We start from the raw sequence: 56262 nt of genomic DNA on the forward strand, positions 1-56262 counted from the left end.
GGGGTTGTGGTTTTTCCTGCCGGCGGTCGTGCCCCGGGCGGTGGCCTTCTTTTTGGCGGCGTCGTGGGGTTTTTGGCAGCACAACGGGGGTGGCCGTGACCCCGGGGTCACGGCCACGCCCGTACGTGTTTTCCCCGCTTGCACCCTTCGTGAGGTCATGACTACGTTCCGGAGCCATGACGACCCGAACCATGAAGACTCTTGGTGCCGCCGCTCTCGGCGTCGCCTTCGCCGCCGCTGCCGCAGGCTCCGCCTCGGCCGCCTCCTCCCTCCCGGCCGTGGACGCCCTGGGCACCGCGGGCTCCGTGCTCGACCAGCTGCCCGTCGGCTCGGTCACCAACACCCTGCCCGGCCTCGGCCAGGCGACCGAGTCCACCAAGACCGTGCTCACCGGCAGCGGTTCGACGCTGCCGGAGGCGCAGAAGGACCCGGTCGGCGGCCTCCTCGGCGGCCTGCCCACCAAGGGCCTGCCGACCGGCCCGGTCTCCAGCAACGCCCTGCCCGGCGGCCTGCTCGGCTGACCTCCGGCGCCCAGGACACCACCCAGCGCGACCGGCGCACCCCGCGCGCCGGTCGCGCTTCCACACGACCGTGACGCGGCGACGGGCCGCGCCCTGCCTTCCCGGCGGGGTGCGGCCCGTCGCTCTTGCTACGCTCCGCGCGTGCACATTCCCCAGAGGATCGCCGGGTTCGCGCTGCTCGCACCCCTGTTGCTGGTCGCGGCCTGCAGCGGATCGTCCGGCGGCGGCAAGACCGGCGCCTCCACCGGGCCGACCGCCAGTACGCCGGCCGCGCTGCCCGCGCGCACCGCGCTGGAGCGCGAGGCGCTCGTGCCCGGGGACGTGCCGGGCTTCACGGTGACGGCGGGCGACGCCGCCGGCCCGGCCGCCGACGCGGCGGCCGCCGACAAGCCCGCGTGCCAGCCGCTCGCCGACCTGCTCTCCGGGCGCCCGCCCGCCGGCGCCACCGAGACCGTCCCGAGGGCGCTGGTGCCCGGCGGCCAGAAGATGCCCGGCGCGGGCGTCACCGTCACGCTCTCCGCCTACGGCGGCGGGGGAGCGCAGAAGGCGGTCACCGCGCTGCGGACCGCCCTGCGCACCTGCGCCGCGGGCTTCAAGCCGGTCATCGGCGGCGTCACCGGGGTGCCGGTGGCGGTCGCCCCGCGGCCCGCGCTGAAGCTGGGCGACGACGATCTGCGGTTCGCCCTCGGCTTCGCGGCGGGCGGCAGCGGGGCGCGGCAGGACTTCGTCGTGATCCGCACCGGCTCGAAGGTCAGCATCTTCCGCGGGGCGGACGTCACGCTGGCGAAGAGCTACGACGTCCCGCAGCCGGTGGTCACCGCGCAGCTGAGGAAGCTGGGCGCGCCGCTCACCAAGCGGCGGTAGCGGACTTGTCCTGCGACGACCGGGCGGAGCCCTCCGCCGGGAACATCACCCACAGGGCGATGTAGAGCAGGAACTGCGGGCCGGGCAGCAGGCACGACACGAGGAAGATCACCCGCATCGTCGTGGCGGAGGTGCCGAACCGGTTGGCCAGCGCGGCGCACACGCCGCCGATCATGCGGCCGTGACGGGGGCGGACCAGGGTGCTCATCAGGTACTCCTCGGGAGAAGCGGCGCCGGAGGGTTCCGGCGTTCCGATGTCTCCACGCTACGAGCGCATACCCAGGCGAATCATCGCTCTACGGGGCCATCCCGACCCTGGTAGTCGTCGGGGGCGACCCCTGAGACCGGGCCCGGGGTTCCGGCCGGGCGCCGGCCCGGATCCCGCGGCGGCGCAGCCGTCTCCGGGCGGCGGGGACGACCGCCAGATGGGCCAGGGCGACGCCCGCCGTGTTCAGCAGCAGCGCGTCGATGTCGAAGATCTGGCCCGGCACCACCGTCTGGAGGAACTCCAGGGAGAGCGACACCATCAGCCCGGCGAAGACCGTCCGCGCGAACGACACCGCCCCCGGGGCGCTGATCCGGCCGCCCGTCATGGGCAGCAGGACGCCGAGCGGGGCGAGCAGCAGCAGCCCGGCGAGCAGCCGGCGGGCGGCCTCGAAGGGGCTCATCGCCAGGTCGGCGCGGATGGTGCCGAGCGGGCGCAGGTTGGGCGCCGCCACCCAGGGAACGTAGTGCGGCCGGAGCAGCAGCCACCCGACGAGGGCGAGATGCACGGCGGTGAGCGTCAGGCCCAGCACGCGTGCCTTCAGGATCGGAGCTTCAGGCTGCACGAGGGGAATGACGCCGTTCACTTCACGGCGGTTCCCGCGGTGTCCGCGGCCTCCGGCCGGGTGCGCAGCGCGGACGTGCAGGTGTAGCGCTTGACGCGCTGGTGATCCTCGGGCGGGCCGCCGAGCAGCACCGCGTGGTCCGACGTGCTCACCCCGGGCACGGCCTCGAAGGTGCACACCAGCTGGGCCAGGGCGAAGGACGGCAGCTCGTCCAGCGACAGGCTCAGCCGCAGCGCCTCCTTCGGATCGCCCGGCAGGGGGCCGGTGATGTCCAGGTTGCCCGGCACCTCGGTGGCGAACCCGGCCTCCGCCTCCGCGGCGGACGGCCGGCGCTGCAGCTGGCCGAGCAGCTCGTGGGCGGCGGCCAGCCGGTCCGTCGGAGCCGGGCCGACCCCGGCGCCGTCGGGGACGATGACGGTCCTGGTGACCTGCGCGGCGAGCGCGCTGCACACCAGGTACACCTTCAGGAGGGTGGCGCCGGGCGGCGCCGTGGGAACGGTCGCCTTGGGCGCGGCGCACGAGACCCGGGTGGGCGCGGGTCCGGCGTCCACCGGCACGGTGGTGGTCCGGATGCCGCAGCCGCAGGTGGTGACGGTGACGAGGGCCGCGAGCAGCGCGGCGCCGCGGATCGTTCTGGCCCGCGCGGAGCGGGCGCCGGTTCTCAGGAAAGACGTCAGGGTCGTCACGGTCGGCCGCCGTCCTCGTCGCCCTCGGGCAGCGCCTCGGCGGGCCGCACCGGCAGGTACAGGGTGAAGACGGCCCCGCCGTCCGGGGAGTTGGCGGCGGTGATGTCGCCGTCGTGGATGTGTGCGTTCTCCATCGCGATCGACAGGCCGAGCCCGCTGCCCTCCGAACGGGCGCGCGAGGCGTCCGCCTTGTAGAACCGGTCGAAGACGTGCGGCAGCACGTCCTCGGGGATGCCGGGACCGTTGTCCGCGACGGTGATGACCAGCTGGTCGTCGGCGGTCCGCACCGAGACCCGGACCGGCGAGCCGCCGTGCTTGAGCGCGTTCCCGATCAGGTTCGCCATGATCACGTCCAGCCGGCGCGGGTCGAGGCGGACGAAGATGCCGCGCGGCGCGTCCAGCTCGACGGAGTCCAGCCAGGCCCGCGCGTCCATGCACGCGGTGACCATGTCGGCCACGTCGACCTCGTCGAGCAGCAGCCGGGCGGTGCCCGCGTCGAAGCGGGTGACCTCCATCAGGTTCTCCACCAGCTCGTTGAGGCGGCGCGTCTCGCTGACGACCAGGCGCACGGCGGGCGCGATCATCGGGTCGAGCGCGTCGGCCTCGTCCTCCAGCACCTCGGTCACGGCGGTGATCGCGGTGAGCGGGGTGCGCAGCTCGTGCGACATGTCGGCGACGAAGCGGCGGCTGGCGGCCTCGCGCGCGCTCAGCTCCTCCACCCGCGTCTCCAGCGCCTCCGCCGCCTTGTTGAACGTCCTCGACAGCTCGGCGAGTTCGTCGGTGCCGGACACCTTCAACCGGGTGCCGAGCCGGCCCTCGCCGAGCTGCTGGGCCGCGACGCCGAGCCGCTGGACGGGCCGCAGCACCGTCGAGGCGGCGGCCTGCGCCAGCAGGGCGGAGCCGATCAGGGCGAGCATCGTGGCGATCCCCAGCGACCAGGCCAGCGAGTTGAGGTCCTTGCGCTCGGCGTCCAGCGACTTGAGCATGTAGCCGGTCGGACCGTCGTCCATGATCTTCGCGCCGGCCACCAGGTACGGCGTGCCGTGCAGCGAGATCCGCAGCCAGTGCAGGTGGTACTTGCCGTCCTGCTGCTTGTGCCGGGTGTTCACCGCGTCCTGCAGCGCCTTCGGCACGTCGTCCAGCGTGAAGACGTCCCGGGAGGACGGCGCCGCGCACGGCCCGTTGTCCGGGGTCTTGTCGATCAGCAGGACGGCGTACTGGCCGGGGCCGCCCATCTCGTCGGCGGCGTTCTTCAGCCCCTCGCACGGCGGGTTGACCGGCAGCGAGGCCGCGTTGCGCTGCAGCGAGTCGCGGAAGTCGTTGAGCGCGGAGTTCTGCGCACGGGTCAGCACGGCGTCACGGTTCAGCCAGTACGCGATGCCGGAGGCCGACACCGCGGCCGTCAGCGCCACCGCGGCGAACACGGCGACCAGCCGCAGGCGCAGGCTGGTCCAGCGCAGCAGGCCGGAGGCCCACCCGAAGAACCGGTCCGTCACTGCGGCGTGTCCAGGCGGTAGCCGACCCCGCGGACTGTACGGATGAGCGTCGGAGACGACGGAACGTCCTCGATCTTCGCGCGCAGCCGCTGCACGCAGGCGTCGACCAGCCGCGAGTCGCCGAGGTAGTCGTGCTCCCACACCAGCCGCAGCAACTGCTGCCGCGACAGTGCCTGGCCCGGCCGGCGGCTCAGCTCCAGCAGCAGCCGCAGCTCGGTCGGCGTCAGCTGCAGATCCTCGCCCTCCTTCGTCACCGTCATCGCCGAACGGTCGATGACGATGGAGCCGAAGGCCGCGGAGTCCGTGCTGTCGCGCTCGCCGCGGCGCAGCACGGCGCGGATCCGGGCGTCGAGCACCCGGGGCTGGACGGGCTTGATGACGTAGTCGTCGGCCCCCGACTCCAGCCCCACGACGACGTCGATGTCGTCGCTGCGGGCGGTCAGCAGGATGATCGGCAGCTGGTCGGTGCGCCGGATGCGGCGGCACACCTCGAACCCGTCGATGCCCGGCAGCATCACGTCCAGCACGATCAGGTCAGGGCGCTGCTCCTTGAGCAGCTTCAGGCCGTCCTCGCCCGTCGCAGCGGCGACCACACGGTGGCCCTGGCGGGACAGGCCGAGTTCGAGGCCGGTACGGATGGCGTCGTCATCCTCGATAAGCAACAGGAAAGGCACGCCGGTCATTGTGGCCTACCGGAAGCCCTTGTATCGAGCACGGGGGGATCTCACCTCGCTGATCGGGGATCTCGCCTCGGCGATCTCCCTCCGGCCTTCCTCCGGCTCACTCCGCGTGTGCCGGAAGTCTCTGTGACGGGCCTGTGACACTCGGCGGACAGCGTCATGAAACTGGCCCGGCAGTCTTATGGACCTCGGCAGGCATCCACACGGATACCGACGCCGAACATCACCAAGACGGTTCCACCGACGGGGGCGCGACATGAACGCACTGCACAGCACCACCACCACCGCAGTCCTTCAGCCGCGCCAGCACACCGCCGGCCGGAACGACGGAAAGTCCGGTGCCGCGAGCGGACGGGGGTGCGCACGCGGCACCGGACGACCGGCGGTGCAGAGCACCGGCCAGGTGACCCGCAACCGGCCGCCGTACATGACGGCGATCGACGGCGGGGCCGGCGCACCGGCCGCCACGGCGACCACGGCCACTTTCACGGGACCGCGGCACGACAGCGTGGCGGAGGCGGAGTTCACCGCCTACGTCAAGGAGCGCCGCGCCTCCCTCTACGCCACCGCCTACCACCTGACCGGTGACCGCTACGAGGCCGAGGACCTGCTCCAGAGCGCGCTGTTCTCCACCTACCGCGCCTGGGACCGGATCAGCGACAAGGCGGCCGTCGGCGGCTACCTGCGCCGCACCATGACCAACCTGCACATCAGCGCCTGGCGCCGCCGCAAGCTCAACGAGTACCCGACCGAGGAACTGCCGGAGACGGTCGGCGAGTCGGACGCGATGGGCGGCACCGAACTGCGCGCGGTGCTGTGGCAGGCGCTGGCCAAGGTTCCCGAGACCCAGCGCACGATGCTGGTGCTCCGCTACTACGAGGGCCGCACCGACCCGGAGATCGCCGACATCCTCGGCATCAGCGTCGGCACGGTCAAGAGCAGCATCTGGCGCTCGCTGCGCCGGATGCGCGAGGACGAGGCGCTCAGCTTCGGCCGCGACGAGGAGGAGTCGTTCGGCGAGCTGGTGGCCTGACGATCCGACCGTCCACAGAACGCCGGTCGGGGGGCCGGTGGGGGGATACGGGGGAGCGGGGGGGGGACACGGGGGAAAACCGGGGGGAACGGGGAAACACCGCGTTCGGGGGAGCGCGGTGGGTGCGGGGTCGGGCAGTCCGGGGGGACTGTCTGGCCCCGCACCTTTTCGCGTGCGGCGCTGGTGAGCGCGGGCGTGGCGGGTCCAGGCCCTTCGTGGGCAGGCGGGCCGTGCGGTACGCACCAGGGCCCGGAGGACGGTTACGCGACCACCGGTACGTCGGCCGGAAGCTCCGCCCGGAGCGGCGCGGGCTGGACCGGAGCGGGCTGGACCGGCGCGGGCTGGACCGGCGCGGGAGACGCCGACCGCGGCAGGGCGGTGATGCGGCGCAGCGCCTCGTCCTGGCCGCAGGGGTACGCGCCCAGCGCCGTCTGGCGGGCGACGATCGCCCGCTCGCCGCGCATCAGCCGCCAGCCCCTGCGCAGCAGGACCGTGACGGACTTGCGGCCCTCGGCCAGGTCGCGCCGGAACCGCCGCCAGGCCGTCACGGCCGGCCGGCCGCGCAGGCACAGCGTGTCCGCCAGCAGCCCCAGCTCGCGGCACCGGTCGGTGATGTCGGCCGCGAAGATCCCCTCCGCGACGAAGACGGCGGAGCCGGCGAGCTCGACGTGGATCTCGCCGGTGATGGAGCTCGACGCGATGTCGTACTCGGGTACCGAGGCGCTCCCGGTGGCGCACAGCGCGCCGATCGCGGCGACCGCCGCGTCCGCGTCCCAGGACAGCGCCGAGTCCCAGTCCGTGCCGGCGCCGTGCGGCAGCCGGGGCAGCGTCGGGTCGTCGGCCTCCTTGTAGAAGTCGTCGAGGTGCAGCACCGGCAGACCGGTGCGGGCGGCCAGGGACGACTTGCCGGAGCCGGAGGGTCCGGCGAGCAGGATCACGCGGGCGCCGGGGAAGGTGTGTGGGGGAGAGGGACTCACGAGAGACCAGTGTGCGGCATTGCGCCGTGCGGGTGACCCCCCGGGCAAAGGTTTGGACGCTGCGTACCCGCCCGACTACCTTGGGTGGCCGAGTGCTGGCCTCCGCGGTGCCGTGCCGCGGAGCGCCGCCCCGGGCGCGTCCCCGTGCCGCGTCCCACCCGATCGCCGTACCTCTATGCCAAGCAGGTGGCCATGTCGCACCACGCCCGTCCCAAGCTGAACACCCTGCTGCGCGCCGCGGCCACCGTCACCGTCGCGGCGGCCGCCGCCCTCGCGGCGGGCGGCTCGGCGTCGGCCGGCACGGCGGCGCCCGCCCTGGCCGACGCGGCCCTCGGGGCGGACTCGGCCGTCGGCACGACGACGGGCACCACCACGTCCGCCCTGGGTTCGGCGCTGGGCCCCATCAAGCACCTGGCGCTCAACCCGCTGGCGAACACCGGCACGGACCCGCTGAACAACGTCGTCGCGCCGCAGGTGGCGGACTTCAAGCCGGTGTCGACGGGGGCCCTGACCGGGCCGCTGGCCGACGGGGACTCGCTGTCAGAGCTGCCGCTCCTGGGCCAGGCGTCCGGGCTCCTGCCGGGCTGACGAGCCCTCCCCGGCGCGGCCGTCTCCGGCGTAGGCCCCTTCCGTGTCGGCCTCCCCGGCGTAGGTCCCCTCCGCGGCGGGCGCGGTTCTGGTTTTCGGGACGGCCGAGACCGGGATCGCGATGCCGATGGAGGCCGTCGCCACGGCCACCTCCATGTGCCGGCTCTCCGCGCCGTCGGGGCACAGGCAGGTGGTGTCCGCGGCCTCCGCGATGTAGAGCAGCGCGCGGCGGACCTCCTGCGGGTCGCCGGAGCGGACCGCGCGCAGCAGGCCGCGGATGACGCCGGCGGCGCCGGCCGCGCGGCGCACGACCTGCGCGGCGGCCCCGAGCGCGGCCAGGGCCGTGAGGAAGATCCAGCCGGTGGCGCCGCTGTCGTGGGTCCACAGGTCGCGCAGGATCGCCAGCGTCATGCCGAGCAGCGTCAGGCCGCCGAACGAGACGCCGTCGCGGATCGCCAGTTTCCGCAGGACGGAAACCCGCCACCAGGGCGAGTCGCGGAAGTCCGGCGGCAGGTGGAGCCGTCGGGCCAGCAGCCGGTCGAGGGGACGGGCCAGCGACAGCACCGGATCGCCGGACGGCGGCTCGGGCCGGTGCTCGGGCGCCGTGACGGCGGCCGGGACGGCTTCCGAAGGCCGCCAGTGGCGGCGCCAGCGCAGCTGCCCGAAGGCGCAACCCAGGCCGCTGACCAGCACTCCTGAGGCGCAGAGCACGCCGAGGATCGGCAGGCTGTCGGTGTCGAAGGCGTTGCCGCGCAGCGGCCTGGGCAGAGCGATGACGTCGAGGGATTCGCCGCGCCGGTACTGCCGGTCGTCCGCGCGGATGCAGTCGACCTCGGCGTCCCTGCGGGAGCCGTCCCAGGGGTCGGTCCAGCCGACCCCGCAGTAGTCGTTCCCGGTGTTGGACGTGACGTGGGCGGTGACGCGCTCGCCGAAGACCGCGAACGCGACCACGGGCACGGCGCCGATCAGCGCGAGGGCGGCCAGGACGGCGCACCAGACCGGCAGGCGGACCGGCAGCGCCCGCGGGGCGGGGCGCCCGCCGGGGGGCGCCTCGAGGGCGGCCCGCAGGGCGCGGCTGTCGCCCCGGGCGGTCTCGACGCGCAGGCTGCCGCCCGACGGCGTCCGGTGGACCAGCGCGGTCCGCACGACCCGGCGGCCCGAGCCGGGCGCGGACCCGGCGCGGGCGTACAGGGTGCGCTCGAAGGTGCCGCCGGGCGGCAGCTCCAGTACGGGGCTTCGCGACGGGTCCGTCGAGTCCGTGGCGTCCGCTGGTCCCGCCGGTCCCGCCGGTCCCGTCGGGTCCGTGGGGTCCGCCGGGTCCGCCGGCAGGAAGTACAGGGGGCCGCCGGGCAGCGCCACCAGCTCGCCGCGCACGGAGGTGCTGTGCGCGGGCTCGTACGGCAGTCCGTGCGCGGGTTCGTCGATCCGCAGCCGGCCGCGGATCCGGATCGCCCGGCCCGCGGCGACCGCGCGCGCCTTGCGCCGCCCGAGCAGGACCGGCACGGCCGGCACCAGGAAGCACAGCAGCGCGCTGATGGCGACGTAGGGCAGAACCCCGGTGAAGCCGTCCCACACAGGGATCCTCCGACGGTGGCGCACTGTCGCGAGGAGACGCGGCGGTACGGATGAACGGGTACCTGAACTGCTCGGTACCCCCAACGCAACACCCCCCGCGGGTCAAGCCTGCCCCGCGGGGGGTGCCGGCGGGCGGAGAGCTTGCTCACACTCCGCCCGCCTGCTGCTCGCTTGCGGCACTCCCGCCGCTGCCCGCCGGTGGCGGTCAGACGCCGATCGGGTGCCAGACCGTCTTCGTCTCCAGGAACGCGGTCAGGCGGTCGGTGCCCGGGTCGCCGGACCAGTCGCCGTCCTTCGCGCCGCGCGGGCGCAGGACGCGCTTGAGGTTGTCGGCCGCGGCGATCTGCAGCTCCTTGGCCAGCGCCTCGTCCGCGCCCGTCAGGTCGATCGCGTTGACGTCCTGGTGGGAGGCGAGCGACGGGGTGATCTCCGCCGTCCGCCCGGACAGGATGTTGACGACGCCGCCGGGCAGGTCCGAGGTGGCGAGCACCTCGCCCAGCGACAGGGCGGGCAGCGGCGACCTCTCGCTCGCCACGACGACGACCGTGTTGCCGGTGGCGATCGCCGGGGCGATCACCGAGACCAGGCCGAGGAACGACGACGCCTGGGGGGCGAGGACGACCACGACGCCGGTCGGCTCCGGCGTGGAGAGGTTGAAGAACGGCCCGGCGACGGGGTTGGCGCCGCCGACGATCTGGGCGATCTTGTCGGTCCAGCCCGCGTACCAGACCCAGCGGTCGACGGCCGCGTCCACCTGCGCCGCGGCCTTCGCCTTCGACACGCCCTCGCCGGCGGCGACCTCCGCGACGAACTGCTCGCGGCGCCCCTCCAGCATCTCCGCGACGCGGTAGAGCACCTGGCCGCGGTTGTACGCGGTCGCGCCCGACCAGCCGCCGAACGCCTTGCGGGCGGCCACCACCGCGTCCCGGGCGTCCTTGCGGGACGACAGCGGCGCGTTGGCGAGCCAGTTGCCCTTGGAGTCGGTCACCTCGTAGACCCGCCCGCTCTCGCTGCGGGGGAACTTGCCCCCGGCGTAAAGCTTGTACGTCTTGAAAACGCTGAGCCGCTCGGACCTCTCAGCCTTCTCGGCCTTGTCGAGCTTCTCCGCCTTCTCGGTCTTCTCGGACTTCTCAGACATCGAGGTACCCCTCCAGGCCGTGACGGCCGCCTTCGCGGCCGAAGCCCGACTCCTTGTAGCCGCCGAAGGGCGAGGTCGGGTCGAACTTGTTGAACGTGTTGGCCCAGACGACGCCCGCGCGGAGCTGGTCCGCCATCCACAGGATGCGCGAGCCCTTCTCCGTCCAGATGCCGGCCGACAGGCCGTACTGCGTGTTGTTGGCCTTCTCGACGGCCTCGGCCGGGGTGCGGAAGGTCAGCACGGAGAGCACCGGGCCGAAGATCTCCTCGCGGGCGATCCGGTGCGCCTGGGTGACGTTCGTGAAGAGCGTCGGACGGAACCAGTAGCCCGCGGACGGCAGGTCGCAGGACGGGGCCCAGCGGTCGGCGCCCTCGGCCTCGCCGGCCTCGGCGAGCTCGGTGATGCGGGCCAGCTGCTCGGCGGAGTTGATGGCGCCGACGTCGGTGTTCTTGTCCAGCGGGTCGCCGACGCGCAGGGTCTGCATGCGGCGCTTGAGCGAGTCCAGCACCTCCTCGGCCACCGACTCCTGGACCAGGAGGCGGGAGCCGGCGCAGCAGACGTGCCCCTGGTTGAAGAAGATGCCGTTGACGATGCCCTCGACGGCCTGGTCGATCGGCGCGTCGTCGAAGACGATGTTGGCGGCCTTGCCGCCCAGCTCCAGCGTGACCTTCTTGTCCGTGCCGGCGACGGAGCGCGCGATGGCCTTGCCGACCTCGGTGGACCCGGTGAAGGCGACCTTGTTGATGTCGGGGTGCGCCACGAGCGCCGCGCCGGTGGCGCCGTCGCCCGTGATGATGTTGACGACGCCCCGGGGCAGCCCGGCCTGGCGGCAGATGTCCGCGAAGAACAGGGCGCTGAGCGGGGTCGTCTCGGCGGGCTTGAGCACCACCGTGTTGCCCGCGGCGAGCGCCGGGGCGATCTTCCACGCGAGCATCATCAGCGGGAAGTTCCACGGGATGACCTGGCCGGCCACGCCCAGCGGGCGCGGGTCCGGGCCGTAGCCGGCGTGGCCGAGCTTGTCGGCCCAGCCCGCGTAGTAGAAGAAGTGCGCGGCGACCAGCGGCAGGTCCGCGTCGCGGGTCTCGCGGATCGGCTTGCCGTTGTCCAGCGACTCCAGCACGGCCAGCTCGCGGGAGCGCTCCTGGATGATGCGGGCGATCCGGAACAGGTACTTGGCGCGCTCGGAGCCCGGCAGCGCGGACCACTTCACGAACGCCCTGCGGGCCGCCTTCACCGCCCGGTCCACGTCCTCGGCGCCGGCCTGGGCGACCTCGGAGAGGACCTCCTCGGAGGAGGGGGAGACGGTCTTGAAGACCTTGCCGTCGGCGGCCTCGCCGAACTCGCCGTCGATGAAGAGCCCGTAGGACGGCGCGATGTCGACGACCGCGCGGGACTCGGGTGCGGGTGCGTATTCAAATGCCATGTCGGTCAGTCCACCGTCACGTAGTCGGGACCGGAGTAACGCCCGGTGCTGAGCTTCTGGCGCTGCATCAGCAGATCGTTGAGCAGGCTGGAGGCGCCGAATCGGAACCAGTGCGGGGAGAGCCAGTCGTCGCCGAGCGTCTCGTTGACCATCACCAGGTACTTGACGGCGTCCTTGGTGGTGCGGATGCCGCCGGCCGGCTTCACGCCGACCTGCACGCCGACGGCGTCGCGGAAGTCGCGCACGGCCTCCAGCATCAGCAGCGTGTTGGGCGGCGTCGCGTTGACGGCGACCTTGCCCGTCGAGGTCTTGATGAAGTCGGCGCCCGCGAGCATCGCGAGCCAGGAGCAGCGGCGGATGTTGTCGTACGTCGCCAGCTCGCCGTTCTCGAAGATCACCTTGAGGTGGGCGGCGGAACCGTCCGCGCGCACGCAGGCTTCCTTGACCGCGCGGATCTCCTCGAAGACCGACATGTAGCGGCCGGAGAGGAAGGCGCCGCGGTCGATGACCATGTCGATCTCGTCCGCGCCCGCGGCCACCGCGTCGGCGGTGTCGGCGAGCTTCACCGGCAGGGCGGTGCGGCCGGCGGGGAAGGCGGTGGCGACGGACGCGACGTTGATGCCGGACCCTTCGAGCGCCTCCTTCGCGGTCTTCACCATGTCCGGGTAGACGCAGATCGCGGCGACCTTGGGGGCCGTGCGGTCCGTGGGGTCCGGATGGATGCCCTTGGCGCACAGCGCCCGGACCTTGCCGGGGGTGTCCGCGCCCTCGAGCGTGGTCAGGTCGATCATGGAGATCGCCAGGTCGATGGCGTAGGTCTTCGCCGTCGTCTTGATCGAGCGCGTGCCGAGCGTGGCGGCACGGGCTTCGAGGCCGACGGCGTCGACACCGGGCAGTCCGTGGAGGAAGCGGCGGAGCGCGGTGTCCGAGGCGGTCACGTCCGCCATCGTCGCCAGCCGGGCCGCGGCTTCTGGGCCGAAAGCGGGAACAGTGGGCATGGTCACCACATGAGCATATCTACGCGCGTAGCGACCTGTCACCACCACCCCCGTGATTGCTTCGCCACACGCGGCGGCCCGAGCGGGCGGGGCCGAGGACGGCAGAGCCCAGGCCCCCCAAGCGTCCCGGGCCCGCCGGCCACCGCCCCGGACCCCGCGCGCCACCCCTCCGATGCCGTACCGCAACCTGTGTGCGATCGGCCGTGCGGTGACCGTCAGGCAGAATCGGGCCTTATGACGAGTTCCGACAGCCCCGAGCCGACCCCGACGCCCGACCGGCCCACGTACCAGGACCGCGCCTACCGGTCGATGGCCGGCATCGTCACGGGCGTGCTGCTGATCGCGCTCTCCCTGTGGCTGGGCGGCGACGCGGTCTTCCGCGGCTCGGGACGCACCCCGTGGCTGACGCTCGCCGCACTCCTGGCGGCGCTGCCCCTGCTGGCGGCCTTCACGATCCGGCCCGCCGTCTACGCGGGCGAGGCCCGGCTCCGCATCCGCAACCCCTTCCGGACGATCACCGTCCCGTGGGCGGCGGTGGAACACCTGCGCGCGGGCTACTCGACCGAGGTCATCGCGGGCGGCAAGCGCTACCAGCTCTGGGCGATCCCGGTCTCGCTGCGCGCGCGCAAGCGCGTCGCCCGCCAGACCGCCCGCGCGGCCACCGCGACGGCGCGCCAGTCCAGCGCCCTCAACGCCCCGGAGATCCCGGCCCGCGCCTGGTCCGACCAGGCGGTCGACGAACTCCGCGACCTCGCGGAAACCCACGCCGCCGACCCCGCCGCCCAGGGCGAGGTCACCGTCCGCTGGGCCTACGAAGTCCTCGCCCCCATGGCCACCGGCATCGTCGTCCTGACCGTCCTCCTGATCCTGGGCTGACCCCCGCCGCTCCGCCGGCTCGCGCCTCCTGCGAACACCAGCCGCTCCGGCGGCGGTCAGAGCACCGGCAGGCGGTACTCGAGTTCGTAGAGGTGGCCCGCCTTCACCATCACCGTGACCTCGATGGGGCGGCCGCCGTCGGAGTGCACGACTCGGAACGTGCGCAGGACGCAGACCTCGGCGGGCAGTTCCAGTGCGGTGAGTTCGTCGGTGGTCGGGGGACGGGCGGAGACCCGGTCGACGAACTCCCTGGGCGGGTGGCCCAGCTCGGCGAGGAGCGTCGGTGAGCCGCCCCGGATGCGCCGCCGGTCGGCGAGCGGCGTGCCGCGGGCCAGTTCGACCGGGTAGTAGGAGTGCACGAGCTCTGCCGGTTCGTCGTCGAGCAGCATGAGCCGGGACCGCAGTACGGCGGTGGCGCCGTCGGCCAGCCCGAGCGCTTCCGCGACATCGTGCGGGGCCGGCACCTCGGCGACGTCGAGGATCCGGGTCGACCCGGTCCGTGAGCGTTCGGCCGCCCGCTCGACCCAGCTGTACGGCGCTCCGCCCTGCGAGGGCTGGATGTACGAGGCCGGGACGATCGTGTGGTTCGGCTGTTCGCGGACGAAGACGCCCTTCCCCGGGTGGCCGACGGCGAAGCCCTCGGCCTTCAGCACCTGGAGCGCCTTCTGGATGGTGGTGCCGGCCACGCCGAACTCGCTCATGAGCTGCTGCGTCGAGGGGAACTTGCTGCCCGGCTCCCAGCGGCGCGCCATGATCCGGTCGCGTAGTTGCGCGGCGATCTGCTGGTGGGCGGGCCGGGGATCGTTCCAGTGGGGCATGGGTCAGCCGAGCCGGAGCCGGTAGCGCAGCGCGCGATCGCTTGCGTTCATGGTCATCACGCAGGCCTCCATCGGTTGCTCGTCACCGGAGAGGATAAGCCGCGACAGGACGATCACCGGCTCGTGTTCGCCGAGTTGGAGGGCTTCCCGTTCCTCCCCGGTGGGCATGCGCGCGGTGACCGCCTCCTCGACGTGCGCCGCCACGTGGCCGAGCCCCGCGAGCAGCGTGACCGCGCCTCCCGGCACCTTCCTCGGCTCGGCGAGCCCGGTGCCGGCCGCGATCCGGGCCGGGTAGTACGAGTCCGCGAGTTCCACGGGCAGACCGTCCAGCAGGATCAGACGCCGCCGCACGACCGCCTGCTCGCCCTCCGGGAGCCGCAGGGCCCGAGCGACCTCGGGCGGGGGCACGACCAGCCCAGCGGCGAGAAGACGCTGCCCGCCACGGCGGTTGTTCTCCGCGGCCTCCTCGGCCCACGCGTCCGCCCGGCCCTCGCCGCGCGGCCGCAAGTAGCGCGTGGAGTCGCTCTCCCATTCCTCGCCCGTCACATTCGTCCCTTCGGGAGGAGGGGCGCCAACGTATCGCCCGGGTGCCCGAAGGGCGTTGTGCCGATCTTTCGGGGCATCAGTGGATTTCAACTCCCACACGGACACCTCCGGTCGCGGCCTGCTCATCGTGGACGCGCTCGCCGATGGCTGGGGTGTGGAGGACCGTGAGCCGTTGGGCAAGGTCGTCTGGTCGCGGTTCCGGGCCGGGCCTCCGGGATCCGGTGGCGCCGGGGCGGAGAGCGCTTGCTCGGGTGGGGTGAACTAGGGGCAACTTCGGGGTGAAGGCATGCTGTGGCGCTGCTGTGAGTACGCCCTTTGTGCGCACCGTCTCATTACATTGCGTGTGCTGCATGTCTGCCGCATATGCAGCCTTCCTTGAGACGGCCAGCAGGGGTGGGGGATGGCAGCAGGGGACACGGGGGGCGCGGCCGGGGTCGGTGCGCGCTGTCGGATAGACATCGATGACGAGGGGTTTCACTCCTGGCGGCTCACCGCCCAGAACGGGCGGACGGTGGCGGTCGGCGCAACCGCTTACCCGGATTACGGGGAGTGCCTGCGGGCGTTCGAGCGGTTGTGCGCCGGGTCGGTGGGGCTGCCCGGGGGAGTGCAGCACGCCGCCGACAGCAACGGCTGGGTGTGGCGGCTGCGCGGGACGGACGGCCGGACGGTCGCCGTCTCGTCGCGGGCCTACGAGCGGCACTCGACGTGCCAGACCGCCTACGACCGCTTCCGCACCCTGCTCACCGAGATCGGCGCCGACAGCGTCGATGTGCCGTCAAGTCCGCCCGGATGAGCGGAAGTTGCCTCTACGGAGCCCCTCGTTCACATCGGCTTGCACACCCGTCCACCGCACCCCGTGAACGTCGGCCAGGTGACGACGCAAGCGCATGAACGACCGCCCGCGGCAGCCGCCGCCGAGGATGTACCGAGGCGGCTGCACGCGGATCCCGGGCTGCCGGACCGGGTGTTCCGCGCGGTGGCCCGGGGCGGGGGCGGGTTCGTGCTGGCGGTGATGCTGCTGGTCGGCGGGTTCCTGCTGTACCGGGCGTGGCAGGCGCTGTCGAAGGCCGGCTTCTCGTTCCTCACCACGCAGGCGTGGGAGCCCGACGCCGGGAACTTCGGCATCGCGGCCGTCCTGACCGGCACCGTCCTCATCGCGCTCGTCGCGATCTGCCTCGCCGTACCGCTCGCCATCGGCACGGCGCTCTACATCTGCGAGTACTCGCCGCCCCGGCTGCGGCAGACGCTGATCAGCCTGGTCGACCTGATGGCCGCGGTGCCGTCGGTGGTCTACGGGCTGTGGGGGCTGTTCTTCCTGCAGGGCCACGTGCTCGGCACGGCGCGCTGGATCGCCCGGTACTTCGGCTGGTTCCCGCTGTTCGAGGTCGACGGCGCCGACCCGTCGGACCCGCTCGCGACCGCCACCGTCTACACGTCCTCCACCTTCGTGGCGGGCATCGTCGTCGCGCTGATGGTCGCGCCGATCGCCTGCTCGGTGATGCGCGAGGTCTTCTCGCAGGCGCCGGTCGGCGAGCGGGAGGGCGCGTACGCGCTGGGGGCGACGCGCTGGGGGATGATCCGCAGCGTCGTGCTGCCGTTCGGCAAGGGCGGCATGATCGGCGGCACGATGCTGGGGCTGGGCCGCGCGCTCGGCGAGACCATCGGCGTCTACCTGATCATCTCGCCGGTCTTCGCCGTGCAGCCGCACATCCTGCAGAACGGCTCCAGCTCCGTCTCCTCGCTGATCGCCCTGCGGTACGGCGAGGCCAGCGAGTTCGGCATGTCGGCGCTGATGGCCGCGGGCCTCGCGCTCTTCCTGATGACCCTCGTCGTCAACTTCGCCGCATCGTCGATCGTCGCCCGCAGCCGGTCCGGCGCGGCCAGCGACTCCTGAGGAAGTGCCCGATGACCCTCGTCGCCCCACCCCGCGGAGACAGCGCCACCGGCGCCCCGCGCACCACCCTCCCCGCCGCCACGACCGCCACTGCCACGCCACCGGACGCGGCCCCGCGCGAGCCCCGCCGCCGGCTCGCGCTGCTGCGGGCCACCGACGTGTACGCGGTGCTGGGCGCCGCGGCGGCGTCGCTGAGCATCACCGCGCTGCTCTTCACCCGGCTGCTGCCGTTCAGCGGCGGGCTCGGGTTCGCGCTCCTCGCGTACGGGCTCTTCCTCGGCCTGTACGCGCTGCTGGTCTCGTTCGACGAGGACGGCCCCGCCGTCCGCGACCGGGTGGCGGCCGTCATCGCCCAGAGCCTGGGCCTGCTGATGCTCGCCGCACTCGCCTTCGTCGTCGTCTACACCCTGTGGGAGGGCCGCAAGGCGCTGCCGCACCTGAACTTCTACACGCAGGACATGGCGTCGGCCGGGCCGCTGGACCCGCTGTCGGCAGGCGGCATCCTGCACGCGATCACCGGGACGCTGGAGCAGATCGGCATCGCGCTGGTGGTCACCGTCCCGACCGGGCTGCTGTGCGCGGTCTTCCTCAACGAGGTGCCGGGCCGGTTCGCGCGCTTCGTGCGCACCATCGTGGAGGCGATGACGGCGCTGCCGTCGATCGTGGCGGGCCTGTTCGTCTACGCCACCGCCATCCTCACCCTCGGGCTCGACCGCTCGGGGCTGGCCGCCGCCCTCGCGCTGTCGGTGATGATGCTGCCGATCATCATCCGGGCCGCCGACGTCGTCCTGCGGCTGGTGCCGGGGCCGCTGCGCGAGGCCGCGTACGCGCTCGGCACCTCGCGCTGGCGCACGGTGTGGCACGTGGTGCTCCCCACCGCGCGCTCCGGGCTCGCCACCTCCGTGATCCTCGGTACCGCGCGCGGCATCGGGGAGACCTCGCCGGTGCTGCTCACGGCCGGGTTCACCGCCGTCACCAACACCGATCCGCTGTCGGGGCCCCAGGTCTCGCTGCCGCTGGCCACGTTCGAGTTCATCAAGTCCCCCGAGCCGACGATGATCGCCCGCGGGTTCGGCACGGCCGCCGTGCTGATGGCTCTCGTCCTGCTGCTGTTCATCGCCGCCCGCGTGATCGGCGGGCGCGGCCCCGGCCGGCTGACCCGCCGCCAGGAGCACCGGCGCGTGCTGGCCTCGCGCCGCGACGCGGCCCGGTTCGCCGCACGGGCGGAACAGCGCGACGCCGGCTCCCCCGCATCCGCCTCGACCAGGAGCGCCTCGTGACACCCGCACCCGCACTCATCCACAGGAACGCCCTGAGGGCACGCCTCGTCGCCGCAGTCATCCACAGGAACGCCCCGAGGGCACGCCTCGTCGCCGCGCTCCTCGCGCTGCTCTGCGTGCTGCTCGCCGCGGACCTGCCCGCCGCGCACGCCGACTCGTACACCAAGATCAGCGGCGCGGGCTCCACCTGGAGCTCCAACGCGCTCGACCAGTGGCGGCGCAACGTCACCCAGTACGGCATGACGGTGAACTACGCGGCGGTCGGCTCGTCCGTCGGGCGCGAGCAGTTCAAGAACGGCGTCTCGGACTTCGGCGTCTCGGAGATCCCGTACGGGCTCACCGAGTTCGGCGTGAAGGACGCGCCCCCGAAGCGCGGTTACGCGTACATGCCGATCGTCGCGGGCGGCACCTCGTTCATGTACAACCTCAAGATCGGCGGCAAGCGGGTCACCAACCTGCGGCTCTCCGGCGCGGTGCTCACCAAGATCTTCACCGGGAAGATCACCATGTGGAACGCGCCCGAGGTCGCCGCCGACAACCCGGGGCTGACGCTCCCGGCCCGCCGCGTCATCCCGGTCGTCCGCTCCGACGGCTCCGGCACCACCGCGCAGTTCAGCACCTGGATGGCCAAGGAGCAGAGCGGCCTGTGGAACGACTACTGCCGGCGCGCGGGCAAGCCGACGCCGTGCGGCCTCACGTCGTACTACCCGGTCGTCCCCGGCTCCGGGTTCACCGCGCAGTCCGGCTCGCTCGGCGTCTCCGGGTACGTCCGGCAGCCGCAGGCGGAGGGCGCGATCACCTACGTCGAGTACTCGTACGCGATCAAGACCGGCTTCCCGGTCGCCAAGCTGCTCAACAGCAGCGGCTACTACGTCGAGCCGACGGCCTCCAGCGTCGCCGTGGGCCTGATGTCGGCCCGGATCAACGACGACAAGAACTCCACGGACTACCTGACGCAGATCCTCGACAACGTCTACCGCTCCGGTGACCGCCGCGCGTACCCGCTCTCCAGCTACAGCTACATGATCGTCCCGACCTCGAACGAGGCGCCCTTCACCGAGGACAAGGGCCGGACGCTCGGCGCCTTCGCCTACTACTTCCTCTGCGAGGGCCAACAGCAGGCCGACCAGCTCGGCTACTCGCCGCTGCCCATCAACCTGGTGCAGGCCGGGCTCTCGCAGGTCCGCCGGATCCCCGGGGTCGAGGCCAAGAACGTCGACATCAAGGGCTGCCGCAACCCCACCTTCTCCGCCGACGGCTCCAACACCCTCGCCAGGAACGCGCCCTACCCGCAGCCCTGCGACAAGCGGGGCACCACGCAGTGCTCGACGGGCACGGCCGGCGCCAAGGACCAGCGGACGCCGGTGAAGGCCGGCGCGAACGGCGGCGGGTCGTCCGGCGGCACGTCGGGGACGGCCGGCGGCGGGACGACGGCCGGCACGTCGGCCGGTACGACCGGCGGCAGCGCGGCCGGCGGGACCAGCGGGGGCACGACCGCGGGCGCGACGACCGGTACGGCCGGAGCCACCGCGATCGACCCGGACACCGGTGAGCAGCTGCCGGCCGACAGCGGGGGCGGCGGTGACACGACCGTGGCGGGCAACCCCGTCTCGCTCGCCGCCGACGGGCAGGGCGCGCTGCGCACGACGCTGATGGCGCTGTCCGCGCTCCTGCTGCTCGGCGTGGTCGTCGGCCCGCCGATCGCCGCCCGCGCGCTCGGCGCGCGGGCCGACCGCAGGGGGAACGGCGCATGAGCAAGCGCACCGGCCGGCACGTACTCGGCTTCGCCGCCCTCCTCGCGGCCCTCGTGATCGCCCTGCTGCCGCTGCCCGTGACCACCTCCCAGGCGAGTGCCGCCGACGGCGAGGAGTCGGCCGTCACGCACTCCGGCGGCAAGGGCCGCTACGACGACTTCTCCGCGCTGAAGGTCACCGTCCACCAGACGAAGAAGCTGCGGGCCCAGGGCGTGCGGGTGACGTGGACCGGCGGGGCGCCGACCACCGACACCGAATTCACCTCCAACTACCTGCAGCTCATGCAGTGCTGGGGGGACGGCCCGAACGGCCCCGACCGGGAGGACTGCGAGTTCGGCGCCTCCGGCATCGGCGGCACCGGCGGCCGCTGGGCCGGGCAGCGCGCGCTGCCCGACCAGGTCGACCCGGGCGAGAAGACGTACGTCCTGGACCCGGCGCACCCCTTCGACAACCCCTTCGTGCCGTTCCGCCCGGTCAAGGGCAAGCCCACCAAGTCCTCCACGGACTTCACCTACTTCGGGCCGATCGACACCAACGAGCAGCCGTTCGTCCGCGTCGGGGCCGACGGCACGGGGGAGTCGGTCTTCGAGGCGCAGACCGTCGTCCAGGCCCCGCACCTGGGCTGCGGCGACGCCACGTCCGCCGGGCCCCGGCACTGCTGGCTGGTCGTCGTGCCGCGCGGCGCGCACGACGTGGACGGCACGACGGCGACCGCCGGCGACAAGGTGGACGCGTCCGGGCTCTCCGCCACCAGCTGGGAGCAGCGGATCGTCTTCCGGCTGGACTTCCTGGCCACCGGCTCCTACTGCCCGATCGGCCAGCCCGAGTCCCGCACCATCGGCTCCGAGATGGTGACGGACGCCCTGACGTCGTGGCAGCCGGTGCTCTGCCAGAGCACCGGCACGACGTTCGGCTTCAGCCAGAGCGGCGAGCCGTACGCCCGCCGCCAGGTGACGGCCACCGCCGCGGACGCCCCGGGGCTGGCCTTCACCCTCGACCCGGTGGAGGCGGCCGAAGGCGGGCCGCCGGTGGTGCACGCACCGGTCGCGGTCTCCGGCCTCACCCTCGGGTTCTACATCGAGGCCCCCGGCTCCGGCGAGTTGCAGGAAATGCGGCTGACGCCGCGGCTCGTCGCGAAAATGCTGACCCATTCCTATATCCGTGACGTGCCGGGCTGGCAATTGTCGCAGCCGCCCGCCCACGTGGCGAAGAATCCCGCTTCGCTGCGCAACGACCCGGAATTCATCTCGCTGAATCCGCAGTACAAGAACTGGGCGGTCGACGCCGCCAGGCCGCTCTCGCTGCTGGTGCCGCTGGACGAGACCGACACCGCGCGGCTGGTCTGGCAGTGGCTGCGCTCCGACCCGGAGGCGAAGGATTTCCTCGCCGGGAAGCCCGACCCGTGGGGCGCGAAGATCAATCCGTACTTCGGCAGCCTGACGCTGGACAAGGACACCGGCCTGACGGACTTCCCCAAGTCCGATCCGACGCTGTCGCCCGCGCTCTCGGTACCCACCGGCGACCCGCTCACCTACGGCATCACCGATCTGGACCCGTACACCCAGGACATGCACGACAGCGCGCAGCGCACCCGCCGCGGCAACACCGGGCGGACGATCGTCGCCGAGCTCGACAGCAACGCGCACAAGGCGAAGCTGGTCAGCCAGGCCTCCAAGCCCGGCGACCGGGCCGTCATCGCCCTCGTCGACTCCGCCTCGGCGGCCCGGTACGGGCTGCGGACCGCCTCGCTGCGCACCGCGGACGGCACGTTCGTGAAGCCGACGAGCGACGCCCTCGCCCAGGGCGTCGGCACGATGCGCCCCTCCGCCGTGCCCGGGGTGCTCACCCCCGACCCGGCGAGCGCCAGGGGCGGGGCGTACCCGCTGACCACGGTCACCTACGCCGCCGCCTCGACCGGCCGGTCCGCCACCGACCGCACGGCGTACGGCCGGCTCATCCGCTACGCGGCGGGTGCCGGCCAGACGCCCGGTGTGTCGGCGGGCCAACTGCCGCCCGGCTACGCGCCCATGCCGCAGGCGCTGCGCACCCAGGCGCTGACCGCCGCCGCCTCCCTGGAGAAGGGGACGGCCCCGCCGGGCTCCGACAGCGGCGGCACGGCCGGCAGCGGAACGGCGGGCGGGACCACGTCCGGTGGCGGCAGCGGTGGCGGAAGCGGCGGTACCGGGGGCGACACGGCGGGCGCCGGCGGCACGTCCGGCGGGCAGCCGCCTTCCGCCACCCCGCCCGCGACCCCCGCCAAGCGGATCGATCCGCAGCGGCAGAGCGTCGCCCGAGCCACCGGCTCCACGCCGGGCGCGGTGCTCGGCGCCGTCCGCTGGGTCCTGCTGGCCGTCCTCGTCGCGGGCGGTGCCGCGGCCCTGGCGGGCCCGGCGATGCTCAGGTGGGGGGCGTGGCGCAGGCGGACCTGAGGGCGGAGCGGCCCGGCCCCAAGGGGGCGGAGCGGTGCCCGGCCCACCAGGGGCCGGGCTGCCGCATTCCCTGCTGCGAATTCTCTAAGGGGCGCCTTGGAAACCCTCCCGTAACCTTTTCATCCGCCTCAATTGGTGGCCCCCGCAACGGATTTGGGGAATTGTTTTCCGTGGCCGATCGACGGGTCGGCAGCACGAAGGTCCGGATTTTGCTTGAGCGTCCATTCGGTATTCCGTTCATTCGGAGGAGAACAGAAGTGAACGTCAAGTCCCGCGCTCGTATCGGCTTCATCACCGCCACTGCCGCCCTCAGCCTCGCCGCCCTGGCCGTCCCCGCCTCGGCCAACCCGCCGGCCGGCGAGTACCGGCAGCTCGCCGGTGTCGGTTCCGACACCACCCAGGACGTGGTGAACGGTCTCGGCGACGTCGTCACGAACGCGAGCGGCAAGATCATCGCCTCTTACGACGCGACCGGAACGTCCCCCCTCAAGACGCGTGCGGTGGGCTGTGACACCCTCGCCCGCCCCGACGGTTCCGGGGCCGGCATCGCCGCCCTGAACAACGCCGTGGACAACTCCACCGGCTGCCTCGACTTCGCCCGCTCGTCGAGCGGCCCGTCGGACACCAGCACCACGGACCTGACCTTCATCCCCTTCGCGAAGGACGGCGTCACCTACGCCACGCGCTCCTTCAGCGCACTGCCGACGAACCTCACCAAGACCCAGCTGACCGACATCTACAAGTGCACGCTGACCTCGCTCAACGGGGTGACGATCCAGCCCCTGCTGCCGCAGACCGGCTCCGGTACGCGGAAGTTCTGGCTGAACACCCTCGGCCTGACCGACGCCACGATCGGCTCGTGCGTCAACGGCACCATCCAGGAGAACAACGGCCTGGCGCTCACCAACAACAGCCAGATCATGCCGTACTCGATCGCCCAGTACATCGCGCAGGGCAAGAGCCTGCCGAACGTGCCGAACCGCCGTGGTTCCGCCGTGCTGCGCAACGTCAACGGGGTCGCGCCGACCACGTCCGGCGTCCTGAACACCGCGTTCCCGATCGTGCGTGACGTCTACAACGTCGTCCCGACCGCGAAGCTGACGGACGCGCTCATCTCCTCCACCTTCGTCGGCTCCACGTCGAAGGTCTGCGCCCAGACCACCGTCATCCAGAACTACGGCTTCGGCTCCCTCGGCACCGCCTGCGGCGCCACCACCGTCAAGGGCGAGAAGTAACCGCCGCGCCCGGCATCCCACTGTTGTCGACCCTGATCTGACACCTCACCCCGCGTGACGGCCGGGCGCCCTCCAGGCGCCCGGCCCTCCGTCCGTCCCGCACCCGTCCTGGCCCCAGCACATCCCTTGGGGGGATCGCCACCATGATCACCATCGCTCCACGAAGAGTCCCGGCCGCCCTGCTCGCCCTGGCGGCGCTCCTCCTCACCACGGCGGCGGCCCTGTTCGGCGCGGCTCCGGCGGCGCACGCCGGGCCCGCCGCGAGCGCCGGCAGCATCGCGCTCACCCCGGCCGGCGGCGAGCTCACCTCCGATCCGTTCATCACCTCCCTGCGGACGTCCGCCGCGTGCCCGGCGGGCTTCGGCGCCTCCGCGGCCCTGCAGTTCGTCCTGCCGGACGGCTCCGCCGTCGTCATCCCCGGCGCCCGCGAGTCCGGCGGCTTCGACACCGGGCCGTTCACCCTCACCTACGACGCGATCGGCGGGACGCTGGCGGACGTCCTCGGCGTGCCGGTCACCGACGGCGACCACGAGCTGCGCGTCACCTGCTGGAACGGCACCGGGGACGCGGCGCCCGCCGCCTTCTCCACGACCATCACCAGCACCGGCGACACCTGGACCGTCACGTCGCAGGCCGTGCCGACCGCCACCACCCTGACCGTGAGCCCGGCGACCACCGCCGTCGCGGGCGCCGAGGTCACCCTGACGGCGGCCGTCGACCCGGCCACGGCCGTCGGCAAGCTCGCGTTCTTCGACGGCGCGACCGCGCTCGGCGAGGCCGACGTGGCCTCCGGTCAGGCCACGGTGAAGACCTCCGCGCTGGTCGCGGGCCCGCACGATCTGACGGCACGGTTCACGCCCACCGACCCGGCGGCGTTCGTGGCGTCCTCGTCGGCCGTCGTGGCGTACACGATCACCGCGGCGACGGGTTCGCCCTCGCCGTCGGGCACCGGGACGGGCTCTCCGTCCCCCACCGACACCGGGCTTCCGTCGCCCAGCGACACGGGATCGCCCTCGGCGAGCGCGACGGACACGGCGACCACGGGTGACACGACGTCCGGCGGCGGCACGTCGGGCGACGGCGGCACCGGCGGCGGTTCCGGCGGCTCGGGTTCGTCCGGCGGCGGCACGGGCGGGAACGGCAGCCTCGCGCACACCGGCGCCGGGTCGGCGCTGCCGCTGGGGCTGGCGGCCGCCGCGCTGGCCGTCGCGGGGGTGTTCTTCGTGCGGCACGCGCGACGCAGTGGGCTGCTGACGTTCGGCTCCCCGCGGCACCGCTGACGCGCCCGCCGCAGGCCCCCACCCCCACTTACCCAGGAGCGCACCCCGTGACCGTGCTTGCCCCGCCCCCGCCCGCGCTCGCGGCCCCCGAGCCCGCCGCCGACCCCCCGGCCGCCGCCCCGAGGGTCGCGTTCGCCGGGGCCGCGCTGTGCGTGCTCGCCGCGCTGCTGCTCGGCTTCGCCGCCAACCTGACGGTGGTGGGGCACCTGCAGCACGCGCGCGACCAGCGGACCGCGTACGACGATCTGCGGGCGCAGCTCGCCATGGGGACCGCGCCCGTCGGGCAGACCACGTTCGACGGCAAGCCGCTGGACGTGGGCGCGCCCATGGCGCTGCTGCGCATTCCGGCGCTCGGGACGAAGCAGGTCGTCTTCGAGGGGACCGCCTCGGGTGTGCTGCGGTCCGGGCCCGGACACCGGCGGGACACGCCGTTCCCCGGGCAGGCGGGCACCAGCCAGATCATGGGCCGGGCGTGGGGGTACGGGGGGCCGTTCAACGACATCGCGCGGCTCCCGATCGGTTCCGTGATCAGGGTGACGACCGGTCAGTCCACCGCCGAGTACCGGGTCACGGGGATCCGGCGGGACGGCGATCCGCTGCCCGCCGTCCTCGCCGCGGGCAAGGGGCGGCTGACGCTCGTCACCGCGACCGGCGGCGCCTACACCCCGTCCGGTGTGGTGCGGGTCGACGCCGATCTCGTGTCGGAGACGCAGCCGAGCCCGCCCCGGCCGCGCCGGGCCGGCTGGATCGAGGACGCCGAGAAGCCGCTCGGGAGCGAGAGCGGGGCCTGGCTGTCGGTCTACCTGTGGTCGCAGGCGCTGCTGGCGGCCGCGCTGCTCACCGTCTGGCTGCACCGCCGGTGGGGCCGGTGGCAGACCTGGATCACCGCCGTGCCGGTGCTCGCCGCGCTCGGGATCGCCGCTTCGGGCGCCGCCACCTGCCTGCTTCCCAACCTGCTCTGAGGACGGAGTCCACTCCTATGACCGACACCCAAGTACTTCCGGTGAGCAGCGAGACCGGCAGCGGGACCGGCGCCGCCGGTCTGCGGGCCGAGGCGGTCTCCGCCTGGTTCGGGGACCACAAGGTCCTGGACCGGGTCTCGCTGACCATGCCCGCGCGCCAGGTCACGGCCCTCATCGGACCGTCCGGCTGCGGCAAGTCGACCTTCCTGCGGGTGCTGAACCGGATGCACGAGCTGATCGGCTCCGCCTCGCTCGCCGGGCAGGTGCTGCTGGACGGCGAGGACATCTACGAGCGGGGGCGCCGCATCACCAGCGCGCGCCGGCAGATCGGGATGGTGTTCCAGAAGCCGAACCCGTTCCCCGCGATGTCGCTCTACGACAACGTGCTCGCCGGGCTGAAGCTCGGCGGCATCAAGTCCACCCGCGACGGGCGCGACGCGCTCGTCGAGGAGTGCCTGACGCGGGCCGGGCTCTGGAACGAGGTCAAGGACCGGCTGCGGCAGCCCGGCGGCGCGCTCTCCGGCGGGCAGCAGCAGCGGCTGTGCATCGCGCGGTCGCTGGCCGTGCGGCCGCGGGTGCTGCTGATGGACGAGCCGTGCTCGGCGCTCGACCCCACGTCGACCCGCCGCATCGAGGAGACGATCGCGGACCTCTCGTCCGAGGTCACCATCGTGATCGTCACCCACAACATGCAGCAGGCCGCGCGGGTGTCGGACTCCTGCGCGTTCTTCCTCGCCGAGCAGGGCACGCCCGGCGTGATCGTGGAGCACGGGCCCACGGACGCCATGTTCGGCGACCCGCAGGACCCGCGCACCACCGACTACGTCAACGGCCGCTTCGGCTGACAGCGGGCTCGCGGGCCCGCGCTCCTCAGATGCCGGCCGCCGCCGCCAGGTCCGTCTTCAGGGCGGCGAGGACGGTGTCCGCGGTGGCGCGGGCCTCGGTGAGGGTGGTGACCGGGACGACGACTTCCAGGTAGCACTTGATCTTGGGTTCGGTGCCGCTCGGGCGGACGATGACGCGGGCCGACCCGACGCCGGAGGCCGCGTCCCCCGCCAGGGTGTAGCGCAGGCCGTCGGTGGGCGGCAGCGCCTCGCTGCCCTCGGCGAGGTCCTCGGCGCGGTCGACGGTCAGGCCCGCGAGGACCGTCGGGGGCTTCTCGCGCAGCCGCGCCATGGCGTCCGCGATGAGCGAGAGGTCGGCGACGCGGGCGGAGAGCTGGTCGGTGGCGTGCAGCCCGTGGTCGAGCGCCAGGTCGTCCAGCAGGTCGTCCAGGGTGCGGCTGTGCTCCTTGAGCCCCGCGGCCAGTTCGGCGATGAGCAGCGCGGCGGTGATGCCGTCCTTGTCGCGGACCCCGGCGGGGTCGACGCAGTAGCCCAGCGCCTCCTCGTAGCCGTAGCGCAGCCCGTCGACGCGGGCGATCCACTTGAAGCCGGTGAGGGTGTCCTCGTAGGGCAGGCCGGCCGCGGCGGCGATCTCGGACAGCAGCGAGGACGACACGATGGAGGCGGCGAAGGTGCCCGTCGCCCCCTTGCGCACCAGGTGGACGGCGAGCAGCGCGCCGACCTCGTCGCCGCGCAGCATCCGCCAGCCGGACGCCGAGGAGCGGTCCGGGACGGCGACGGCGCAGCGGTCGGCGTCCGGGTCGTTGGCGATGACGATGTCCGGGCCGAGGGACTGCGCGGCCTTGAAGGACAGGTCCATCGCCCCCGGCTCCTCCGGGTTGGGGAAGGCCACCGTCGGGAAGTCCGGGTCCGGCTCAGCCTGCTCGGCGACGGGGGTCGGCGCGGGGAAGCCGGCGCGCGCGAAGGCGGCCGTCAGGACGTCGAGCCCCACGCCGTGCAGCGGCGTGTAGACCACGGACACGTCGCGCGGCCCGCCCGGTGCCACGACACCGGCGGCCCGGGTCAGGTAGGCGTCGATGACGTCCTCGCCGAGCACCTCCCAGCCGTCCGCGGCCAGGAGCACGTCGCCGAGCGCGCCGACCGCCGCGATCTGGTCGGCGATCTCCGCGTCGGCGGGCGGCACGATCTGGGAGCCGTCGCCGAGGTAGACCTTGTAGCCGTTGTCCTGCGGCGGGTTGTGGCTCGCGGTCACCATGACGCCCGCCACCGAGCCGAGGTGCCGTATGGCGAAGGCGAGGACCGGGGTCGGCAGCGGGCGGGGCAGCAGCGCCGCCCGCAGGCCCGCGCCGGTCATCACGGCCGCCGTGTCGCGCGCGAACTCGTACGACTTGTGGCGCGCGTCATAGCCGATCACGACGAGGCCGCCGGCCTGTCCCCGCGCCGTGAGGTACCCGGCGAGGCCCGCGGCCGCGCGGATGACGACGGAGCGGTTCATGCGCATCGGGCCGGCCCCGATCTCGCCGCGCAGCCCGGCGGTGCCGAACTGCAGCGTCCCGGCGAACCGCTCCTCAAGACCGGCCGCAGCCGCCTCGTCACCGGCCTCCACCGCCGCCAGGAGGGCCTCCAGCTCCGCCCGGGTGTCCGGGTCCGGGTCCTCGCCGAGCCAGGTCCGCGCGGCGTGCGTGAGCTGAGTCCTGTCGGTTCCCATAAGAGGCTCCTGATCGGGGGGAGGTGGGTGGTGTGCGGGTGGCGGCGCGAGCGCCGGAGTGCGCCGCCGGGCGGGCCTGTGCAACAAGCCTGCCCGGCGGCGGGGGCCTTCGACCCGTTCGGGCCGGACGACCCGCAGCGGACGTCATGAGCCGGACGCCGGGGGTCGGCCGCCGGGGGTCGGCCGCCGCGGGCCGGCCCCTCCGGCGGCCGGACGGCCTACAGCCGGCCGAGGACCTGGCCCAGGAGGCTGCCCATGCGGGTGGCGGACTCGCGGCCGGCCTCCAGGACCTCCGCGTGGTTCAGCGGCGCGCCCGTCATGCCCGCCGCCAGGTTGGTGACGAGGGAGATGCCGAGCACCTCGGCGCCCGCCTCGCGGGCGGCGATGGCCTCCAGCGTGGTGGACATGCCGACGAGGTCGCCGCCGATGGCGCGGACCATGCCGATCTCGGCCGGGGTCTCGTAGTGCGGGCCGGGCAGCTGGACGTAGACGCCCTCCTCCAGGGAGGCGTCCACCTCCTTGCACAGCGCGCGCAGCCGCGGGGAGTAGAGGTCGGTGAGGTCCACGAAGTTGGCGCCCACGATCGGCGAGGTCGCCGTCATGTTGATGTGGTCGCTGATCAGGACGGGCTGGCCGGGGCGGAAGTGCGGGCGCAGCCCGCCGCAGCCGTTGGTGAGGACGACGGTCTTGCAGCCCGCGGCGACGGCGGTGCGCACGCCGTGCACGACGGTGGCGACACCGCGGCCCTCGTACAGGTGGTTGCGGCCGAGGAAGACCAGGGCGCGGACGCCGCCGATCGTGACCGAGCGCACCATGCCGGAGTGGCCGGCGACGGCGGGGGGCGGGAAGCCCGGGAGCTCGGTGATCGGGAATTCGGCGTCGGCGGTGCCGAGCTGGTCGGCGGCGGGCACCCAGCCCGAGCCCATGACGAGTGCGACGTCATGGGTCTCGGCGCCGGTGAGCTCGCGCAGGCGGGCGGCGGCGGCATCGGCGGCGCCGTACGGGTCGGGGATAACAGAAGCGTTCACGCGCACGAGGGTATCCGGTTCCGGCCTACGCGCGTAGACGTCCCAGCGGAGCGTCTCCCGGATTTCGGATGATCCGCTGATTGACGCCCGTGCCGGAGGGTGGTTCCGACACCGTTCCGGCAGGGCGCGGAAGGGGGCGGAAGGGTCAGCAGGGGCGCTTGCGCAGCTCCATCACGTAGTCGTGGGGCGCGCCGCAGGACTCCGCCGCGTCCGCGATCTCACCGAGGTAGCGGGCGTTGGGCAGGCCGCCCTCGTAATCGTTCAGCACATACGTCCAGGCGGCCACCTCGCCGTCCAGCGTGTGCACCCGGACGGTCGTACGCCGGTAGATGCTCAGCGGTACGCCCTCCCAGCGGTCCATCGACTCCTCGTCGATCGGCGCGATGTCGTAGAGCCCCACGAAGACCTGCCGCAGCGGGTCCTCGACCAGGGTCGCCAGAGCGCCCTCCCAGCCCATCTGCTCACCGCCGAAGGTGAGCCGCCAGCCGTCCAGCCAGCCGGTGCCGCGCAATGGGGAGTGGGGGGCGCGGCGGGTCATGAGCCGCGCGTCGAGGTTGCCTGCGTAGGCGGCGTAGAGCGACATGAGGACGAGAGTACGGGAGGGAGGTGAGCCCCCTGTAAGTGAACGCTTGGCGCGTGCGGGACAATGGGGTACGTGACTCGGATCGTGATCATTGGCGGCGGACCCGGCGGATATGAGGCAGCTCTCGTTGCCTCGCAGCTCGGCGCGGAGGTGACCGTCGTCGACTGCGACGGTCTGGGCGGGGCGTCGGTCCTCACCGACTGCGTCCCGTCGAAGACTTTGATTGCCACCGCCGAGGTGATGACCACCTTCGATTCCTCGTACGAAGAGCTGGGCATCATCGTCGCGGACGACACCCCGCCGCTGGAGCAGGCGGCGCGTGTGGTGGGCGTGGACCTGGGCAAGGTGAACCGGCGCGTGAAGCGTCTGGCCCTGGCCCAGTCGCACGACATCACCGCGTCCGTCACCCGGGCGGGCGCACGCGTCATGCGCGGGCGCGGCCGGCTGGAGGGGTGCCAGACGGCGGGCGGCACCCGCTGCGTCGTCGTCGAGGCGGCGGACGGCACGTCGGAGACGCTGACGGCCGACGCGGTGCTCATCGCGACGGGCGCGCGCCCGCGCGAGCTGCCGGACGCGCAGCCCGACGGCGAGCGCATCCTGAACTGGACGCAGGTCTACGACCTGGACGAGCTCCCCGAGGAGCTCATCGTGGTGGGCTCCGGCGTGACCGGCGCGGAGTTCGCCGGCGCGTACCAGGCGCTCGGCTCGAAGGTGACGCTCGTCTCCTCGCGCGACCGCGTGCTGCCGGGCGAGGACCCGGACGCGGCCGCCGTGCTGGAGGACGTCTTCCGGCGCCGCGGCATGAACGTGATGGCGCGCTCGCGCGCCGAGTCCGCCAAGCGGGTCGGCGACCGGGTGGAGGTCACCCTCGCGGACGGCCGGGTCATCACCGGCTCGCACTGCCTGATGGCGGTCGGCGCCATCCCGAACACCACCGGCATGGGTCTGGAGGAGGCGGGCGTCAAGCTCAAGGACTCCGGCCACATCTGGACCGACAAGGTCTCCCGCACCTCCGCCCCCGGCGTGTACGCGGCCGGCGACGTCACCGGCGTCTTCGCCCTCGCCTCGGTCGCCGCCATGCAGGGCCGGATCGCGGTGTACCACTTCCTGGGCGACGCGGTCGCGCCGCTCAACCTCAAGACGGTCTCCTCGAACGTCTTCACCGACCCGGAGATCGCCACGGTCGGTTACACCCAGGCCGACGTCGACAGCGGCCGGATCGACGCCCGCTGCGTCAAGCTGCCGCTGCTGCGCAACCCCCGCGCCAAGATGCAGGGCATCAGGGACGGCTTCGTGAAGCTGTTCTGCCGGCCCGGCACCGGGATCGTCGTCGGCGGCGTCGTCGTGTCGCCGCGCGCCAGCGAGCTGATCCACCCGATCTCGATCGCGGTGGACAACAACCTGACCGTCGAGCAGATCGCCAACGCGTTCACCGTGTACCCGTCCCTGTCGGGCTCGATCGCCGAGGTGGCCCGCCAGCTGCACACCCGCAAGACCGCGAGCGAGCTCTGAGCCCCCGGTACACCGCGGAGTTGGCCGGGCGGTAGCCGGGTCGTGGCCGGGTGGTGGAGCCGTAAGGGCTCTACCACCCGATGGTCTCTTTTGTGCACGACTTCGGTTAAGTGGCGCAAACTGCTGAAAGCAGACGGTCGTTGGCGTTACTGTCAGTTCCGTGTTCGCTGCAGAACGTCGTCAACTGATCCTCGAAATGGTGCGCGCCAACGGAGCGGTCTCGCTCCGTGAACTCGCCCGTGTCGTCCAGACCTCCGAAGTGACCGTACGGCGGGACGTGCGCGCTCTGGAGGCCGAAGGACTGCTCGACCGCCGGCACGGCGGTGCGGTGTTGCCGGGTGGATTCACCAGGGAGTCCGGCTTCCCGCAGAAATCCCATCTAGCGACCGCGGAGAAGACGGCCATCGCCGACCTCGCGGCCGGTCTCGTCGAAGAGGGCGAGGCCATCGTGGTCGGCGCCGGGACCACCACGCAGGAGCTGGCCCGCCGGCTCGCGCGGATCCCCGGGCTGACCGTCGTCACCAACTCCCTGCTGGTGGCACAGGCGCTGGCACACGCCAACCGGGTGGAGGTCGTCATGACCGGCGGCACTCTGCGCGGCTCCAACTACGGTCTGGTCGGCAGCGGAGCGGAGCAGTCCCTCCAGGGGCTGCGCGTGTCGCGCGCCTTCCTGTCCGGTGCGGGACTGACCGCCGAGCGCGGTCTGTCGACGTCCAACATGCTCTCCGCGAGCGTGGACCGGGCGCTGGTGCAGGCGGCGGCCGAGGTCGTCGTCCTGGCCGACCACACGAAACTGGGCTCGGACACCATGTTCCAGACCGTGCCCACGGATCTGATCACACACCTGGTGACGGACGAACCGCCGCCCGGTGACGATCGCAGCGCGACCGAGCTCCAGGCCCTCGCGGACCGCGGAGTCCAGGTCGCCGTCGCGTCCCTCGTCGGGGCCGACGCCATCGCGGCCGGCCGGCCGCGCCGCGAGATGCCGATGCCGTCGCCCCGGAGGCACCCGCACCCGGGTCAGCCGCCGCTGCGCAGCGCGGCACCGCTCGCGGCCGACCAGCAGGCGGCCAGGATCGCCGACCTGCGCCGTCGCTAGGCCGTCGTCAGTACCCGCTGGGCACGCAACACGCAGGTCAGTACACGCAGGTCAGTACACGCAGGTCAGTACACGCAAGTCGGTTCACGCAGGTGGGACCCGGGCGCAGGACGCTTCCGACGCCCTGGACCCGGGTCACGCCTGTGCGGTGGCTTCCGCGACCCCCATGGCTTCCGCGACCCCCGCGGGGGTGCGCAGGCCGTCCAGGGCCAGGGTCATCAGGCGGTCGAAGATCGCCTGGCGCTCCGGGTCCTTCTCCGCGACGAGCACGATCGCGTTCGTCAGCTTGAGCAGGTCGGCGATGGTCGCGTCCGCACGCACCTCGCCGGCCCGCTGGGCGCGCTCCAGCAGCGCCCCGCCCGCCGCGCGCAGCGGCAGCTTGCACGCGACCATCTTCGCTTCGTCCGCGGCCATGATGGCCGCCGACAGCCCGCGGTACATCGTCGAGTGCACGGCGACCATCCGCAGCCACCGCACCAGCGCGTCGGTCGGCGAGTCCGCCGTCAGCAGTTCCTCCGCGCCCGCGGTCAGCAGCTCGACCTCCTGCTCGAAGACCGCGTTCATCAGCGCGTAGCGGTCGGGGAAGTGCCGGTAGAGGGTGCCGATGCCGACGCCCGCGTGGCGCGCGATGTCCTCCAGTGACGCGTCGGTGCCGTGCACGATGAAGGCCTGCCGGGCCTCGGCCAGCAACCGGTCGTAGTTGCGCTGCGCGTCTGCCCGCATCGCCACCTGCCTCCCAAGGTCCGATCCCGTGGTGCCGGGATCCCAGAATGACATTGTAGAACCGGAGGGTGCCTCCGTATAGTTAACGGAGGCACCCTCCGTTTTACTCTCCGCTGGAGGTCTACTCAGCATGTCCACGTCCTTGAGCACGGCTCCGGTCACCACCCCCGCCCCGACCCGGCGGCACCACCCCTTCCTCGCCCTCAGCGCCATCGTCGGCACCCAGCTCATGCTGCTGCTGGATGCGACCGTGGTGAACGTCGCGCTGCCGGGCATAGGCTCCGACCTGGGCTTCTCCTCCACCGGCATGTCCTGGATCCTGAACGTCTACATCCTGTCGTTCGGCGGTCTGCTGCTGCTCGGCAGCCGTATCGGCGACCTCATCGGCCGCCGCCGCGCCCTCGTCATCGGCGTGCTGGCCTTCACCATCGCCTCGGTGGCCGGGGGCTTCGCCACCGACCCGACGCTGCTGCTCGTCTCGCGCGGCGCCCAGGGAGCCGCCGCCGCCCTGGCAGCGCCCAGCACCCTCGCCCTGCTCACCACGACCTTCACGGAGACCACCGAGCGCAACCGCGCGCTCAGCGTCTTCTCCGCGATCTCCGGCGCCGGCTCCGCCGTCGGCCTGATCGTCGGCGGGATGCTCACCGAGTGGGGCTCCTGGCGCTGGGTGTTCTTCGTCAACATCCCCGTGGGGCTCGCCATCGCCGCCCTCGCCCCGCGCTACGTCGCCGAGACGGCCCGCCACCCCGGCGGCCGGTTCGACGTCGCCGGAGCGCTCACCGGCACCCTCGGCACGGCCTCGCTCGTCTACGCGTTCATCCGCGTCGCCGACCAGGGCTGGAGCGACTCCCAGGCGCTGACCACCTTCGCCGCCGCCGCGGCGCTGCTCGCCGCGTTCCTGGTCAACGAGGTGCGGGCCGAGCGGCCGCTGATCGTCCTGCGGCTGTTCGCCGACCGCAACCGGGCCCTGGCCTACGGCTGCATGCTGCTGATTCCCGCGGGCATGTACGGGGTCTTCTACTTCACGACCCAGTTCCTGCAGGGCGTGCTGGGGTACAGCCCGCTGCGCACCGGCCTCGCCTTCCTCCCGCTGGCGCTCCCGCTCTTCGCGGCCGCCCGCACCGCCCCGCGCGCCCTGGCCCGCTTCGGCGCCAAGCGCGTCGCGTCGACCGGCGCCCTGCTCTCGCTGAGCGCGACGGTGTGGCTCTCACAGCTCGACGCGGGCGCCGGCTACCTGACCGCGCTGGTCGGTCCACTGACCCTGATCGGGGTGGGGATGGGCTTCACGATCATGCCCCTCAACACCCTCATCCTGACGCAGGTGCAGCCGCGCGACGCCGGTTCGGCGTCGGGGCTGCTGCAGACGATGCAGCAGATCGGCGCCAGCCTCGGGCTGTCGATCCTCGTCACGGTCTTCGGCACCGCCTCCCGGGACGCCGGCGGCAGCCCGCAGGAGGTCTTCGCGGCGGGTGCGTCCGCCGCCTTCACAGCCGCCGCGGCCTTCACCGGCCTGGCGCTGCTGCTGGTGCTGGCCGTGCGGACCCCAGCGAAGCGCTGACGGGGCCGGGGGACGAGAATGCCGGGCGGGCCCGATCGGGCCCGCCCGGCATCGTCAGGTGCTCCGACCGCGGATCAGTCCTTGATCTCGCAGATCAGCGCGCCCGAGGTGACCGAGGAGCCGACCTCGGCCGTCAGGCCCTTGATGGTGCCGGAGCGGTGCGCGTTGAGCGGCTGCTCCATCTTCATGGCCTCCAGGACGACGACGAGGTCGCCCTCGTTGACCTCCTGGCCCTCCTCGACCGCGACCTTGACGATGGTGCCCTGCATCGGGGATGCCAGGGAGTCGCCGGAAGCGGCCGAGCCGGCCTTCTTGGTGCTGGCGCGGCGCGGCGCTTTCTTGTTCAGGCCGACCGGCATGGACGCGACACCGAGCGACGCCGGGAGGGAGACCTCCAGGCGCTTGCCGCCGACCTCGACGACCACCGTCTCGCGGGCCGGGGCCTCGTCGTCCTCGCCACCGACCGGCGCGAACGCCGTGATGGTGTTCTCGAACTCCGTCTCGATCCACCGGGTGTGGACGGTGAACGGCTCGGCCGATCCGCCCAGCTCGGGGGCGAACGCCGGGTCGGTCACGACCGCGCGGTGGAACGGGATGGCCGTGGCCATGCCCTCGACGCGGAACTCCGCCAGCGCACGGGCCGCACGCTGCAGCGCCTGCTGCCGGGTCGCCCCGGTCACGATCAGCTTGGCGAGCAGCGAGTCCCACGCCGGGCCGATGACCGAGCCGGACTCGACGCCCGCGTCCAGCCGGACGCCGGGGCCCGACGGGGGCTGGAACGAGGTGACGGTGCCGGGAGCGGGCAGGAAGCCGCGACCCGGGTCCTCGCCGTTGATACGGAACTCGATCGAGTGACCCCGCAGCACCGGGTCGCCGTAGCCGAGCTCCTCGCCGTCGGCGATCCGGAACATCTCCCGGACCAGGTCGATGCCGGAGACCTCCTCGGTGACCGGGTGCTCGACCTGCAGACGCGTGTTGACCTCCAGGAAGGAGATCGTGCCGTCCACGGCCACCAGGAACTCCACGGTGCCCGCGCCGACGTAGCCGGCCTCCTTGAGGATGGCCTTGGACGCCCGGTACAGCTCGGCGTTCTGCTCCTCGGTCAGGAACGGCGCCGGAGCCTCCTCCACCAGCTTCTGGTGGCGGCGCTGCAGCGAGCAGTCACGGGTGGAGACGACCACGACGTTGCCGTGGGTGTCGGCCAGGCACTGCGTCTCGACGTGGCGCGGCCGGTCCAGGTACCGCTCGACGAAGCACTCGCCGCGCCCGAAGGCGGCGACGGCCTCGCGGACCGCGGAGTCGAACAGCTCCGGGACCTCCTCGATGGTGCGCGCGACCTTCAGGCCGCGCCCGCCACCGCCGAAGGCGGCCTTGATGGCGATCGGCAGCCCGTGCTGCCGGGCGAACTCGACGACCTCGTCGGGGCCCGAGACCGGGTCCGGGGTGCCCGCGACGAGCGGGGCACCCGCACGCTGGGCGATGTGACGGGCCGCCACCTTGTCGCCGAGATCGCGGATCGCCTGCGGCGGCGGCCCGATCCAGGTCAGCCCGGCGTCCAGCACCGCCTGGGCGAACTCGGCGTTCTCGGACAGGAATCCGTACCCGGGGTGGATCGCGTCCGCCCCCGATTCGGCGGCGGCGGCAAGCACCTTGGCGTAGTCCAGATAGCTGGTCCCGGGCGTGTCACCGCCCAACGCGTAGGCCTCGTCGGCCGCGCGGACATGCAGCGCGTCCCGATCCGGGTCTGCGTAGATGGCTACGCTGGCGATCCCGGCATCCCGGCAGGCGCGGGCGACGCGGACTGCAATTTCACCGCGGTTGGCGATGAGCACCTTGCGCACGATGGCTCCCTCCTTGAAACAAGCCGAGTTTAGTTACTGACGACACTTCATGCCGAGTCACCCCTACAGGTGAGCTTGCCCACACGGAGGGTGATTCGAGCGCCGGTCGAGCGTCCGAGTGCCTGCAAAATCCACGGTACGACCCCATTCGTCCGGGTGCTGCAGGGCCCTCGGTGTGGCCCATGTCTCTCTGTGTGACCAAGGCCAGGATGGCGGATCCTTTGTGGGTTCTCCACGAATAGGGGGTGGAATCTTTGCTGGTCCGCCACCCCGAAAGGGTGGCGGGGTCGGGGACCTTGCCGCGCGGACTACCCGTTAGTAGCCTTCGCGGTGCGTGATACCCGGGGTAACGGTTGCAGGTTGAAGGGGGCATGGTGCGCAGAGGTCTGGCCGCGACCACGGCTGTAGTGCTCGTCCTGGAGGCGCTCGTCATGGCCTTCGTCCATGTGGTGCTCGGCCTCGTCGTGCGCAACCAGAGCATGTCCCTCGCCGGGCTGGACTCCGACGCCATGGCCGTCGGGACCTTCGTCGGCGGCGCGCTGTTCGCCCTCTTCCTCATCGGCTGTGCCCTCGTCCCCGCGCGAGTAGCGCTCCGTGGCCGCCCGCCAGGCCGGTTCGGGCAGATCCTGCTCATCGTGTGCGCCGTCCTGCACGGCCTGCTGGGCGCACTGGTGGTCGGCCTCGTCGGCTGGGCCGCCTTCGGCTTCATGATGCTGGTCATGGCGCTCGTCGTCGGCACCCTCGTGCTCTTCCCGGACACCGAGGACGGCGCCGGCGCCCCCGCGGGCAACGGCGGCGAGGTCCCGCCGCCCACGGCTCCCGCCGCAGCCTAGGTCGTCAGGCGGGCGGAGGGCCGGTCGCCGGGCGGCGGCGCGGCCTACTCCGTCCAGAGGTCGGTGATCCGCACGTCCAGGTCGGCCAGCAGCCGCCGCAGCGTCGGCAGCGAGAGCCCGATGACGTTGCCCGCGTCCCCGTCGATCCCGTCGACGAACGCCGCCGAGCGGCCGTCCAGGGTGAAGGCGCCCGCCACGTACAGCGGCTCGCCGCTCGCGACGTAGGCGGCGATCTCCGCGTCGTCCGGCGTGCCGAAGCGCACGGTCGTCGACGCGGTCACCGAGACCTGCTTGCCGATGGCCGTGTCGATGACGCAGTGCCCGGTCCGCAGCACGCCGGACCGGCCGCGCATCGCCGTCCACCGGGCGGTGGCCTCGGCGGCGTCCGCCGGCTTGCCCAGCGCCTCGCCGTCCAGCTCCAGGACCGAGTCGCAGCCGACCACCAGCTCACCGCCGGTCAGGTCCGCCGCGACCGCCGCCGCCTTCGCCTCGGCCAGCACCCTCGCCAGCTCCGCCGGGTTCGCGGCCGTGATCGCGTCCTCGTCGACGCCGCTCACCACGACCCGGGGATCGAGTCCGGCCTGCCGCAGCAGGGCGAGACGGGCGGGGGAGGCGGAGGCCAGGACCAGGGCGCGGCGGGAGCTCATGCGGGCCATCGTAATTCGGGCCGCCGCCCGCCCGGGCGCGGGCATGGGCGGTCAGCTGTGCCAGCCGACCAGGAGCATCAGCAGCGGGACGGTCACCGCGATGACGATCATCGCGCGCCGCAGCATCGCCTGCACCTGCCGCATGTCCTCCGGCGGTTCGTCGCGCCGGTCGCGGTCCGACCACAACATGTCTTCCAGGTTGCGCCCGGGAAAAGGCCCGCGCCTGAGTACGCGTACTCAGGCGCGGGCCGGGCGGTGACTATTTCCCCGGTGGGATCCCTCGGTCACCCAGCGGGATCCCTCGGCTTCTCCGGCGGGATCCCTCAGCGCGGCCAGTAGGACGTGCGCCAGGCACCGGGACCCGGGCCGGGGACGGGGCGCGGCACGTTGTGGGCCGGGGCGGCCCACTCGTCCGTCCGCTGCGGGCCGTCGGCGCTGCCCGCCGTCGCGGCGGCCCGCGCCTGGACCAGTGCCACGACGGCGGCAAGCTCCTCAGGGGTCGGATTTCCCCGCTCTACCTTGATCACCACGGGACGGCTCCTTCAGCGGTCGGGGGCGGCTGCGGACGGTCGGCTACAGGGGGATGTTGCCGTGCTTCTTCGGCGGCAGGCTCTCGCGCTTGTTGCGCAGCGTCCGCAGCGCCTTGACGAGGTGCGCCCGCGTCTCGGACGGCATGATCACCGCGTCGACGTAACCGCGCTCGGCGGCCACGTACGGGTTCAGCAGCGTGTCCTCGTAGTCGGTGATCAGCTGCTGGCGCAGCTCCTCGACTGCCTCCGGCGTCTTCGCCTCGGCCAGCGTGCGGCGGTGCAGGATGTTGACCGCGCCCTGCGCGCCCATGACCGCGATCTGCGCGGTCGGCCACGCCAGGTTCAGGTCCGCGCCCAGGTGCTTGGAGCCCATGACGTCGTAGGCGCCGCCGTACGCCTTGCGGGTGATGACGGTGATCAGCGGGACCGTCGCCTCCGCGTAGGCGTAGATCAGCTTCGCGCCGCGCCGGATGATGCCGTTCCACTCCTGGTCGGTGCCGGGCAGGAAGCCCGGCACGTCCACGAAGGTCACGACCGGGATGTTGAAGCTGTCGCAGGTGCGGACGAAGCGGGCGGCCTTCTCGGACGCGTCGATGTCCAGGCAGCCGGCGAACTGCATCGGCTGGTTGGCGATGATGCCGACCGGCCGGCCCTCGATCCGGCCCAGGCCCGCGATGATGTTCGGCGCGAAGAGCGCCTGGGTCTCCAGGAACTCGCCGTCGTCCAGCACGTGTTCGATGACCTTGTGCATGTCGTACGGCTGGTTCGCGGAGTCCGGGATCAGGGTGTCGAGGTCGAGGTCCTCGGCGCTGGTCTCCAGGTCGGCCTCGACCGGGTAGGCCGGGGCCTCGGCCAGGTTGTTGGACGGCAGGTACGACAGCAGCGCCTTGACGTACTCGATGGCGTCCTTCTCGTCACCCGCCATGTGGTGCGCGTTGCCGGACGTCGTGTTGTGGGTCCGGGCGCCGCCCAGCTCCTCCATGCCGACGTCCTCGCCGGTGACGGTCTTGATGACGTCCGGCCCGGTGATGAACATGTGCGAGGTCTGGTCGACCATCACCACGAAGTCCGTGATGGCCGGCGAGTACACCGCGCCGCCCGCGCACGGGCCCACGATCAGCGAGATCTGCGGGATCACCCCGGAGGCGTGGGTGTTGCGGCGGAAGATCTCGCCGTACATGCCCAGCGAGGCCACACCCTCCTGGATGCGGGCGCCGCCGGAGTCGTTGATGCCGATGATCGGGCAGCCGTTCTTCATCGCCCAGTCCATGACCTTGACGATCTTCTCGCCGTAGACCTCGCCCAGGGCGCCGCCGAAGACGGTGAAGTCCTGCGAGAAGACGGCCACCGGGCGGCCCTCGACCGTGCCGTACCCCGTGACGACGCCGTCGCCGTAGGGGCGGGTCTTCTCCAGGCCGAAGTTGGTGGAGCGGTGGCGGGCGAGTTCGTCCAGCTCGACGAACGACTCCTCGTCGAGGAGGAGTTCGATCCGCTCGCGGGCGGTCAGCTTGCCCTTGGCATGCTGCTTCTCCACCGCGCGCTCGGAGCCGGCGTGCGTCGCCTCTTCGATACGGCGGCGCAGATCCGCGAGCTTGCCCGCGGTGGTGTGGATGTCGTGCTCCGGCTCGGCCATGGAGGCGGCTCTCCTGCTCTCGTGGGTCCTGTCGGGTCCTACTTGACTGGCGAGTAACGCTGTTTCGTAGCGTAACGGCGCGACTGGTTCTCGAGCAGTGCGGCGTTGGACACACTCCGCTCACGGCTCTTCTCCTAATCTGGACGGATGACGACTCCCAACCGCTGGTCCGACCTGGAGCGCCCCCCTCTCGGCGAGGCCGCCCTGCGGCGCGCGGTCATCGCGCCGGACAGCCCCTGGACGTCCCTCGACGTCGTCGAGGCCACCGGCTCCACCAACAGCGACCTGGTGGAGCGTGCCGAGGCGGGCGCCCCCGAGGGCGCCGTGCTCGTCGCGGAGGAGCAGACCGCGGGACGCGGCCGGCTCGACCGCCAGTGGTCGGCGCCGCCGCGCTCCGGCCTCTTCCTCTCCGTGCTGCTGCGGCCGGCCGGCGTGCCGGTGGAGCGCTGGGGCTGGCTGCCGCTGCTCGCCGGGGTGGCCACCGCCACCGCGCTGTCGCGGACGGCCGGCGTCGACACGGCACTCAAATGGCCCAACGACCTGCTGGTGACCATCGACGGCGAGGAGCGCAAGACGGGCGGCATCCTCGCCGAGCGGACGGGTGCCACCGGGGTCGTCATCGGCATCGGCATCAACGTGTCGCTGCGCGCCGACGAGCTGCCGGTCCCCGCCGCGGGCTCGCTCGCCCTGGCCGGCGCCAAGAGCACCGACCGGGACCCGCTGCTCCGCGCCGTGCTGCGCTCCCTCGCCGACTGGTACACCGAGTGGCGCGCGGCGGGCGGCGACCCGGCCGCGTCCCGCCTCCAGCAGACGTACGCGGCCGGCTGCGCGACGCTCGGCCGCGAGGTCCGCGCCGAGCTGCCCGGCGGCCGTGAGCTGGTCGGCACGGCGGTCGGCGTGGACGACGACGGCCGGCTGATGCTCGCCACCGCCGACGGCGAGCAGGCGGTCGGCGCGGGCGACGTCGTACACGTCCGCCGCGCGTAGGGCCGGCGTCCGCCGCGTCCGCCGCCTCCGCGGGAAGGTGGATACGGGCAGGTGACGTGAGCTACGGCACACCTGCCGTATCGTTGGGGCGGCGCGTCGGCTTGATGATCGGAAGGGCTCGGACGGGCATTGCGCAGGGATCTGACAGGGGGCGGAGGGTGAGCGTGGACGACGCGGACCTTCCCCCGCACGCGACGGATCAGGGCACCGGTCAGGGCACCGGCCCGGAGCCGGACGGGGGCGACCCCGCGGCCGACTCGACCGACCCCGCGGAACATCCGCTGGCGCTGCGCCTGGAGCACCTCATCCTCGGCGCCGGCCGCCAGTACACGCCGTTCCAGGCGGCCCGCACGGCCGGCGTCTCCATGGACCTCGCCTCCCGCTTCTGGCGCGCCATGGGCTTCGCCGACATCGGCCAGGCGAAGGCCCTCACCGAAGCGGACGTGCTGGCGCTGCGGCGCCTCGCCGGGCTCGTCGAGGCCGGGCTGCTGAGCGAGTCGATGGCGATCCAGGTCGCCCGCTCCACCGGCCAGACCACCGCCCGGCTCGCCGACTGGCAGACCGACTCCTTCCTCGAAGGGCTCACCGAGCCGCCCGAGCCCGGCATGACGCGGGCCGAGGTCGCCTACCCGCTGGTCGAGCTGCTCCTGCCGGAGCTGGAGGAGTTCCTCATCTACGTCTGGCGGCGCCAGCTGGCCGCCGCCACCAGCCGCGTCGTGCAGTCCGACGACGAGGAGGCCGTCGACCGGCGGCTCGCCGTGGGCTTCGCCGACCTCGTCGGCTTCACCCGGCTCACCCGGCGGCTGGAGGAGGAGGAGCTCGGCGAGCTCGTCGAGGCCTTCGAGACCACGGCCGCCGACCAGGTCGCCGCGTACGGGGGCCGCCTGATCAAGACGCTCGGCGACGAGGTGCTGTACGTCGCCGACGACCCCGGCACCGCCGCCGAGATCAGCCTGCGGCTGATCGAGACGATGACCAATGACGAGTCCATGCCCGCGCTGCGCGTGGGGATGGCCTTCGGGACGGTGACGACGCGGATGGGCGACGTCTTCGGCACGACGGTGAACCTCGCGAGCCGGCTGACGTCCATAGCGCCACGGGATGCCGTCCTCGTCGACGGCGACTTCGCGCAGGCGCTCGGCGAGGCGGGCGACGCCCCCGTCTCCGAGGTCGACGCCTCCGCGGACGACAAGTACCGCTTCGCCCTGCAGCCGATGTGGCGCCGCCCGGTCCGCGGCCTGGGCGTGGTCGAGCCCTGGCTCCTGACCCGCCGCGGCTGACCCGAGGGAGACCTGCGGGAGCCGTCGCCGGCTGCCGCCGCGGAGCGCCTGACGCGCCGCGGCCCGCCGCAGGGGGCAACGCCCCGCGGCCCGCCGGACCCGAGCCGCCGCAGGCTGCCCGCGCAGCGGACCCCGCCCCGCGCAGCGAACCCGTGCGGCCGGGCCGCTACCCCTCTGCCGCGCGGCAGGCGGGACTGGCATGATCCGGGGCATGACGGAGTCTGAAGTGCGGTTCGGGGAATGGGTCGCGGTGCGGCGGCACGGTGCGCGGGTCGCGGAGCTGGTGCTGGACCGGCCCAAGGCGATGAACGCCATCTCGACGGAGATGGCGGCGAGCGTGACGGCGGCGTGTGCGGCGCTCGCCGCCGACCGGACGGTCAGCGCCGTGGTGCTGACCTCCACCCACGAGCGGGCGTTCTGCGTCGGCGCGGACCTGAAGGAGCGCAACTCCTTCACCGACGCCGACCTCGGCAGGCAGCGCCCGCACACCCGTGCCGCGTACACGTCGGTGCTGGAGCTGCCGATGCCGTCGATCGCCGCGGTGCACGGCTTCGCGCTCGGCGGCGGCTTCGAGCTGGCGCTGTCCTGCGACGTGATCGTGGCGGACCCCACGGCGGTGGTGGGGCTGCCCGAGGTCTCGGTCGGCGTCATCCCCGGCGGCGGCGGCACCCAGCTGCTGCCCCGCAGGGTCGGCGCGGCCCGGGCCGCCGAGCTGATCTTCACGGCCCGCCGGGTGCCGGCCGAGGAGGCCCGCGAGCTGGGGCTCGTCGACATCCTGGCCGCCGCGGGCGAGGACCGCGCGGACGCGCTGGCCCTCGCGGAGCGCATGGCCGCGAACTCGCCGGTGGGCCTGCGGGCCGCGAAGCGGGCGCTGCGGCTGGGGCACGGGCTGGACCTGCGGACCGGGCTGGACGTCGAGGACGCGGCCTGGCGGACGGTCGCGTTCTCCGGGGACCGGGCCGAGGGCGTGGCGGCGTTCAACGAGAAGCGGACGCCGGAGTGGCCCGGGGAGTGACCCCGGCGGGGCACCGCGTCGCGCCGGACGGCTGACGACAGACGGGAAATAGGTCGAAGGAGTAGTCAAACAGCCCCAAGGCAGACATTTGTTCTTAACCTGGTGGGATGGGTGACGGGACGGCCGATCGACGGCTGCGAGCGGTCGTGGAGTTGGCGCAGGCGATGGCGGCCGCTTCGGACCCGGCCGAGGCGGTGCGGGCGGCCGCCGCCAAGGCGCGCTGCGCGATGGGCGGGTCGTTCGCGGCGCTGTCGACGTGGGAACGGGGATCGGGCCAGCTCAGGGTGCTCGTCAACGACGGCGACCTGGCACCGGGTGAGGAGTCGGAACCGCAGGACGAGACGTACCCGGTGAACGACTTCCCGGAGATCGTCGAGTTCCTGCACGGGAAGTGGGCCGGCGGCGGCGAGCCGCACGCCTGGGTCGAGACGGCGGACGGCGTGCCGCAGGGGCCGGGCGCGTACTGCCACCAGCGGGTCGCCGCCCTGCGGCGGCGCGGGCGCGGCTGCTGCGTCGTCGCGCCGATCGTGCTGCACGGGCGCGCCTGGGGCGAGCTGTACGTGGCGCGGGGTGCGGGCGAGCCGGTCTTCGACCGGGCGGACGCGGACTTCGCGACGGTGCTGGCCTCCGTGATCGCGGCGGGGATCTCGCAGACCGAACGGCTCGCCGAGGTCCAGCGGCTGGCCTTCACCGACCCGCTGACCGGGCTCGGCAACCGGCGGGCGGTCGACGTCCGGCTCGACGAGGCGCTGGAGCTGCACCGGGTGTCGGGGACGGTGGTCAGCCTGGTCGTGTGCGACCTGAACGGGCTGAAGAAGGTGAACGACCGGCTCGGCCACGCGGTCGGGGACCAGCTGCTCGAACGTTTCGGCTCCGTCCTGTCGCTGTGCGGCGCGCTGCTGCCGGGCAGCCTGGCGGCCCGGCTCGGCGGCGACGAGTTCTGCATCGTCGCGGCCGGGCAGAGCGCGGACGAGGTGGTGGACGCGGCGGACGAGCTGTGCCGGCGGGCCGCGGAGCTGGAGGTGGGCGAGGGCGTCGCGTGCGGGGTCGCCTCGACGGGCGACCCGATCGGGCCCGTGCGCACCGCCCGCCGGCTCTTCCGGCTCGCGGACGCCGCCCAGTACCGGGCGAAGGCGCTGCGCTCGGCCACGCCGGTCGTCGCGGGCCGCGGCGGCCCGGACGACCCCGTCGTCCGCCTCGCGGACCAGCCGCCCGCGCCCGAGGGGGAGCGGCGGCGGATCCGCGGCGGGCACCGGTCCTGACGCATCGGTGCGTGGCCGGGCTGTGCCCGGCCGCGAGCCGTCGTGGGGGAGGGCCCGCGAAGATCGCCTGCGAAGGTAAGGAGTGACAGGCGGCGATTCACTCTCTAGGGTGCGTGAATATGAATATGCATAACGTGGTCATCGGCGCCGACGGCGCGAGCGCGGACGACGTCCTGGCCGTGGCTCGCGGCGGCGCGAAGGTGGAACTGTCGCAGCAGGCGCTGGCCGGGATCGCCGCGTCGCGGCAGGTCATCGAGGCGCTGGCGGCCAAGCCCGAGCCCGTCTACGGCGTGTCCACGGGCTTCGGCGCGCTCGCCGTCCGCCACATCAGCCCCGAGCTGCGCGCGCAGCTGCAGCGCTCCCTGGTGCGCTCGCACGCCGCCGGGATGGGCCCGAGCGTCGAGCGCGAGGTCGTGCGCGGCCTGATGTTCCTGCGGCTGAAGACGCTCGCGTCCGGCCGCACCGGCGTGCGTCCGGTCGTCGCCGAGACGATGGCCGCGATCCTGAACGCCGGGATCACCCCCGTCGTGCACGAGTACGGCTCGCTCGGCTGCTCCGGCGACCTCGCGCCCCTGGCCCACTGCGCTCAGGTGCTGATGGGCGAAGGCGTGGCGGAGGGCCCTGACGGAACGATTCGCCCGGCCGGCGAGCTGCTCGCCGAGGCCGGCATCGAGCCGGTGGAGCTGCGCGAGAAGGAGGGCCTGGCCCTCATCAACGGCACCGACGGCATGCTCGGCATGCTCGTGATGGCGTGCGCGGACCTCGACCGGCTCTTCACCGCCGCCGACATCACCGCCGCGCTGTCGCTGGAGGCGCTGCTCGGCACCGAGCGCGTGCTGGCGCCCGAGCTGCACGCCATCCGCCCGCACCCGGGCCAGGCCGCGAGCGCCGAGAACATGCGCCGCGTGCTGGAGGGCTCCGGCTTCACCGGCCATCACCAGGACGACGCCCCGCGCGTGCAGGACGCCTACTCGATCCGCTGCGCCCCGCAGGTCGCGGGCGCCGGCCGGGACACCCTGGCGCACGCCCGGCTGGTGGCCGACCGCGAGCTGATCTCCGCGGTCGACAACCCCGTGGTGTTGCCCGACGGCCGCGTGGAGTCGAACGGCAACTTCCACGGCGCGCCCGTGGCGTACGTCCTGGACTTCCTGGCGATCGCCGCCGCCGACCTCGGCTCCATCGCCGAGCGGCGCACCGACCGGCTGCTCGACAAGTCGCGCTCGCACGGGCTGCCGGCGTTCCTGGCCGACGACCCGGGCGTGGACTCGGGCCTGATGATCGCTCAGTACACGCAGGCCGCGCTGGTCAGCGAGATGAAGCGGCTGGCGGTGCCGGCCTCCGTGGACTCCATCCCGTCGTCCGCGATGCAGGAGGACCACGTCTCGATGGGCTGGTCCGCGGCCCGCAAGCTGCGCACCGCGGTCGACAACCTCGCGCGGATCATCGCGGTCGAGCTGTTCGCCGCGACCCGCGCCATCGAGATGCGCGAGAAGCTCACCGAGGGCGGCCTGCGGCCCGCCCCGGCGACGCGGGCGATCGTGGCGGCGGTCCGCGAGGCGGGCATCGACGGCGTCGGCCCGGACCGCTTCCTGTCGCCCGACCTGGAGGCCGCGTACGCGTTCGTCCGGGCCGGAAAGCTCAACGAGGCGGCCGAGTCGGTGACGGGGCCGCTGGCCTGACGGCCGATCAGTGGTGGGCCGCCGGGCCGACTGCTGAGCGTGACGACGGCGAGGGACGCGCACCCGCGGGGTGCGCGTCCCTCGCCGTCTGTCCCACGGTCCGGAGTGCCCCGGGCGGGCGGGGCGGCAGGCGTCGGCAGGGACGCCCGAGCGATGGCCGAAGGAGGCCGCTACGGGGTGGTGTCCACGGTGCCGTTGTCCGCGAGATGGAGCGTCCCGGTTCCCGACGTCGTCGGTCCTGTCGCTGCCGCGGGCGCCTTGACCTGCGCAGCGGGGACGGGATCCGGGCTGGCGGTGGCGGACGGCACGAAATAGAGCGCTGCCAGGACGGACGCCGCGGCGGCGGCGACGAACGGGCGTGGAGAGGCCAGAGGCGAGGTCAACGGATCCCCCATTGGGTGCGGCGACTTGACCGTAGACGCCGATGTTAGTGACCTGGTGTGCCTGGTGGGAAGCCGGCGCTCCGGCGTTTACGCTCCGTCGCATGAGCACTACTGAGATTCCCCGTGGCGAGACCGGCCCGCGCTATGTACGACTCCAGGTCGAGCTCGTTCTGGAGGTCACCGGCGAGCAGGAGGTGACCGCCGCCGCGCTGGAGCACATCGCCTCCGACGCGGAGATGCCCGCCGAGGAGCGGACGCACGCCGAGGCGGCCGTGAAGCAGGACGAGTCCGAGGCGCTGGCCTACCTGATCGACCCGTTCGACCTGGTCACGTCGGTCCCCGGGATCGAACTCGTGCAGGCCTCGTGGTCCTGTGCGCACACCGAGTACGACCCCGAGTCCGACGAGTGGGACATGTACGACGACGATGACGCAGCCGAGGAGGACGCCGAGGACGCCCCCAGCGTCTGATCATGGTCTGACCTGCACATCTCCCCGACCCCGGGCCGTTCGCGGCCCGGGGTCCCGCACGTGGGCCTCGACACACTTTCCGGACAAACGGAACCCAACCCTGGCTCTGCGTGTTCCTCTGGGTATGGATGAGGCTCGTTTCCGGATCCATCTCGTCCGGATCCGTGGCCCGCGGGGACGCGGGTGGGGAACGGGCGCCCACAGGCATTGGAGATTTGTGTGAAGTCGCCCGACACCGGCACCGGCACCGCCCTCGAGCCAGCTCACGGCACGAGGCCCGACCAGCGGGCGCGCTCGCGGCGCAGGCGGCGGACCGGCCTGTCGGCCGCCGCCGCCGTGCTGGCCGGGGCGGTCGCGCTCACGGCGTGCGGTGGCGGTGGCGGTGGCGGGTCCGACAAGGGCGGCGCCGCGACGGACAAGGGCAAGACGCAGGCGGACGTCGACGCGGCGGCCGCCAAGGACGCCTCGGACGCGAAGATCGTCATCACCCCGAAGACGGGCACCACCAACGCGAGCATCGCCAGCGGCACCAAGGTCGCGGTGACCGAGGGCAAGCTCACCGCGGTCGCCATGACCGAGGTCGTGAGCGGCGAGGCCGTCAAGGGCGCGATAGCCGCCGACGGCCTGAGCTGGAAGCCGGCCGCGAATCTCGACCGCGGCAAGAAGTACAAGCTCGCGGCCACCGCGCAGGACGCGAAGGGCCGCACCGTCACCGAGACCTCCAGCTTCGGCACGGTCTCCGCGGGCAACAGCTTCATCGGCTACTTCACGCCGGAGGACGGCTCCACGGTCGGCGTCGGCATGCCGGTGTCGATCAAGTTCGACAAGGCCGTCACCAACAAGAAGGCCGTCGAGTCCGCGATCAAGGTGGCCTCCAGCAGCGGCCAGACGGTCGTCGGCCACTGGTTCGACTCGACACGGCTGGACTTCCGCCCCCAGGAGTACTGGAAGGCGGGCTCGAACGTCACCGTCAAGCTGAAGCTCGACGGGGTCGAGGGCTCCTCCGGCGTCTACGGCGTCCAGAACAAGGACGTCAACTTCACCGTCGGCCGCTCCCAGGTCTCGACGGTCGACGCGAACACCAAGACGATGACGGTCGTCCGCGACGGCAAGACGATCAAGACCATCCCGATCTCCGCCGGCTCGGCCGAGAACCCGACCTACAACGGTCAGATGGTGATCTCCGAGAAGTACACGCAGACGCGCATGAGCGGCGACTCGGTCGGCTTCGCGGGCGAGTACGACATCCCGGACGTCCCGCACGCCATGCGGCTGAGCACGTCCGGCACGTTCATCCACGGCAACTACTGGGGCAACAAGTCGATCTTCGGCTCGGCCAACACCAGCCACGGCTGCATCGGCATCAGCGACGCGAAGGGCGCCAAGGACCCGGACACGCTGGGAGCCTGGTTCTACGACAACTCGCTGATCGGCGACGTGGTCGTCATGAAGAACTCCCCGGACAAGACGGTGAAGCCGGACAACGGCCTCAACGGCTGGAACATGACGTGGAGCGCGTGGAGCGCGGGCTCCGCACTCGGCGCCACGTCCTGACGTCCTGAACCGGTGGCCCTGAACCGGTGGCCCTGCGAGACCGGCCCGCAGGCCGGTCTCGCAGGGCCCTCCGGCTTGCAGACCCCCGCCCGTAGTGGCCTCCGGCTCGTAGGGCCCGCCGGCTGCGTCGGGCCTACCGGCTGGTCCACTCCGAGGGGTCGTCCAGGACCGCGCGGATCGCGCTGTAGGCGGCGCCCAGCAGGACGCCGTCCCGGCCCAGGCGGGACTCGACCACCAGCGCGCTGCCGCCCGTGACCCGCTCGCCCAGCTCCCGCCGTACGCCCGGCAGCAGCCACGGCGCCAGCTCGGAGAGCGGGCCGCCGAGGACGATAGCCTGCGGGTCGAGCAGGTTCACGGCGCCGCTCAGCGCGATGCCGAGCGCCCGGCCGGCGGCCTCCAGGGCCGCCAGCGCGGGCGCGTCCTCGTCCGCGGCGGCCGTGCGCAGCGCCTTCAGGCGCCCCGGCAGCTCCGGGGCGATGCCCGCGGCCCGCAGCACCGCCTCCTCGCCCGCGTACTGCTCCAGGCAGCCGCGCGCCCCGCACGAGCAGAGGGGGCCGTCCGGGTAGACCGGGACGTGCCCGAGCTCGCCCGCGAAGCCGCGCGCGCCGCGGAAGAGGCCGCCGTTGACGACCAGGGCCGCACCGATGCCGATCTCCGCCGAGACGTGGATGAAGTCGGTCAGGGGCGCCTTGGCGGCGGCCGGCGCCGCGCCGCCGCCGAGCCACAGCTCCGCCAGCGCGCCCAGGTTCGCCTCGTTCTCGACGGTCAGCGACGTGTGCTCGTCCTGCCAGCCGAGGTTCGGCGCCCGCAGCACCGTGTGCTGGTCCCGGCCCACCAGGCCGGGGACGGCGACGGTCAGCCCGGCCGGCCGCAGCCCCAGCGCCACCGCCTCCTCCGTGACCTGCCGGACGAGACCCTCCAGCTCGCCGAGCGTCTGCCCGGCCGCCCGGCCGCGGTTGCGGGCCTCCACCGTCGCCCGCGCCCGCACGGTGCCGCGCAGGTCCACCACGCAGGCCGCGAGGTGGTCGACGCCCACCTCGGCGCCGATCCCGGCCGGGCCGCGCGCGCTGAGCGCGAGGGCGGTGCCGGGACGGCCCACCGTGCCGGGGCGCTGCGCGCCCAGCTCCGTGACCAGCCCCGCCGCGATGAGGTCGTCGACGAGCGTGGAGACCGTGGCCCGCGTCAGGCCGACCTCGGCGGCCACGGCGGCGCGCGACAGGTGGTCGCCGGAGGCGACGGCGTGCAGGACCGCCGACAGGTTGCGGCGGCGCAGGGCGGCCTGCGGGCCGGTTCCGTTGGCCACGGGGCTCCGTTCGTGTGGGGTCGGGGGCCGGGCCCTCCGTCGGGGCGGGACCCGGTGGCTTCCGGCGCCGGGTCAGGCCGTGGCGTCCAGTGCCGCCGCCAGGCCGGCCAGCGCCGCTTCGTCGCGTTCGATCGGATCGTAGACCGGTCCTGCCGCGGTGCCCCAGCGGGTGGCGATCGCGGCGGGGGATTCGCCGGTGAGCAGGGAGGCCGCCTGGGCCGCGGCGCCGAGGGCGACGAGGTCGTCGGCGTCGGGGATCTGGACCGCCCGGCCGGAGAGCCGGCGGACGGTCTGCCGCCAGGCGGTGCCGCGGGCGCCGCCGCCGATGAGGAGCAGCGGCTCGTCGGAGGGGCGGCCGTCGACCGCCAGGACCAGGTCCAGGGCGGCGAGGAGGGTGTACGTGGCGCCGTCGTAGGCGGCCTGGAGGATCTGGCCGGCGGTGGTGTCGTGGCGCAGGCCGCTGAGGGTGCCGGAGGCGTGCGGGAGGTTGGGGGTGCGCTCGCCGTCGAGGAACGGCAGGAGGGTGACCGCCGTGTTGGGTTCGACTGCTTCCCGGGTGATGCTCAGCAGCTGGGCGACCTTGTCCACAGCCTGTGTGCAGTTCAGGGTGCAGGCGAGCGGCAGCCAGCCGCCGTGCGCGCCCGCGAAGCCGGCGACCGTGCCCGTCGGGTCGGCGGGGCGGTTGACCGACGGGGTGTAGACCGTTCCCGACGTGCCGAGGCTGAGGGCGGCGCGGCCGGGTGCCAGGCCGAGGCCCAGCGCGGCCGCGGCGTTGTCGCCGGTGCCGGAGGCGACCGGGATGCCGGCCGGGAGGGGCAGGCCGGGGAGCGTCGTGCCGGCCGCCTCTCCCGGGGCCAGCACGCGGGGGAGGAGCGCCGGGTCGAGGTCGACGGCGGTCAGGACGTCGTCGTCGTAGGTCTCGGTGTCCGAGGCCCACCAGCCGGTGCCCGAGGCGTCGCCGCGGTCCGTGACCGCCTGGCCCGTCAGCCGTTCGGTGAGGAAGTCGTGCGGCAGCCGCACGCGGGCGGTCGCGGCGGCGACGGCCGGGTCGTTCTCGCGCAGCCAGGCCCATTTCGCGACGGTGAAGGCGGCGCCGGGCACCGAGCCGAAGCGGTCGGCCCAGTGCTTCGCGCCGAAGCGCGTGACGAGCGCCTCCGCGTGCGGCGCCGACCGCACGTCGTTCCACAGGATGGCCGGGCGCAGCACCGCGCCCGCCCCGTCGAGGGTGACCAGCCCGTGCTGCTGCCCGCCGACGGAGATGGCGCCGGGCGCCTCCGCCACCTGCGCCCGCAGCTCGGCGAGGGTGCCGGTCAGGGCCTGCCACCACACTTCGGGGTGTGTTTCCCGTCTCCCGCCCCCGCTGACCGCGTGCGGCGCCCGGGCCCGTGCGACCACCTCGCCGGTGTCCACCCGCACCGCCAGCGCCTTCGTGGACTGGGTGGAGCTGTCCACCCCGATCACGACCGTTGCATCCATTGGACGACCCTCTCTCTTCCCATCGCGGCTTCCGCATACTAATTTGTTCAACGGTCTTACGAATAGGAGCAGGCGCCATGAATCTCACCCCGAACCTCACCCCCGGCCCCGAGCACAAGTTCACCTTCGGCCTCTGGACGGTCGGCTGGCAGGGCCGCGACCCGTTCGGCGACGCCACCCGCCCAGCCCTCGACCCGGTCGAGTCCGTCACCCGCCTCGCCGAGCTGGGCGCGTACGGCGTGACGTTCCACGACGACGACCTCATCCCGTTCGGCGCCACCGAGGTCGAGCGCGAGACGCACATCAAGCGCTTCCGGCAGGCCCTGGACGCGACCGGCCTGGTGGTGCCGATGGCCACCACCAACCTCTTCACGCACCCGGTCTTCAAGGACGGCGCCTTCACGTCCAACGACCGCGACGTCCGCCGGTACGCGCTGCGCAAGACGGTGCGCAACATCGACCTCGCCGTCGAGCTCGGCGCGCAGGTCTACGTCGCCTGGGGCGGCCGGGAGGGCGCGGAGTCCGGGGCGGCGAAGGACGTACGCGTCGCGCTGGACCGCATGAAGGAGGCCTTCGACCTGCTCGGCCAGTACGTGCTGGACCAGGGGTACGACCTGCGGTTCGCCGTGGAGCCCAAGCCGAACGAGCCGCGCGGCGACATCCTGCTGCCGACCGTCGGCCACGCGCTCGCCTTCATCAACGAGCTGGAGCACCCGGAGCTGGTCGGGGTGAACCCCGAGACCGGCCACGAGCAGATGGCCGGGCTCAACTTCACGCACGGCATCGCGCAGGCGCTGTGGCACAAGAAGCTCTTCCACATCGACCTCAACGGCCAGACCGGCATCAAGTACGACCAGGACCTGCGCTTCGGCGCGGGCAACCTGCGCGACGCGTTCTGGCTCGTCGACCTGCTGGAGACCGCCGGCTACGAAGGGCCCCGGCACTTCGACTTCAAGCCGCCGCGCACCGAGGACTTCGACGGCGTCTGGGCGTCGGCCGAGGGCTGCATGCGCAACTACCTGCTGCTCAAGGAGCGCGCCGCCGCGTTCCGCGCCGACCCCGTCGTCCAGGAGGCGCTCCGGGCGTCCCGGCTCGACGAGCTGGCGCAGTCGACGCTGGGCGAGGGCGAGTCGCTCACCGACCTGCTCGCGGACCGGTCGGCGTTCGAGGACTTCGACGTCGAGGCGGCGGCGGTCAGGGGCATGGCGTTCGAGCAGCTCGACCAGCTGGCGATGGACCACCTGCTGGGCGCCCGCTGACGGACACCTGTCCGGCCCGGCGCCCGCTGACGACTGGCACCCTGCTCGGAATCTGGCTCGGAATCCGCTGACACCTGGCCCCTGGCCCCTCTCCCGTCTCCTCCCACCCGACGAGCGCCGGTTTCTCATCCGGCTCTCAGCTCCACCTCACCCGTTCATCACCGCTGGTTCCTACCGTGGCGGCGCAGCGGGAGCGCGGGGCGGTCACCGACCGACCCGCCCTCCCGCCGTCCCCATTCATCCCCCCGCATCCCGGCAGGGGTGGCAACGGCGAGGAATCGCATGTTCTTCACATATCTCAGGCGCGAACTGCGACGCCGCAGAAAAGCCGCACTGGTCATCGCGCTGGGTCTGGCCCTGGGCATCGGGCTGGTCATCACCGTCAACTCGGCCTCGGCGGGGATGCGGGTGGCGCAGGGGAAGGTCCTGCAGTCCCTCTACGGGCTGGGGACCGACATGACGGTCACCAAGGCCGTCGTGGCGCAGGGCAGCACCGGCGCCACCGAGCGCCCGAAGTTCACCTTCGGCGCCACCGACGGCTCCAAGGAGCAGAGCAGCGACCGGGTCATGGTGCAGGGCTTCCAGTCGCTGCCCACCTCGGTCGTCACCCAGGTCTCCGGGCAGAAGGGCGTGGCCGACGCGGTGGGCGGCCTGAGCCTGCGGGTGCTGAAGGTGAGCGGGCAGTTCGACCGGGGGCAGTTCAAGCAGGGCCAGACCACCGGCGGCGGGCGCGGCGGCGGTGGCGGCGCGCAGCCGCCGGGTGAGGTGCAGGGCGGCGGCGCGCAGTTCGACGTCAACAACTACTCGGTCTACGGCGTGGACGTCTCCAAGCCGGAGCTCGGCCCGCTGACCTCCTCGAAGATCACCTCGGGCACGTCCTTCACGAGCGCGCAGTCCGACACCGCCGTCGCCGTCCTCGACAGCTCCTACGCCAAGGAGAACAAGCTCGCGGTCGGTGGCACGCTCACCATCAAGGCCGTCAAGTACAAGGTCATCGGCATCGCGACGGCCGACAGCGGCGACTCCGCCGCCAACGTCTACATCCCGCTGACGCAGGCTCAGACGCTGGCCGGCGCCAAGGACAAGGTCACCACGGTCTACGTGAAGGCGACGGACTCGCAGCAGATCGACGGCGTCAAGTCCGCGATCCAGAAGAACGTCCCCGGCACGACGGTCACCACCTCCGCCGACCTCGCCTCGACGGTCTCCGGTTCCCTGTCCACCGCCTCCGACCTGGCGACCAACCTCGGCAAGTGGCTCTCCATCGCCGTGCTGATCGCCGCGTTCCTGGTCGCGGGGCTGCTCACCTCCTCCGCCGTCAGCCGGCGGGTGCGCGAGTTCGGCACGCTCAAGGCGCTCGGCTGGAAGAGCCGCCGCGTCACCGGTCAGGTGATGGGCGAGGCCCTGGTCAACGGCCTCATCGGCGGCGCCCTCGGTATCGCGCTCGGCCTCGGCGGCGCGTACCTGATCACGGCCATCAGCCCGACGCTCACGGCGTCGGTCGCCTCCTCCTCCGGTGGCGGGGGTGGCGGTGGCGGCTTCGGCGGCGGCCCCGGCCGGCAGGCCGCGACGAAGGCGCTCGACATCGCGCTGACCGCTCCCGTCAGCCTCGGCACCATCGCCCTGTCGGTCGGCCTCGCCGTCGCCGGCGGCCTCATCGCGGGCACCTTCGGCGGCTGGCGCGCCTCCCGGCTCCGCCCGGCGGACGCCCTGCGCCGCGTCGAATAGCCAACCGCCACCATCATCAAGGGAGTTGACCATGTACAAGCTGACCGGCGTCACCAAGCGCTACCGTCGCGCCAAGGACACCGTCGAGGCCCTGCGGGGTGTCGATCTCACCATCGAGGACGGCGACCAGCTCGTCATTCAGGGCCCCACCGGCGGCGGCAAGTCCACCCTGCTGCAGATGCTCGGCGCCCTCGACCGTCCGACCGAGGGCTCGGTGGAGTTCGACGGCGTCGACCTCGCCCGCCTCAGCGAGGCCAAGCTCACCACGATGCGCGCCGAGAACATCGGCTTCATCTTCCAGAGCTTCAACCTCATCCCGACGCTGACCGCCCAGGAGAACGTCGAAACGGCCCTGGTCCCGCTCGGCCACAAGCCCGCGGAACGCCGCCGGCTGGCGGTCGAGGCACTTCAGTCCGTCGGCCTGGAGGAGCGCCTGAACCACCTGCCGTCGGAACTCTCCGGCGGCCAGCAGCAGCGCGTCGCGATCGCCCGCGCGCTGGTGAAGAAGCCGAAGGTCCTCCTCGCCGACGAGCCCACCGGCAACCTCGACGAGGCGACCCGCGACGACATCATGGGCCTGCTCGAAGGTCTCTGGAAGGAGCACGGCCTGACCTTCATCCTGGTCACGCACGACTCCGCCATCGCCAAACGCGCCCCCCGCCTGGCCACCATCCGCAAGGGCCGCGTCACGGTCACCGAACGCGTCCCGGCCACGTAACGCCGCGTCGGGGCCGGGGGAAGCCCCCCGGCCCCGACGCCCACCGCCCGCTCACTCCCCGACGGGCGCGATCCCGGTCGGGCAGGAGCGGCCCCAGTTCGTCTCGGACGGGGAGTCCAGGTTCACGCCCGTGCCGCCGATGCCGCAGTAGCCGTCGGGGTTCTTGTCGAGGTACTGCTGGTGGTACGGCTCGGCCGGGTAGAAGGGGCCGGCCGGGAGGATCTCCGTGGTGATGTCGCCGTAGCCGGCCTTGGTGAGGACCTGCTGGTAGGCGTCGCGGGAGGCCTGGGCGCCGGTGAGCTGGTCCGGGGTGTGGGTGTAGACCGCGGAGCGGTACTGGGTGCCCGAGTCGTTGCCCTGGCGGTTGCCCTGGGTGGGGTTGTGGGACTCCCAGAAGACCTTCAGCAGCTCCGCGAAGGAGACCAGCGCGGGGTCGTAGACCACGCGGACGGCCTCGGTGTGCGCGGTCAGCCCGCTGCAGACCTCTTCGTACGTGGGGTTCGGGGTGTGGCCGCCCTGGTAGCCGACGAGCGTGGTCCACACGCCCGGCGTCTGCCAGAACTTGCGCTCGGCCCCCCAGAAACAGCCCATCCCGAAGTCCACGACGGCCAGATCGGCGGGGTACGGGCCGGTCAGCTGCTTGCCCAGCACGGTGTGCCGCGCGGGCACGTCGAATTCCGGCTCCGTACGGCCCTTGAGGGCCTCCTCGGCGGAGGGCAGGTGGT

General features: G+C 72.9%; 53 protein-coding genes (1 of these 53 only partly in view). 28 read left to right on the forward strand and 25 right to left on the reverse strand.

Going from position 1 to position 56262, the window contains the following annotated elements; genetic code table 11:
* The first annotated feature begins 176 nt into the window (after nt 1-176).
* Entirely contained in the window at nt 177-521 is a 345-nt protein-coding gene (locus tag ABZ721_RS27375; RefSeq protein ID WP_358791380.1) for an ATP-binding protein, read from the forward strand.
* Between the two features lie 141 nt (nt 522-662).
* Nucleotides 663-1385, forward strand: a complete 723-nt coding sequence (locus ABZ721_RS27380; protein ID WP_358791381.1) for a hypothetical protein — start codon at nt 663-665, stop codon at nt 1383-1385.
* Here ABZ721_RS27380 and ABZ721_RS27385 read toward each other — a convergent pair.
* From ABZ721_RS27385 to ABZ721_RS27405, 5 genes are all read right to left on the reverse strand, one after another.
* The gene (locus ABZ721_RS27385; protein WP_358791382.1) at nt 1369-1593 is read right to left on the reverse strand and encodes a PspC domain-containing protein; all 225 of its coding nucleotides are present in this window, start codon (nt 1591-1593) and stop codon (nt 1369-1371) included. The two genes, ABZ721_RS27380 and ABZ721_RS27385, sit on opposite strands and share 17 nt — an antisense overlap.
* A gap of 88 nt (nt 1594-1681) precedes the next feature.
* Nucleotides 1682-2215 carry a VanZ family protein gene (locus ABZ721_RS27390; RefSeq protein WP_358791383.1) on the reverse strand — a complete coding sequence of 178 codons (534 nt, stop codon included), beginning with the start codon at nt 2213-2215 and terminating at the stop codon, nt 1682-1684.
* 17 nt (nt 2216-2232) lie between these two features.
* The gene (locus tag ABZ721_RS27395) at nt 2233-2901 is read right to left on the reverse strand and encodes a hypothetical protein (RefSeq protein ID WP_358791384.1); all 669 of its coding nucleotides are present in this window, start codon (nt 2899-2901) and stop codon (nt 2233-2235) included.
* Entirely contained in the window at nt 2898-4397 is a 1500-nt protein-coding gene (locus ABZ721_RS27400; RefSeq protein WP_358791385.1) for a HAMP domain-containing sensor histidine kinase, read from the reverse strand. Before ABZ721_RS27400 ends, ABZ721_RS27395 begins: the two co-directional genes overlap by 4 nt.
* A complete protein-coding gene (locus ABZ721_RS27405; RefSeq protein WP_277439764.1) occupies nt 4394-5071 on the reverse strand; it encodes a response regulator transcription factor in 678 nt (225 codons plus the stop codon). Before ABZ721_RS27405 ends, ABZ721_RS27400 begins: the two co-directional genes overlap by 4 nt.
* A gap of 262 nt (nt 5072-5333) precedes the next feature.
* Here ABZ721_RS27405 and ABZ721_RS27410 point away from each other — a divergent pair, with 262 nt between their 5' ends.
* Nucleotides 5334-6110, forward strand: a complete 777-nt coding sequence (locus ABZ721_RS27410) for a SigE family RNA polymerase sigma factor (RefSeq protein WP_358791386.1) — start codon at nt 5334-5336, stop codon at nt 6108-6110.
* Nucleotides 6111-6370: 260 nt separating this feature from the next.
* Here ABZ721_RS27410 and ABZ721_RS27415 read toward each other — a convergent pair whose 3' ends face one another.
* On the reverse strand, nt 6371-7087 hold the full coding sequence (locus tag ABZ721_RS27415) for a hypothetical protein (RefSeq protein WP_358791387.1): 717 nt from the start codon (nt 7085-7087) through the stop codon (nt 6371-6373).
* Nucleotides 7088-7279: 192 nt separating this feature from the next.
* On the opposite strand from ABZ721_RS27415, the gene ABZ721_RS27420 reads away from it, so the two are divergent.
* Nucleotides 7280-7675 (forward strand): hypothetical protein, encoded by a 396-nt coding sequence (locus tag ABZ721_RS27420; RefSeq protein WP_358791388.1) that lies wholly within the window; start codon nt 7280-7282, stop codon nt 7673-7675.
* Here the strand turns inward: ABZ721_RS27420 and ABZ721_RS27425 are convergent.
* The 4 genes from ABZ721_RS27425 to deoC form a co-directional block, all read right to left on the reverse strand.
* Nucleotides 7628-9250 carry a hypothetical protein gene (locus ABZ721_RS27425; protein WP_358791389.1) on the reverse strand — a complete coding sequence of 541 codons (1623 nt, stop codon included), beginning with the start codon at nt 9248-9250 and terminating at the stop codon, nt 7628-7630. The genes ABZ721_RS27420 and ABZ721_RS27425 overlap by 48 nt on opposite strands.
* Before the next feature lie 205 nt (nt 9251-9455).
* Nucleotides 9456-10388, reverse strand: coding sequence for an aldehyde dehydrogenase family protein (locus ABZ721_RS27430; protein WP_358791390.1), 933 nt, complete (start codon nt 10386-10388; stop codon nt 9456-9458).
* The gene (locus ABZ721_RS27435; RefSeq protein ID WP_358791391.1) at nt 10381-11811 is read right to left on the reverse strand and encodes an aldehyde dehydrogenase family protein; all 1431 of its coding nucleotides are present in this window, start codon (nt 11809-11811) and stop codon (nt 10381-10383) included. Before ABZ721_RS27435 ends, ABZ721_RS27430 begins: the two co-directional genes overlap by 8 nt.
* A 5-nt stretch (nt 11812-11816) precedes the next feature.
* The gene (deoC, locus tag ABZ721_RS27440; protein ID WP_358791474.1) at nt 11817-12809 is read right to left on the reverse strand and encodes a deoxyribose-phosphate aldolase; all 993 of its coding nucleotides are present in this window, start codon (nt 12807-12809) and stop codon (nt 11817-11819) included.
* A gap of 234 nt (nt 12810-13043) precedes the next feature.
* Here deoC and ABZ721_RS27445 point away from each other — a divergent pair, with 234 nt between their 5' ends.
* Entirely contained in the window at nt 13044-13685 is a 642-nt protein-coding gene (locus tag ABZ721_RS27445) for a PH domain-containing protein (protein WP_358791392.1), read from the forward strand.
* A 56-nt stretch (nt 13686-13741) separates the two neighbouring features.
* On the opposite strand, the gene ABZ721_RS27450 is transcribed toward ABZ721_RS27445, so the two are convergent.
* Entirely contained in the window at nt 13742-14503 is a 762-nt protein-coding gene (locus ABZ721_RS27450; RefSeq protein ID WP_358791393.1) for a GntR family transcriptional regulator, read from the reverse strand.
* Between the two features lie 3 nt (nt 14504-14506).
* Entirely contained in the window at nt 14507-15049 is a 543-nt protein-coding gene (locus ABZ721_RS27455) for a UTRA domain-containing protein (protein WP_358791394.1), read from the reverse strand.
* A gap of 400 nt (nt 15050-15449) precedes the next feature.
* On the opposite strand from ABZ721_RS27455, the gene ABZ721_RS27460 reads away from it, so the two are divergent.
* The 9 genes from ABZ721_RS27460 (at nt 15450) to ABZ721_RS27500 (ending at nt 26728) form a co-directional block, all read left to right on the forward strand.
* Complete coding sequence (locus ABZ721_RS27460; RefSeq protein ID WP_358791395.1) at nt 15450-15842, forward strand: hypothetical protein; 393 nt, start codon at nt 15450-15452, stop codon at nt 15840-15842.
* 78 nt (nt 15843-15920) lie between these two features.
* Nucleotides 15921-16943, forward strand: a complete 1023-nt coding sequence (gene pstC / locus ABZ721_RS27465; protein ID WP_358791396.1) for a phosphate ABC transporter permease subunit PstC — start codon at nt 15921-15923, stop codon at nt 16941-16943.
* Between the two features lie 11 nt (nt 16944-16954).
* On the forward strand, nt 16955-18223 hold the full coding sequence (gene pstA, locus ABZ721_RS27470; protein WP_358791397.1) for a phosphate ABC transporter permease PstA: 1269 nt from the start codon (nt 16955-16957) through the stop codon (nt 18221-18223).
* A complete protein-coding gene (gene pstS / locus ABZ721_RS27475) occupies nt 18220-19977 on the forward strand; it encodes a phosphate ABC transporter substrate-binding protein PstS (protein WP_358791398.1) in 1758 nt (585 codons plus the stop codon). The genes pstA and pstS overlap by 4 nt, the downstream gene beginning before the upstream one ends.
* Nucleotides 19974-22406, forward strand: coding sequence for a hypothetical protein (locus tag ABZ721_RS27480; RefSeq protein ID WP_358791399.1), 2433 nt, complete (start codon nt 19974-19976; stop codon nt 22404-22406). Before pstS ends, ABZ721_RS27480 begins: the two co-directional genes overlap by 4 nt.
* Nucleotides 22407-22663: 257 nt before the next feature.
* Nucleotides 22664-23641 (forward strand): substrate-binding domain-containing protein, encoded by a 978-nt coding sequence (locus ABZ721_RS27485; protein ID WP_358791400.1) that lies wholly within the window; start codon nt 22664-22666, stop codon nt 23639-23641.
* Nucleotides 23642-23784: 143 nt separating this feature from the next.
* Complete coding sequence (locus ABZ721_RS27490) at nt 23785-24921, forward strand: Ig-like domain-containing protein (protein WP_358791401.1); 1137 nt, start codon at nt 23785-23787, stop codon at nt 24919-24921.
* A gap of 47 nt (nt 24922-24968) precedes the next feature.
* On the forward strand, nt 24969-25883 hold the full coding sequence (locus tag ABZ721_RS27495) for a sortase (protein WP_358791402.1): 915 nt from the start codon (nt 24969-24971) through the stop codon (nt 25881-25883).
* Between the two features lie 17 nt (nt 25884-25900).
* On the forward strand, nt 25901-26728 hold the full coding sequence (locus ABZ721_RS27500) for a phosphate ABC transporter ATP-binding protein (protein WP_358791403.1): 828 nt from the start codon (nt 25901-25903) through the stop codon (nt 26726-26728).
* Nucleotides 26729-26753: 25 nt separating this feature from the next.
* Here the strand turns inward: ABZ721_RS27500 and ABZ721_RS27505 are convergent, their stop codons facing one another.
* From ABZ721_RS27505 to ABZ721_RS27515, 3 genes are all read right to left on the reverse strand, one after another.
* The gene (locus ABZ721_RS27505; RefSeq protein WP_358791404.1) at nt 26754-28436 is read right to left on the reverse strand and encodes a phospho-sugar mutase; all 1683 of its coding nucleotides are present in this window, start codon (nt 28434-28436) and stop codon (nt 26754-26756) included.
* 218 nt (nt 28437-28654) lie between these two features.
* A complete protein-coding gene (locus ABZ721_RS27510; protein ID WP_358791405.1) occupies nt 28655-29464 on the reverse strand; it encodes a purine-nucleoside phosphorylase in 810 nt (269 codons plus the stop codon).
* A gap of 145 nt (nt 29465-29609) precedes the next feature.
* A complete protein-coding gene (locus ABZ721_RS27515) occupies nt 29610-30047 on the reverse strand; it encodes a gamma-glutamylcyclotransferase (protein WP_138352192.1) in 438 nt (145 codons plus the stop codon).
* Between the two features lie 63 nt (nt 30048-30110).
* Here ABZ721_RS27515 and ABZ721_RS27520 point away from each other — a divergent pair, with 63 nt between their 5' ends.
* Together ABZ721_RS27520 and ABZ721_RS27525 are read left to right on the forward strand one after the other, a co-directional pair.
* On the forward strand, nt 30111-31559 hold the full coding sequence (locus ABZ721_RS27520) for an NAD(P)H-quinone dehydrogenase (RefSeq protein WP_358791406.1): 1449 nt from the start codon (nt 30111-30113) through the stop codon (nt 31557-31559).
* 160 nt (nt 31560-31719) lie between these two features.
* Entirely contained in the window at nt 31720-32658 is a 939-nt protein-coding gene (locus ABZ721_RS27525) for a DeoR/GlpR family DNA-binding transcription regulator (RefSeq protein ID WP_358791407.1), read from the forward strand.
* Nucleotides 32659-32793: 135 nt separating this feature from the next.
* Here the strand turns inward: ABZ721_RS27525 and ABZ721_RS27530 are convergent, their stop codons facing one another.
* The gene (locus ABZ721_RS27530) at nt 32794-33381 is read right to left on the reverse strand and encodes a helix-turn-helix domain-containing protein (RefSeq protein WP_358791408.1); all 588 of its coding nucleotides are present in this window, start codon (nt 33379-33381) and stop codon (nt 32794-32796) included.
* Nucleotides 33382-33511: 130 nt separating this feature from the next.
* Here ABZ721_RS27530 and ABZ721_RS27535 point away from each other — a divergent pair, with 130 nt between their 5' ends.
* Nucleotides 33512-34939: an MFS transporter gene (locus ABZ721_RS27535; RefSeq protein WP_358791409.1), complete on the forward strand. Its 1428-nt coding sequence runs from the start codon at nt 33512-33514 to the stop codon at nt 34937-34939.
* 74 nt (nt 34940-35013) lie between these two features.
* On the opposite strand, the gene ABZ721_RS27540 is transcribed toward ABZ721_RS27535, so the two are convergent.
* Nucleotides 35014-36780 carry a biotin carboxylase N-terminal domain-containing protein gene (locus tag ABZ721_RS27540; RefSeq protein ID WP_358791410.1) on the reverse strand — a complete coding sequence of 589 codons (1767 nt, stop codon included), beginning with the start codon at nt 36778-36780 and terminating at the stop codon, nt 35014-35016.
* Nucleotides 36781-37151: 371 nt separating this feature from the next.
* Here ABZ721_RS27540 and ABZ721_RS27545 point away from each other — a divergent pair, with 371 nt between their 5' ends.
* Nucleotides 37152-37613 (forward strand): hypothetical protein, encoded by a 462-nt coding sequence (locus tag ABZ721_RS27545; protein ID WP_358791411.1) that lies wholly within the window; start codon nt 37152-37154, stop codon nt 37611-37613.
* A 44-nt stretch (nt 37614-37657) separates the two neighbouring features.
* Here the strand turns inward: ABZ721_RS27545 and ABZ721_RS27550 are convergent, their stop codons facing one another.
* The 4 genes from ABZ721_RS27550 to ABZ721_RS27565 all read right to left on the reverse strand — a co-directional run bounded on the left by ABZ721_RS27550 (nt 37658) and on the right by ABZ721_RS27565 (nt 40423).
* The gene (locus tag ABZ721_RS27550; RefSeq protein WP_358791412.1) at nt 37658-38260 is read right to left on the reverse strand and encodes a nucleoside triphosphate pyrophosphatase; all 603 of its coding nucleotides are present in this window, start codon (nt 38258-38260) and stop codon (nt 37658-37660) included.
* Between the two features lie 51 nt (nt 38261-38311).
* Nucleotides 38312-38449, reverse strand: a complete 138-nt coding sequence (locus ABZ721_RS27555; protein WP_358791413.1) for a hypothetical protein — start codon at nt 38447-38449, stop codon at nt 38312-38314.
* 134 nt (nt 38450-38583) lie between these two features.
* Nucleotides 38584-38787 (reverse strand): acyl-CoA carboxylase subunit epsilon, encoded by a 204-nt coding sequence (locus tag ABZ721_RS27560; RefSeq protein ID WP_358791475.1) that lies wholly within the window; start codon nt 38785-38787, stop codon nt 38584-38586.
* 46 nt (nt 38788-38833) lie between these two features.
* Nucleotides 38834-40423 carry an acyl-CoA carboxylase subunit beta gene (locus ABZ721_RS27565; RefSeq protein ID WP_358791414.1) on the reverse strand — a complete coding sequence of 530 codons (1590 nt, stop codon included), beginning with the start codon at nt 40421-40423 and terminating at the stop codon, nt 38834-38836.
* 147 nt (nt 40424-40570) lie between these two features.
* Between ABZ721_RS27565 and ABZ721_RS27570 the strand changes: the two genes are divergently transcribed.
* The 5 genes from ABZ721_RS27570 to hutH all read left to right on the forward strand — a co-directional run bounded on the left by ABZ721_RS27570 (nt 40571) and on the right by hutH (nt 46646).
* Nucleotides 40571-41410, forward strand: coding sequence for a biotin--[acetyl-CoA-carboxylase] ligase (locus tag ABZ721_RS27570; protein ID WP_358791415.1), 840 nt, complete (start codon nt 40571-40573; stop codon nt 41408-41410).
* A gap of 158 nt (nt 41411-41568) precedes the next feature.
* A complete protein-coding gene (locus ABZ721_RS27575) occupies nt 41569-42690 on the forward strand; it encodes an adenylate/guanylate cyclase domain-containing protein (protein ID WP_358791416.1) in 1122 nt (373 codons plus the stop codon).
* Between the two features lie 211 nt (nt 42691-42901).
* Nucleotides 42902-43705 carry an enoyl-CoA hydratase-related protein gene (locus tag ABZ721_RS27580; RefSeq protein WP_358791417.1) on the forward strand — a complete coding sequence of 268 codons (804 nt, stop codon included), beginning with the start codon at nt 42902-42904 and terminating at the stop codon, nt 43703-43705.
* A 107-nt stretch (nt 43706-43812) separates the two neighbouring features.
* Nucleotides 43813-44967: a sensor domain-containing diguanylate cyclase gene (locus ABZ721_RS27585; RefSeq protein WP_358791418.1), complete on the forward strand. Its 1155-nt coding sequence runs from the start codon at nt 43813-43815 to the stop codon at nt 44965-44967.
* Nucleotides 44968-45086: 119 nt separating this feature from the next.
* Nucleotides 45087-46646 (forward strand): histidine ammonia-lyase, encoded by a 1560-nt coding sequence (gene hutH / locus ABZ721_RS27590; protein ID WP_358791419.1) that lies wholly within the window; start codon nt 45087-45089, stop codon nt 46644-46646.
* Between the two features lie 170 nt (nt 46647-46816).
* On the opposite strand, the gene ABZ721_RS27595 is transcribed toward hutH, so the two are convergent.
* Nucleotides 46817-47029 carry a hypothetical protein gene (locus ABZ721_RS27595; RefSeq protein ID WP_358791420.1) on the reverse strand — a complete coding sequence of 71 codons (213 nt, stop codon included), beginning with the start codon at nt 47027-47029 and terminating at the stop codon, nt 46817-46819.
* A gap of 101 nt (nt 47030-47130) precedes the next feature.
* On the opposite strand from ABZ721_RS27595, the gene ABZ721_RS27600 reads away from it, so the two are divergent.
* Together ABZ721_RS27600 and ABZ721_RS27605 are read left to right on the forward strand one after the other, a co-directional pair.
* Nucleotides 47131-47499 carry a hypothetical protein gene (locus tag ABZ721_RS27600; protein WP_358791421.1) on the forward strand — a complete coding sequence of 123 codons (369 nt, stop codon included), beginning with the start codon at nt 47131-47133 and terminating at the stop codon, nt 47497-47499.
* Between the two features lie 318 nt (nt 47500-47817).
* Nucleotides 47818-49053: an Ig-like domain-containing protein gene (locus ABZ721_RS27605; RefSeq protein ID WP_358791476.1), complete on the forward strand. Its 1236-nt coding sequence runs from the start codon at nt 47818-47820 to the stop codon at nt 49051-49053.
* A 133-nt stretch (nt 49054-49186) separates the two neighbouring features.
* On the opposite strand, the gene ABZ721_RS27610 is transcribed toward ABZ721_RS27605, so the two are convergent.
* Nucleotides 49187-50356: an ROK family transcriptional regulator gene (locus ABZ721_RS27610; protein ID WP_358791422.1), complete on the reverse strand. Its 1170-nt coding sequence runs from the start codon at nt 50354-50356 to the stop codon at nt 49187-49189.
* Between the two features lie 72 nt (nt 50357-50428).
* Nucleotides 50429-51832: a xylulokinase gene (xylB, locus tag ABZ721_RS27615; RefSeq protein ID WP_358791423.1), complete on the reverse strand. Its 1404-nt coding sequence runs from the start codon at nt 51830-51832 to the stop codon at nt 50429-50431.
* A gap of 77 nt (nt 51833-51909) precedes the next feature.
* On the opposite strand from xylB, the gene xylA reads away from it, so the two are divergent.
* The 3 genes from xylA (at nt 51910) to ABZ721_RS27630 (ending at nt 55537) form a co-directional block, all read left to right on the forward strand.
* Complete coding sequence (gene xylA, locus ABZ721_RS27620; protein WP_358791424.1) at nt 51910-53091, forward strand: xylose isomerase; 1182 nt, start codon at nt 51910-51912, stop codon at nt 53089-53091.
* A 282-nt stretch (nt 53092-53373) separates the two neighbouring features.
* Nucleotides 53374-54819 (forward strand): ABC transporter permease, encoded by a 1446-nt coding sequence (locus ABZ721_RS27625; RefSeq protein ID WP_358791425.1) that lies wholly within the window; start codon nt 53374-53376, stop codon nt 54817-54819.
* A 31-nt stretch (nt 54820-54850) separates the two neighbouring features.
* Nucleotides 54851-55537, forward strand: coding sequence for an ABC transporter ATP-binding protein (locus tag ABZ721_RS27630; RefSeq protein WP_358791426.1), 687 nt, complete (start codon nt 54851-54853; stop codon nt 55535-55537).
* Between the two features lie 51 nt (nt 55538-55588).
* On the opposite strand, the gene msrA is transcribed toward ABZ721_RS27630, so the two are convergent.
* Nucleotides 55589-56262: the 3' portion of a peptide-methionine (S)-S-oxide reductase MsrA gene (gene msrA, locus ABZ721_RS27635; RefSeq protein ID WP_358791427.1), read on the reverse strand. Its footprint extends 22 nt past the window's final position; only the last 674 of its 696 coding nucleotides appear in the window; the start codon falls outside the window, past its right edge; the stop codon is at nt 55589-55591.

The organism is Streptomyces sp. NPDC006733, from assembly GCF_040636125.1.
Classification (GTDB): Bacteria; Actinomycetota; Actinomycetes; order Streptomycetales; family Streptomycetaceae; genus Actinacidiphila.

Coding starts and splice junctions, on each gene's coding strand:
- ABZ721_RS27375 (WP_358791380.1), top strand. CDS start 177: ATGACGACCCGAACCATGAAGACTCTTGGTGCCGCCGCTCTCGGCGTC.
- ABZ721_RS27385 (WP_358791382.1), bottom strand. CDS start 1,593: ATGAGCACCCTGGTCCGCCCCCGTCACGGCCGCATGATCGGCGGCGTG.
- ABZ721_RS27410 (WP_358791386.1), top strand. CDS start 5,334: ATGAACGCACTGCACAGCACCACCACCACCGCAGTCCTTCAGCCGCGC.
- ABZ721_RS27420 (WP_358791388.1), top strand. CDS start 7,280: ATGTCGCACCACGCCCGTCCCAAGCTGAACACCCTGCTGCGCGCCGCG.
- ABZ721_RS27430 (WP_358791390.1), bottom strand. CDS start 10,388: ATGTCTGAGAAGTCCGAGAAGACCGAGAAGGCGGAGAAGCTCGACAAG.
- ABZ721_RS27435 (WP_358791391.1), bottom strand. CDS start 11,811: ATGGCATTTGAATACGCACCCGCACCCGAGTCCCGCGCGGTCGTCGAC.
- deoC (WP_358791474.1), bottom strand. CDS start 12,809: ATGCCCACTGTTCCCGCTTTCGGCCCAGAAGCCGCGGCCCGGCTGGCG.
- ABZ721_RS27445 (WP_358791392.1), top strand. CDS start 13,044: ATGACGAGTTCCGACAGCCCCGAGCCGACCCCGACGCCCGACCGGCCC.
- ABZ721_RS27450 (WP_358791393.1), bottom strand. CDS start 14,503: ATGCCCCACTGGAACGATCCCCGGCCCGCCCACCAGCAGATCGCCGCG.
- ABZ721_RS27460 (WP_358791395.1), top strand. CDS start 15,450: ATGGCAGCAGGGGACACGGGGGGCGCGGCCGGGGTCGGTGCGCGCTGT.
- pstA (WP_358791397.1), top strand. CDS start 16,955: ATGACCCTCGTCGCCCCACCCCGCGGAGACAGCGCCACCGGCGCCCCG.
- ABZ721_RS27480 (WP_358791399.1), top strand. CDS start 19,974: ATGAGCAAGCGCACCGGCCGGCACGTACTCGGCTTCGCCGCCCTCCTC.
- ABZ721_RS27490 (WP_358791401.1), top strand. CDS start 23,785: ATGATCACCATCGCTCCACGAAGAGTCCCGGCCGCCCTGCTCGCCCTG.
- ABZ721_RS27500 (WP_358791403.1), top strand. CDS start 25,901: ATGACCGACACCCAAGTACTTCCGGTGAGCAGCGAGACCGGCAGCGGG.
- ABZ721_RS27505 (WP_358791404.1), bottom strand. CDS start 28,436: ATGGGAACCGACAGGACTCAGCTCACGCACGCCGCGCGGACCTGGCTC.
- ABZ721_RS27515 (WP_138352192.1), bottom strand. CDS start 30,047: ATGTCGCTCTACGCCGCCTACGCAGGCAACCTCGACGCGCGGCTCATG.
- ABZ721_RS27520 (WP_358791406.1), top strand. CDS start 30,111: ATGGGGTACGTGACTCGGATCGTGATCATTGGCGGCGGACCCGGCGGA.
- ABZ721_RS27530 (WP_358791408.1), bottom strand. CDS start 33,381: ATGCGGGCAGACGCGCAGCGCAACTACGACCGGTTGCTGGCCGAGGCC.
- ABZ721_RS27535 (WP_358791409.1), top strand. CDS start 33,512: ATGTCCACGTCCTTGAGCACGGCTCCGGTCACCACCCCCGCCCCGACC.
- ABZ721_RS27545 (WP_358791411.1), top strand. CDS start 37,152: ATGGTGCGCAGAGGTCTGGCCGCGACCACGGCTGTAGTGCTCGTCCTG.
- ABZ721_RS27550 (WP_358791412.1), bottom strand. CDS start 38,260: ATGAGCTCCCGCCGCGCCCTGGTCCTGGCCTCCGCCTCCCCCGCCCGT.
- ABZ721_RS27555 (WP_358791413.1), bottom strand. CDS start 38,449: ATGTTGTGGTCGGACCGCGACCGGCGCGACGAACCGCCGGAGGACATG.
- ABZ721_RS27565 (WP_358791414.1), bottom strand. CDS start 40,423: ATGGCCGAGCCGGAGCACGACATCCACACCACCGCGGGCAAGCTCGCG.
- ABZ721_RS27570 (WP_358791415.1), top strand. CDS start 40,571: ATGACGACTCCCAACCGCTGGTCCGACCTGGAGCGCCCCCCTCTCGGC.
- ABZ721_RS27580 (WP_358791417.1), top strand. CDS start 42,902: ATGACGGAGTCTGAAGTGCGGTTCGGGGAATGGGTCGCGGTGCGGCGG.
- ABZ721_RS27585 (WP_358791418.1), top strand. CDS start 43,813: ATGGGTGACGGGACGGCCGATCGACGGCTGCGAGCGGTCGTGGAGTTG.
- hutH (WP_358791419.1), top strand. CDS start 45,087: ATGAATATGCATAACGTGGTCATCGGCGCCGACGGCGCGAGCGCGGAC.
- ABZ721_RS27600 (WP_358791421.1), top strand. CDS start 47,131: ATGAGCACTACTGAGATTCCCCGTGGCGAGACCGGCCCGCGCTATGTA.
- xylB (WP_358791423.1), bottom strand. CDS start 51,832: ATGGATGCAACGGTCGTGATCGGGGTGGACAGCTCCACCCAGTCCACG.
- xylA (WP_358791424.1), top strand. CDS start 51,910: ATGAATCTCACCCCGAACCTCACCCCCGGCCCCGAGCACAAGTTCACC.
- ABZ721_RS27625 (WP_358791425.1), top strand. CDS start 53,374: ATGTTCTTCACATATCTCAGGCGCGAACTGCGACGCCGCAGAAAAGCC.
- ABZ721_RS27630 (WP_358791426.1), top strand. CDS start 54,851: ATGTACAAGCTGACCGGCGTCACCAAGCGCTACCGTCGCGCCAAGGAC.